The sequence below is a fragment of the Streptomyces sp. a15 genome (assembly GCF_059026085.1).
This window is the reverse complement of sequence record NZ_JBWLKM010000015.1, coordinates 1-57065: the sequence shown is the minus strand read 5'-3', so window position 1 is coordinate 57065 and position 57065 is coordinate 1. Positions and strand designations below refer to the sequence as shown.

Genomic DNA, 57065 nt, shown 5'->3' with positions numbered 1-57065 from the left:
TCATGAACGCGGCGGACACGCCGGTCACGAAGCGGGCGACGACGAGCATCCAGCCCTCGGTGGCGAAGCCGCCGAGCCCCGAGAAGAGCAGGAAGACGGTCAGCCAGATCAGGAACATCCGGCGGCGGCCGAGCAGGTCCGCGGCCCGGCCGCCGAGCAGGGTGAAACCGGCGTACCCGAGGACGTAGGCGCTCATCACCCAGGCCGCCGTGCCGGTCGTCAGGCCGAGGTCGGATCTGATCGACGGGATCGCGATCGCCATCATCGCGACGTCGATGCCCTCCAGGAAGATCGTTCCGCAGAGGACGAGTAACAGCGCCCACGCGCGCGTGCCCATGGCAGTACTCCACATCTAGGGGCGGTTACGGGGATGAGGGTCGGTTCCCTCTTGTAACCGACTTCAGCGTGCGGCAGCATCGACAGACATGGAAGAAGGCACTTCAAAGTCACCGAGTAACTGCGCGGGCACCGTGGACTACGGCGATGCCGACCCCTTCCAGTGGGACACCCGGGAGGACTGCCAGGTACGGCAGATCCTCGACCGGGTGGCCGACAAGTGGTCGCTGCTGGTCATCGCGCTGCTGGAGCACCGGCGGCTCAGGTTCACCGAGCTGCGCCGGGAGATCGACGGGATCAGCCAGCGGATGCTGACCGTGACCCTGCGCTCGCTGGAGCGGGACGGGCTGGTGAAGCGGACGGTCCATCCGGTGGTGCCGCCGCGGGTGGAGTACGAGCTGACGCCGCTGGGCGGGACGCTGCACGCCACGATCCAGTCCCTGGTGAAGTGGACGGAGGTCCACCAGGAGGAGATCGCGGTGGCACGGGCCACGTACGACGTACGGGAGGCGGAGGCCAGCGCTCTTCGGTGACCTGCCGCGAGCGGAAGGCCCGCGCCTTCGCCAGGTTCCCGCAGTGCTCCTTCGCGCACCAGCGGCGGCGGCCGGGCCTGGAGGTGTCCACGCAGAGCAGACGGCAGTTGTCGGAGCCGCACTCGCGGACGCGGTCGGCGTACGGGCCGGTGAAGAGGCCGATCGCGTCCCGGGCGACCGTGGACAGGAGGAAGGTGCCCGTGGCGCCCGGGGTCCGGGTGGCGGTGCCGTCCGGGGCGATGCGCGGAATCAGCGGGGGTTCGGCCGCGGCCGCCTTGACGTTGTCGAGGTGCGCCGACTGGAGCGGGCGGCCGTGGGCACGGTCGGCGGCGAGCAGGAGCAGGGAGTCGCGAAGCTGCCGCGCCTGGGCCACCTCGCTGTCGCTCACGGCGAGTTCGAGTCCGTCCCCAGTCTGTTCCGGCCTGACCAGGCCACGAGGTCCGCGAGCAACCACTATAACTGGTTGTATGACACAGGTCACACCAACGCCGGTCCACTGGAAGCTCGTCATCGACGCCGCCGACCCGCACGCACAGGCCGACTTCTGGGCCGCCGCGCTGAACTACCAAGTCGAGGACCACAGCGCGCTGATCGAGAAGCTGCTGGGCCTCGGGGCCGTACCGGCCGACCTCACCCTCGAGTCGCACGGCCGCCGGGCCTGGCGGGATCTGGCGGGGGTACGGCATCCCGATGACCCCTACGAGCAGGAGAGCGGGGCCGGGCGGGGGCGACGGCTGTTGTTCCAGCGGGTGCCGGAGGCGAAGACGGTCAAGAACCGGGTCCATCTCGATCTGCACCCGGGCGAGGGCCGGCGCGCGGCCGAGGTCGAGCGGCTGACGGGGCTCGGGGCGAGTGCACTGCGGGAGGTGAAGGAAGCGGGGGGTGAATGGGTGGTGATGGCGGATCCGGAGGGGAACGAGTTCTGCGTGCAATGAGCGCGGATCATCTGCGGCGGTGTGGGAGCTGTCGGCGTAGGACCGTCCCCTCAACGGGCGCTCTGAGCGCGTTCGGTCAGGCGGCCCATGCGGGCGCGGGCCTTGTCCAACTGCTCGATGTCGTCGGCGGCGGGGCCGTCCTCGGCCGTGAGCTCGGTCCACAGGCCGATCAACGCGTGGCCCAGTTCCAGGCCCAGCTGGGGGTCGCGTACGGCACGCCAGGCGGTGAACGCGCTCTGGATGTTGCCGTACGCGGCCTCCGCGTCCCGCGTGTGGCGGCGGGCGTGGGCGAGGTCGAGGGAGAGCTGGAAGGAGCGGACCGGGTCGTCCGCCAAGTAGGCGATGTACGCGGCCAGTTCGCGCAGGTGCAGCACCTCGGGGTGCTCCGGCCCCAGCGCCCCGGACGCCTGTGCCAGGGTCCGGTCCGCCAACTCCGCCGCCGCGTCCGTCCGCCCCGCCTTCACGGCCTCGTTGATGTGAGCGAGTGGCTCCGCGAGCAGCGGGGGTGCGGTGCCGTCGCCGGCCGCGACGGTCAGCGGGCCGTCCCCGAGCACGGCTTCGGCGACGGCGTCGAAGCCGCGAGGTGGGGTGGGCTTGGGGTCGGGGTCCGGTGCGGGATCCGGGACGAGGTCGGGGAGGAGGAAGGAGGCGGGCCTGGTAGGGCGTGCGGGTGTGGCGGGGGGTGGGGGTGTGGCGGGGGGCGCGGGCGGAGTGGCCTGCGCGGGTGGAGTGGCATGCGCGGGCGGAGTGGCATGCGCAGGTGGAGTGGCATGCGCGGGCGGGGTGGCCTGCACAGGTGGAGTGGCCTGCGTGGGCGGGGTGGACTGTACGGGCGGGAAGGACTGCGCGGGCGGGGTGGCCTGCTCGCGGGGGGCGGGGTGCCCGGGCGGGGCAGGGGGCGCGGACTCTGTGGGCTCCGGCCTCGCGTCCATCACCGGCGGCGGGCCGAACACGCCGGTCGGCGGGGCGACGGTGCCGGGGGCGTGACCAGGGGGCGGGTCCGGGAGCGAGTGGAGGGGGAAGGTCGGAGGGGAGTACCCGGTCGACGGCGGTTCACCGGCATGGGGGGACTCACCCGCCGGGGACGGCTCGCCGGCCGAGGACGACTCTCCGGCCGAGGACGACTCTCCGGCCGGGGGCGGAAACGCGGGGGCCGCGTCCCCCTGCGGCTCGGGCTCGGCAGCCGCTCCCTGAGGAAGGCCGGGGCCCGCCTCGTCGGCCGGCTCCGCCTCCGGCACCGCCCGCATCCGGAACGTGGGGACCGCGTCCCGCACGGGCTCGTCGACCGGCCGTAGAAGGTGCGTGGGCAGATCGCGCCGGGGCTGCTGCGGCTCGGCGGCGGCCGGGGGGCCGTCGGAGGAAGCCGGCATGCCGGGCGGCACGGGCACCCCGGACCGGTCCGGCTCTCCCGGCACGGGCACACCAGACACCCCAGGTCCACCAGGCTGCTCGGAATCGGCCCCCGCAGAAGACCCCCGCTCCACCGGCGGAGCCATCGGTACCGGGTCTGACGTGAAGTGGCTCGCGCCGTCCGGGTCGACCTGGAGGGGGACGACGTAGCCGATGCGCTCGTCGTGGATCGTGGCGTGGACGGCGTGGCCGGTGCTGAAGGCGATGTGGTGCAGGTGGGTGAGGACGGCCTGCTGGACCTCCTCGCCGGGGGCCGCGACGATCCGTACGTCACCGACCCACGCCGCGCCCGCGCCCGTACCGGACGCCGGGACGTGGACGTCGATCGGCGTCGGCGCGGGGGTGGCCGGGTGCGCGGCGCGCTGCTGGTCCCGCTTCTTGTCGCGGCTGAGTCGAGCCATCGGTTCCCTCACTCGGATGTGTCGGGGAGTCGCCGGACAACGCGTTCGGGTTCCATGGTGCTCCCTCCCGCGTCGGGCTTCCGCACCCTCAGCGCATGATCCGGTCGTACACGTACTGTCGAGTCTCTCCGCTCCCCCACGGTTCTCACGTCACTGCGACGTCACAGACTCGTTCCAGGAACTCATGCCACGTCAGAACACGTGCCCGATGCCGTGCGCGTCACCGGGCAGCAGCGGGTAGCAGGCGGGTGTCGGGGACGGCGAGGAGGAGCGGGACATGGGGACGGACGTACGGAGAGACATACGGAGGGACATACGGCGAGGGCCTGAGATCTGGCTGCGCGGGCCGGTGGCCACACCGGAGGGCTGGCCGCCGGAGCCTGTCCTCGGCGCCGCCGGCCCTCCGCGCCACTCCTTCGTCGGTGCGCACGGCGGGGCCGGCACCTCCACCCTCGCCAGGGTCTACGGCGGCCACGACTGCGGACGCGACTGGCCCGGCCCCGCCGCCCCGCGGTCGGTCCTGCTCGTCGCCCGTACCCACGCGTCCGGACTGAGCGCCGCCCTGCACACCTTGGAGCTCTTCCGGCGCGGCGAGGCTCCGCCCGGCCTCGGCCTCGACGCGGTCGTCCTGGTCGCGGACGCCCCCGGCCGGCTGCCGCGCCCGCTCGCCCAGCGGATCAAGGTGATCGACTCGGCGATCGACGTGCACCGCGTCCCCTGGGTGCCGGCCTGGCGCCTGGGCGACCTGACCGGTACGCCGCCTCGGGAGACGGAGGCGCTGGCCCGCCTGACGGGGGCGGCGGGGCGGTCGCGTTGAGCGGTGGTCCAACTCCAACTCCCTGCTGCCTCACCGGCATTGCCGAGAGTCGGGCATTGCCGAGAATCGCCGTATGACAGCCGCCGTACCAGCCATCCACTCCTTCCTCTCCGAAAACCACTCCTCCCCCTCCGACTTCGCCGCCCTCTCGGCGGAGGAGACCGCCGCCGCCGTACGGTCGCGTGCGCTGTGTGCGGTCGACGTGGTCGCGGGCGCGCTGGAGCGGATCGGGCGGGTGGACCCGGAGTTGTGCGCGTTCGTCGAGGTGTGGGGTGAGGAGGCGCTGCGGCGGGCGGGTGAGGTGGACGCGCGGGTGGCGGCGGGCGAGTGGCTGCCGCTGGCCGGGGTGCCGGTCGGGGTGAAGGGCCGGCACGGGCTGCGTACGGCGGCTCCGCTACTCGCGGCCGGGTGTGTCGCGGTGGGTGCGACGGCCGTGCCCGGTCCCGGAACTCCCTGGCAGACCTGGGGACTTGGCGCCCATGGCCGTACCGTCAACCCGTGGCGGGCCGACCGTACGCCGGGCGGCTCCTCGGCCGGGTCGGCCGCCGCGGTGGCCGCCGGGCTGGTGCCGCTCGCGACCGGGAGCGACGGGGCGGGGTCGGTGCGGATTCCGGCGGCCTGGTGCGGTGTGGTGGGCCTGAAGGTCACGAACGGACGGCTGCCGGCGGCCGACCGCACGGGGCTCACGGCGCCCGGCGTGCTGACCCGGTGCGCGTCGGATGCGGCGGTCTGGTGGCGGGTGGTTTCGGGGGACGCGCCGGCGGAGGGAGCCGCACATGGGGCCGGGGCCGGGGCTACGCCTGCGGCGGGTGGCTCGCCCTCCCCCACCGCCGTCTGGTCGCCCGACCTCGGTTTCGCCGGCCCCGATCTCGACCCGGCCGTCGCGGCGGTCGCCCACGCTGCCGCCGTACGCCTCGCGGAAACCGGTGCCCTGCGGCTCGTACGGCCGTCCGCGCCCCTCCGCCTCGAAGACCCCGCCCCGGCCTGGCTCGCCCTCCGGTCACCCGGCGCGGACCTCGCCTCCGCCCACCGCACCCGCGCGGAGAACGACCGCCGCCTGGCCGCCCTCTTCGCCGACGCGGACCTGCTGCTGACCCCGACGACCCCCACCCTCCCGCACGGCCACGAAGGCCCCGGCGACCGCTACTCCACCGCTCTGACCTGGGCGTTCAACCTGAGCGGGCACCCGGCGGTCAGCATGGCGGCGGGGTTCGGCGGCGACGGGTGTCCGGTCGGGCTCCAGATCGTGGCACCGCACGGGCGGGAGGACCTGTTGCTCCGTACGATTGCGCATTGAATGCGTACGCATATACTGCAAGCGCAAGTAGTCGCCGCACGCCGACCACCTGGGGGACCCCATGGCCCGCCGCTTCCTCTTCGTCCTGGGCAGCAGCCGCACCGAGAGCAACTCCGAGATGCTGGCCCGCGAGGCCGCCGAGCAGCTTCCCGCGGACGTCGAACAGGAGTGGATCAGCCTCGCCGAGCATCCGCTGCCCGACTTCGTTGACCTGCGGCACGACAGCGACCACGTCCGCCCGACGGAGGGCGATGTGGCGCTGCTGCTCGACGCCACGCTCGCGGCGACGGACATCGTGATCGTGTCGCCGCTGTACTGGTACTCGGTCTCCGCACCCGTCAAGCGCTACCTGGACTACTGGTCGGGCTGGCTGCGCACGCCCGGCGTGGACTTCAAGGCCACGCTCGCCGGGCGCACGCTGTGGGGCATCACCGTCCTCGCGCACGAGGAAGAGGAGGTCGCCGATCCGCTGGTCGGCACGCTCAACCACTCGGCCGCGTACATGGGGATGCACTTCGGCGGAGTGCTGCTCGGCAACGGCAGCAGGCCCGGTGACGTACTGAAGGACACCGAGGCCCTGGGCCGCGCCAAGACGTTCTTCGCGCGGGAGACGCCGCTCGCGCGCTTCCCGTACGAGACCGAGTGACCGTACGAGACCGATGACCGTACGAGACCGAGTGACCGCTAGGACGCGATGTCCTTCGTCGTGAACCGCGCCCAGGCCGCCGAGCCGAACACCACCGCGTACAGGGCCTGGAGGCCGAGGTTCTTCACCAGGTCGTCCCAGTAGACGGGCTCGCGCATGAGGTCGGCGAAGGACAGCCAGTAGTGGGAGAAGAAGTACGGCTGGATCGCGTGCAGTTGGGGGATCTGGTCGAGGATCTGGATGGTGATGAGCAGGCCGACCGTGGTCGCCATCGCCGCGATGCCGCTGCTGGTGAGGGTCGACACGAACAGGCCCAGGGCCGCCATGCCCACCAGTGACGCGGCGACGGCCAGGGCGATCAGCAGCGCTCTGCCCAGGCCCTCGGCGAAGCTGATCTGCGTGCCGGAGATGGTCGTCAGGTCGCCCAGGGGGAAGAGCAGCGCCCCGACCGTGAGAGCCGAGACGGCGACCACGAGGGTGGCCAGCAGACAGAAGGCCAGCACGGTCGCGTACTTGGTGAGCAGCAGGCGGGTGCGGCCGGCGGGGGCGACCAGGAGGTAGCGGAGGGTGCCCGCGTTGGCCTCGCCGGCGATCGAGTCGCCCGCGATGACGCCGATGGCCATCGGCAGGAAGAAGGGGAGGGTCGCGGCGAGCGCGGTGAAGACCAGGAACAGGCCGTTGTTGGTGATCTGCGAGATGAACGCCGGACCTGCTCCGCCGCCTCCGCCGCCGGGGCCCGATCCGTCGCCGGTCTCTATCTTCACGGCGATCCCGACCAGGATCGGCACGGCGGCCAGCACGCCGAGGAGGGCGAGGGTGCGCCAGCGGCGGAAGGTGGTCCACATTTCGTTGCGGAGCAACCCGAAGGTCCACAGCACGCTCGGCGTACGGCCAGCCTGAGCCTGCGCCGTCGACGTACGTACGGCCTCAGCCTGCGACATCGAAACCCTCCCCCGTCAGCGCCACGAACGCGTCCTCCAGCGAGGCCCGTTCGACGCCGAAGCCGCGGACACGGACGCCCGCCGTCACCAACGCGGCGTTCACCTCGGCGAGGTCGCGGTCCTGGGGCGGCTCGGCGCTCACCCGGTCCTCGGCGATGACCACGTCGGCCGCGCCCTGCTCCTTCAGTATCCGGGCCGTGTCCGCCGGGTCCGGGGTCGTCACGACGAGCCGGCCGCGGGTGCCCGCCGCCAGGTCGGCCACCGGGCCCTGGGTGATCAGGCGGCCCTGGGCCATCACCGCCGCGTGCGTGCAGACCTGCTCGATCTCGTCGAGGAGGTGGGAGGAGAGGAAGACCGTGGTGCCGTCCGAGGCCAGCTCCCGGATCAGGGAACGGATCTCGCGCATGCCCTGCGGGTCGAGGCCGTTGGTCGGTTCGTCGAGGACGAGCAGCCTGCGCGGCTGGAGGAGCGCCGCGGCGAGGCCGAGCCGCTGCTTCATGCCGAGCGAGTACGCCTTCGCCTTCTTGCCCGCCGCCGCCGCGAGGCCGACCCGGTCCAGGGCCGCCGCGACGCGGGTGCGCCGGGTGCGCGGGTCGGCGGTCGGGTCGGCAGCGTCGTAGCGCAGCAGGTTGTCGCGGCCGGAGAGGAAGCCGTACAGCGCCGGGCCCTCGATGAGCGCGCCCACGTGCGGGAGCACCGCGCGCGCCGAGCGCGGCATGGGCCGGCCCAGCACGCGGGCCGACCCCGAGGTGGGCTCGATGAGGCCCATCAGCATGCGGATGGTGGTGGTCTTGCCCGAGCCGTTCGGACCGAGGAAGCCGAAGACGCTGCCCGCCGGGACGGCCAGGTCGAGACCGTCGACGGCGAGCTGCCCGCCGCGGTAGCGCTTGGTGAGCGCGCGGGTGACGATGACGCCGTCACCCGCGCTCTGCTGCTCCGGTTCCGGCTCCGTGGCCGGCGTTTCGCTCATGGGTGCCTTACTACCCGGCGTTCGCGGCCTTGACCAGGGCGTCCTTGCTGACGGCACCGACGTAGACCTTGCCGTCGTCGGTCATCAGCGCGTTGACCAGGCGGGTCGAGAAGACCGTGCCCGAGCCGAACTTGCCGGTCACCTTGTCGCCGAGGGAGTCGAGGAAGCCGCCCATGTCGCCGCCGACCTGGGAGCCGGAGGGCATGCCCTCGCCGCCGGTGTCGAAGGTGGCGACGGAGTTCCAGCCCTCGCCGATGACCTTGAGGCCGTCGAGGCCCTTGCCGAGGTCCTCCTCGGGCTTCGCGCCCGCGCCGTCGTGCGCACCGTGCTCGCCGTGCGCGCCCTTCTCGATGGTCTCGCCCTCGGTGACCTTCGCGCCCTTGGGCGGCGTGAAGTCGAACGCGGACGCGGCCGGCTTGGCGAAGCTGACCTGGGTGAAACCGGCGTCGATGACGGCGGCGCCGCCGCTCGCCGGGGTCAGCGTGAACTTCAGCGGCAGCCCGGTCTTCGAGTCGACGGCCATGGTGATCTGGCCGACCGTGGACCCGGAGTCCTTGGGCTTGATGACGAGCCGGTAGGCGTCGCGGCCCGCGACCTGCGCGGTGCCGTCGACGGTCACGGAGGTGGTGTCGTCGACCGCCTTCAGGGCCTCCTCGGCCATGTCCTTCGGCGTGGCCGGGACGTCCTGCCCCTTCTCGGCCTTGCCGCTGTCGGAGGTGGTCGAGTGGTAGACCTCATTGGACTTGCTGTCGTAGCCCCAGACGTCCTTGCCGTCGTGGATCACGCTGTACTCGGAGCCGCTCTCCAGGAGCGACAGCTTCTGCCTGTCCGGGCCGTCGGCCGCGACCCGCAGGGTGTGCGTGCCGGTCGCGAGTTCGGTGAGCTTGGCGGACGGGTCGGCGGAGGAGCCGCCCTCGCCCGAGTCCATGGCGCCGGAGGTCAGGCTGCTCTCCAGACCGCCGAGGTCGGGCAGTCCGAGATCCGTGCTGATCTTCACTGTGCCGGACAGCTGCTCCACGTCCGACGCGGCGATCTTCTCGATGAGTTCCTGTGCGCTGACCTTCGGCAGGTCGGGGTCGCCGGAGTCGGCGAGCGCCGGGACGAGCCCGATGGTCGCCGCCGCCACCCCTATCACCGCGACCGGGACGACGTACCGAGCGGCCTTGCGCCGCCGCGCCGCGCGCAGCTCGTCGAGCTCCGCGGCGGTCGTGCTGTCGTCGGTTTCGATCGGTGCCATGTGTGCCTTACCTCCGTCGTCGGCGGCGGCTGGTCCAACTCCCGTACGTCAACCCCGTAGCCGCCATTCTCACCCGAATCGGTGAGGAGTGGTGTTTTTCTCTGATGTCCATCTGACCAAATCCGCCGCGATGATTCGTCAACCCGCGGGCTCAACTCCGCGTACACCTGGGGTATGACACGCGGAGGCGGCGCCTCCCCCGACCCGTAGGGGTTGGGGTGCAGACGCCGCCGTCGGGTGGTCGGTTGCTCAGCCGCGCAGGAACACGTAGTCCGCCTGGTACGGCACGCCGACGGTCGTGCCCGGTGTGCAGGAACCGGCCGGGGCGACACCGCCGACGGTGTTCAGCCGCAGGATCTCCGTGGTGCCGGCGAACAGGCCGTGCTGCTTGCCGGACTGGGTGGCCTTGATGTCCAGCTCGGGGATGTTGCCGGTGCCGTTCGGGGTCCTGGAAATGACGGCCCCGGTGACCGCGCTGCGGTCGGGCGCGATCCACTGCGGCGTACCGGAGTTGGGCGCCACGAAGGAGTGCGCGATGCCGGCGCCGAGCACGGCGCTGACGTCCCGCTGGGCGAAGGCGTACCCGCCGCCCTCGACCGGCTTGCACTCGTAGATCTGCTTGCCCTTGAGGACGGACGCCTGGAAGTTGTCGAGGGCGTCGCGGAAGTCGAAGGCGGCGACGGTGACCTTGTGGAACTGGCCGCGGACGGCTCCGCCGGGGAACTCGGCGGTGTGCAGGTTGGCGTAGAAGGAGCTGGGGTCGGTCTTGAGGGCGTCGAGCAGGGCCGGGTCCTTGACCTTGACGGTTCCGGTGACGGTACGGGCCTTGCTCTTGCTCTTGCTCTTGCTCTTGAGCAGCTCGGTGAAGTCCACCTTGATGCCGCCGTTGGTGCCCTTGGCGCCCTGGTGGATGTGGAGGGCGGTCGGCTTGTCGGTGCCGCGCCACTTGACGGCGACGGAGACCTTGTCGCCGTCGACCTTGACGAACTGGAGCGCGGCGCCGTCCTTGTCGCCTTCGGCCGGTACCTCGCTGGCACCTCGGAGGCTGGCGGCGAGGACGGTGCTGTCGCCTCCGGCGGCGTCGGCAGAGGCGGAGGCGGAGGCAGGGGTCGCTGTGGCGGCGAGGCCGCCGACGGCCACAGTGACGGCGGTGATGATCGCGTTCATGCGCATGAGCAGGTATACGGGGCTGATGACCGTGTGGACTCGGGCCGGGAATGTGACCTGCGTCACGCTTTGCTGCGGGTGTGTGGGGGTGCGCGTTCCTGGGGGCTCCGCCCCCAGACCCCCGGACCTATGCCCACCCGCCACCCGACTCGGTCGGTCGAGAGGTGAAAGTCGAGGGCTACCTGTCGCCCGACCGAGTCGGAAGGTAGAGGGTCCCCACTCATCCGACCGAGACGGGCGGCGGGTGGGCGAAGGCCCGGGGGTCCAGGGGGCGGAGCCCTCTGGCGGGGTCGAAGGGGCAGCGCCCCTTGGGATGGGACGGGTAGGGGCGGCGGGGGCGAGGTCAGCCCGCCCGGTGTACCACCGCGTCGCACAGTTCCATCAGCGCCGCCTTCGCGTCGCACTCGCGCAGGGGGGCAAGGGCCGCCCGCGCGTCCTTCGCGTACCGCACCGTGTCACGCCGCGCGTGCTCCAGCGCGGGATGCGCCCGCAGGCCCTCCAGCGCCTTCGCGTGCAGGGCGTCGTCGGTCAGGTCGGAGTCCAGGAGTTCGCACAGGGCGATGTCCTCGGCCAGCCCGAGCCGGGCCGCGCGCTCGCGCAGCCGCAGGACCGGCAGGGTCGGGATGCCCTCGCGCAGATCCGTCCCGGGCGTCTTCCCGGACTCGTGGGAGTCGGAGGCGATGTCCAGCACGTCGTCCGCGAGTTGGAAGGCGACGCCGAGCCGCTCGCCGTACTGGGTCAGCACGTCGACGACCGTCTCGTCGGCGCCGGACATCATCGCCCCGAAGCGGCACGCCACCGCCACCAGCGATCCCGTCTTGCCGCCGAGGACGTCGAGGTAGTGCTCGACCGGGTCGCGGCCGTCGGTCGGACCGGCGGTCTCCAGGATCTGCCCGGTCACCAGCCGTTCGAACGCCTCCGACTGGACCCGGACCGCCTCGGGCCCGAGGTCGGCCAGGATGTGCGAGGCCCGCGCGAACAGGAAGTCGCCGGTGAGGACCGCGACCGAGTTGCCCCAGCGGGCGTTCGCGCTGGCGACTCCGCGCCGCACCTCGGCCTCGTCCATCACGTCGTCGTGGTACAGCGTCGCCAGGTGGGTCAGTTCCACCACCACCGCCGACGGCACGATCCCCGGCGCGTAACGGTCGCCGAACTGGGCGGACAGCATCACCAGCAGCGGCCGGAACCGCTTTCCGCCCGCCCGCACCAGATGCTGGGCGGCCTCCGTGATGAAGGGGACCTCGCTCTTGGTGGCTTCGAGCAGTCCCTCCTCGACAGCCGCCAATCCGGCCTGGACATCGGCTTCCAGAGCCTGGTCCCGCACGCTCAGCCCGAACGGCCCGACGACGGTCACGAGGGATCTCCTGTCTGCTGTGTCTACTGGCGATTACACGGTTTGTCGATAGGTCGCTGCCATCACTCAAGTCAGCGTATCCGGTCACGTTTCGATCACCGATAGCGCCCGCCCGTGCAGCCCGGGCGATATCGGATCACGACGGGTATGTTTTTGATCACTCTAAAAGAATGGATATCTGCCGATTTACCTGGAAGTAGTGGAGTGTGTCGCGAACCACCGTCGATACCGAGCCCGGAAGCCGGCCGCCTCCGGAGATCGGCCCGGTCCTGCGCGTGACGGGCGGCCGTCACCTGACCGGACGCACACACACGGCCGAATTCGCCCTCACCCCGGACACCACGCACCCGGTCCACTGAACTCACGGGGTCACGCTCATGCACATCCGTACGTCCTTCCCCTACGAGACGACCCACGAGGACCTCCGCATCCCGCTCCCGGACGGGACGCTCCTCTACGCGCGCGTGTGGCGCCCCCTCACGGACGAACCAGTACCCGCGATCCTCGAATACCTGCCGTACCGCCTGACCGACTGGACCGCGCCCCGCGACTGGCAACGCCATCCCTGGTACGCGGGCCACGGGTACGCCTCCGTACGAGTGGACGTACGCGGACACGGCAACAGTCAGGGCATGCCGGACGACGCGTACTCGGCCACCGAGCTGGCGGACGGCGTCGCGGTCGTCCGATGGCTCGCGGCCCAGCCCTGGTGCGACGGCAAGGTCGGCATGTTCGGCATCTCCTGGGGCGGCTTCGACTCCCTCCGGATCGCGGCCCTCGCACCCGAGCCGCTCAAGGCGGTCGTCACCGTCTGCTCCACCGACGACCGCTATGACAACGACGTGCACTACCTGGGAGGTTCCGTCCTCGCGGTGGACATGCACGCCTGGGCGGCCGCCCTGCTGGCCCTCGCCTCCCGCCCGCCGGATCCGCGGTACGTCGGCGAGGCCTGGCGGGACATGTGGCTCAAGCGCCTGGAGGAGGTCGCCCCCCTCATCCACACCTGGCTCGACCACCAGACCCGCGACCGCTACTGGCAGCACGGCAGCGTCCGCGAGGACTACGGCGCGATCGACGCCGCCGTCCTCGCGGTCGGCGGCTGGCACGACCCGTACCGCGACACCGTCCTCCGCCTCGTCGAGCACCTGCCCGCCGACCGCGTCCGCGGCCTGATCGGCCCCTGGTCCCACCAGTACCCCGACCGCGGTCTGCCGCCCGGCCCGGCGATCGGCTTCCTCCAGGAGACCCTGCGCTGGTGGGACCACTGGCTGAAAGGGGTCGAATCGGGCGCGATGCGCGAGCCGCTGCTCCGCGCCTACGTCAGCGACTCCCACCCCCCGGCCACGGTCTACGACACCCTGCCCGGCCGCTGGGTCGGCGAGCCCGCCTGGCCCTCCCCCAACGTCTCGATGGTCTCGCACGCCCTCGAGGGCGCCCCTCTCCTGGTCCGCTCCCCGCAGCACACGGGTGTCGACGCCGGCCGCTTCCTCCCCCTGGGGAACGACGCCGACCTGCCGCCCGACCAGCGGGAGGAGGACGCGAGGTCGGTGTGCTTCGAGTTCGAAGCCGACGAGGAGACCTGGGTGTTGGGGCGGCCGAGGGTGCGGCTCAGGCTGACCTCCGAGGTGCCGCGCGGCCAGGTGATCGCCCGGGTGTGCGACGTCGCCCCGGACGGCGCCTCGACGCTGGTCACCCGGGGTGTACTGAACCTGTCGGCGCGGCAGGGGCGGGACCGGGCGGTGCCGTGGGAGCCGGGCGTCACTCAGGACGTGGAGTTCGAGCTGAACGGCATCGGGCACGCCTTCCCGGCCGGTCACCTCGTCCGGCTGGCCGTCTCCTCCGCGTACTGGCCGTGGATCTGGCCGCAGCCCGACTCGGCGGCCGGCTTCACCCTGGACCCGGTGGGCAGCTTCCTCGAACTCCCGGTGCGCACAAGGGAGTCCGCCTCCGGCATCGCCTTCGAGGAACCGGAGCAGTCCGAGCCGCTCGGCGTCAACGTCCCCGTCACGCTCGACGAACCGCGCCCCGAGCGGCTGGTCGTCCGCGATGTGGCCAAGGGCGAGTGGCGGCTGGAGGTCGATCCGCTCCCCCACTCTCGACTTCGCTCGAGCGGGGGGACCCCCATCGGCGGCACCCGCGTGTATCCCGACGGTCTGGAGTTCACCGAGGACGCGCTGGAGACGTACACGATCAACGAGTCGGACCCCCTGTCGGCCCGGGCCCGCTCGGACTGGACGGTCGCGCTGCACCGGCCGGAGCTCGCCTGGCGGGCAACGGTCCGCACACGGTCGGAGATCAGCTGTGACGGAACGGACTTTTCCACCTCAAACGAGGTGATCTGCACGGACGGCGACGAGGTCGTCTTCCACCGGACGTGGGAGAAGCGGATTCCACGGACGGCCGGTTGACTACGAGTTGGGCCCATTGCCCGTTTTGGCCACCCTTGTACTTGCCCGTGAGTTGGGTCACTTGCGGCCACTTGGGGCCGCGCCTCCGCACGTCCGCGTTTCGCCTTGCCTTTCGCGCCAGTTGAGCCTTGGCAACCGCAAAGGATCAAGCACCCCAAATGCCTCAGATCAAGGTCACAGGGTCGAAGTGTGAATCAGCCACTTGTTTCGGCCATGTGCTCTCGCATACGTTCCGGGCCTGTCGGGCGGACGCCTAATCCTGCCGCCGCCCTACAGAACACTCATCGACCAACACCGCACGGCAGGAGCGGGGGACCCAGGTAAGCGCCGGACCGGACATCACGCCGGTACGGCTAGGGGTTAAGTCGCGCCGCCTCACGGCGGTACGGCCGGGCAGCTCCCGCCCGAACCCGACAGCTCACCTCGTAGGCGCCGGAGAGGAACAGCGCCATGCCCGCACGAGGCAAGCACCGTCGTACCCGCACCAACCCGCTCACCCGAGGCGTCGTCACCGCCGGAACAGGCGTCGCCGCCCTCGCCCTCCCGCTCCTGGGCGCGACCACCGCGAGCGCCGCACAGCCGGCCAAGGCCCCCGCCGCCGCGCCGGCCGCAGCACAGGTCAAGTCCGTCACGTACACCACGGCCAAGGGCGACTCGCTCTACGGCATCGCGGACAAGTACGACACTCCCGGCGGCTGGCGCCAGCTCTACAAGGACAACCGCAAGGTCATCGGCGACAACCCCCGGCTGATCCACCCGGATGTGAAGCTGACGGTCAAGACGGCGAAGAAGGCCGGCACGACGGCCGACAAGGCCTCGACGTCCGCCAAGAAGTCCGCCCAGTCCGTCGCCAAGGCCACCCAGGCCTCCGCCAAGACGTACGCGGACAACCTCGACGGCTGGATCCGCGAGGCGATGGACATCATGGCGCAGAAGGGCATCCCCGGCTCGTACGACGGCATCTACCGCAACATCATCCGCGAGTCCTCCGGCAACCCCCGGGCCATCAACAACTGGGACTCCAACGCCGCCGCGGGCACCCCCTCCAAGGGCCTGCTCCAGACCATCGACCCGACCTTCCAGGCGTACCACGTGGACGGCACGTCGTGGGACCCGTACGACCCGGTCGCGAACATCACCGCCGCCTGCAACTACGCGGCCGCGCGGTACGGCTCGATCGACAACGTCTTCGGGGCGTACTGAGCCTGACTACCGCTGCGGAAACAGTCTTTCGAGGACGACGGCGATGCCGTCGTCCTCGTTGGACAAGGTGATCTCGTCGGCCACGCACTTGAGTTCGGGGTGGGCGTTGGCCATGGCGACGCCGTGGCCGGCCCAGTCGAACATGGGGATGTCGTTGGGCATGTCCCCGAAGGCGATGGTCTCTTCGGGGCCGAGCCCGAGATGGTCGGCGGCCAGGGCGAGGCCCGTCGCCTTGGTGATGCCGCATGGCTGGAGTTCGACGGTCCCGGGTCCCGACATGGTGACCGTGGCGAGGGAACCCACCACGGAACGCGCCGTCGCCGCCAACTCGTCGTCGGACAGGTCGGGATGGCGCAGCAGCACCTTGCTGACGGGCTCGCTCCACAGGTCGTCGCGCCGCCCGACCCGGACGGCGGGCAGAGTCGGGTGCGGCATCAGATAGCCGGGCTCGATGAGGGTCAGCCCGTCGACGCCGTCCTGGTCGACGGCCGCGTACACCTGGCCGATCTCGGCCTCGATCTTGCCGAGCGCGGTCTCGGCCAGCTCCCGGTCCAGGGTGACCGACCACAGCAGACGGTCCGCGCCGGCGTCGTACACCTGCGCGCCCTGCCCGCACACCGCGAGCCCCTTGCTGCCCAGGTCGTCGAGGAGCGGCCGCACTCTGGGCGCCGGGCGGCCGGTCACCACCAGATGCCGGGCCCCGGCCGCCGCCACCCGCGCGAGCGCGGCGAGCGACCGGTCGGACAGCGTGTCGTCGCCTCGGAGCAGCGTTCCGTCCAGGTCGGTGGCGATGAGTGAATATGCGGTGGGTGCGGCCATGATCAGAGAATACGGATGGAACGCCGCATCGACTCGACGCGAACCGGACGGCTACAGCCTTCACATGCGTTGACGCATGCTCCGGTTAGGGCAGTTGGCGCGGTCACGCGGAGTCCCGTACCACCAGTTCCGTGGGGAGGATCACTCCCGCCGTGTCCTCCCCCGCGATCTGCGCGAGCAGCATGCGGACCATCTCGGCGCTGATGCGGTCGTAGGGCTGGCGCATGGTGGTGAGGGCCGGGGTGACGGCGGTGGCCGCGGCCGAGTCGTCGAAGCCGCCGACAGCGATGTCATCGGGGACCGAACGGCCGGACTGGTCCAGGGCGTTGACGACTCCGGCGGCCATGAGGTCGGAGGCGACGAACACCGCGTCGATGTCGGGGGCCTGCGCCAGCAGCCGACGGGCCGCCTGTTCGCCGCCGGTGCGGCGGTAGTCGCCCTCCACCACCAGCGCCGGGTCGTAGGGCAGTCCCGCCTCGGCGAGCACGTCGCGGTAGCCGGCCAGGCGGTCGGTGCCGCCCGGGGTGTCCAGCGGGCCGGTGATCATGCCGATGCGGCGGCGGCCGCCGGCGAGGAGGTGGCGGACCATCTCCTGGGCGCCGTCGCGGTCGGCGGCCGCCACGTAGCTGACCTTGGAGCCCAGCCCGAGCGGCTTGCCGCAGGCCACCAACGGGATGCCGGCGTCGCGCAGTTCGGCGGCGACCGGGTCTCCGCTGTGGCTGGAGACCAGCAGCACGCCGTCGACGTGGCCCGAGGTGATGTACCGGGTCAGCCGGCGCCGGTCGTCGTCGCTCGCCGCCAGCATGAGCAGCAGCGGGATGTCGTGCTGGGCGAGGCGCTCGGTGCAACCCCGCAGCAGCACGTTGAAGTTGGGGTCCTCGAAGAACTTCTCCTGCGGCTCGGTCAGCAGGAAGGCCACCGAGTCCGAGCGTCCGGTGCTCAGGCTGCGAGCATGCCGGTTGACCACGTACCCGGTCTTCCTGATGGCGGCCTCCACGGCCCGGCGGGCGGCCGGGGAGACGTAGTGGCCGCCGTTCAGGAAGCGGGAGACGGTGCCCCGTGACACGCCGGCCTCCCGCGCCACGTCGTGGATGGTGGGCGGTCGGCGGCGTCCGTTGGCGCTGGTGGTCATGTTCCTCGTTCGTGACGGTGGGGTCGGCGGGGGCGGCCGGGTCGGCGGATGCCTCAGGCCTTGACCGAGCCGCTCAGCAGGTCCAGGGACCAGAACCGCTGGATCACCAGGAAGAGCGCGATCAGCGGAATGATCGCCAGCAGACATCCGGTGATGACCAGGGTGTAGAGAGCGGGCTGCGAGGCGCCCTGCGCGAGCAGCGTGTAGAGCCCGAGGGTGAGCGGGAACTTGGTGTCGTCGGCCAGCATCACGTACGGCAGCAGGAAGTTGTTCCAGATGGCGACGAACTGGAAGAGGAACACCGTGATCAGGCCCGGCATCATCATCGGTACGGCGATCCGCGAGAAGATCCGCCACTCGCTCGCGCCGTCCATGCGGGCGGCCTCGAGGAGTTCGGCGGGCACCGCGGCGGCCGCGTAGATGCGGACCAGGTAGACGCCGTACGGGGAGAGGATGGACGGGAGCAGCATCGACCAGTACGAGTCGGCCATGCCCATCTTCGACAGCAGCAGGTACTGCGGGACGGTCAGCACGATGCTGGGCACCAGGACGCCGGCCAGGATCAGCTTGAAGATGAACTCCCGCCCCCGGAAGGCGAACCGGCCCAGCGCGTAGCCGCCGCCTGCGGAGACCGCGGCGGACAGCAGGGCTCCGAAGCCCGCGTAGAGGGCGGAGTTGCCCATCCACGTCCAGTAGATGCCGTCCCGGTAGGCGGTCAGCTCGCTCAGGTTGTCGAAGAAGCCGGTGCCGGGCGCGAAGGTGAAGGTGGAGAACAGCTCCGACCGGTCCTTGGTCGCCGCCATCACCACCCAGGCGATGGGGACCAGGCAGTACAGCGCGCCCAGGATCAGCACGAGGGTGGGGACCCAGGCCGTGCGCCGCGCGCGGCTTTTGACAGGGGGTTTGCCGGTGGTGTCGGCGGTGAGGGTGAGGGTGGTCATGCCCGGTCCTCCCGGGTGTAGCGGTCGGAGACGCGCAGCAGGGTGAAGGAGATGAGGTAGGTGGCCAGGGCCAGGACCACCGCGGTGGCGGACGCGCCGTAGATGTCGGACTTCAGGAACGCGCTGTCGTAGATGGCCATCAGCGGACTCCAGGTGGTGGAGAGGCCGTTGGTCAGCGGCTTGAGCGTCATCGGCTCGGTGAAGACCTGGAGGGTGGCGATCACCGAGAAGAAGAAGGTCAGCACCAGGGAGGGCATGACGATCGGGATCTTGATCCTGAGCGCGATCTTGAGGTCGGACGCGCCGTCGATGCGCGCGGCCTCGTAGATGTCCGGCGGGATCGCCCTGAGCGCGGTGTAGATGACGATCATGTTGAAGCCGGTGCCGCCCCACACCGCGATGTTCGCGAAGGACAGGTAGAGATTGCCGCCGTCGAACAGGTCCGGCTGCGGGAGGCCGAACTTGTCCAGCAGGTAGTAGAAGGGACTGACGGCCGGCAGGTAGAGGAAGCCCCACATGAGGGCGGCGATGATGCCGGGCACCGCGTACGGCAGGAAGATCATCAGCCGTGCGAAGGACGCGCTGCGCACCTTCGGGGTGTCCAGCATCAGCGCGAACAGCAGCGCGAGGCCGAGCATGGTCGGGATGACGATCAGGCCGTAGCCGAAGGCGCGCAGCACGCTGTGGCCGAACTCGGAGTCCTGGAGCACGTCGGCGTAGTTGCCGAAGCCGTTCCAGACCTGCTCGCGGGCGCCCTTGCCGAGTCCGATGCCCTTGACCCGGACCTTGTGGAGGCTGAGCCAGATCGCGTACCCGATGGGGACGACGGTGAAGGCGGCGAACAGGACCAGGGTCGGCGTCAGGAACCAGTACGGTGCGCTGCGGCCACGGCGGCGGGGGCGGCTGGGGCGGACGGACGTGGCGGTGCCGGTGCCGTCCGCCAAGGGCCCGACCGTGATGCGGTCGGAGCCCTTGAGCGGAGCGCTGGTCATGCCTCGGTCACCTCGAAGCCCTGCTTCTTCATGTCGTCGAAGGTCTTCGACTGCATGGTGCTGAGCGCAGAGGTGAACTGGGCCTCCTTCTTCGCCTTGGTGGCCTTGCCGAAGCCGTCGTTGAAGGCGGTGTAGGCGGTCTGCACGTTCGGGCCCCAGGCGGCGGTGGCCGTGGTGGCGGCGATCTCCGCGGCCGTGGTGTAGAAGTCCTTCTGGTTCGGGAAGAACGCGGGCGTGGTGAGGACGTCACCGGACTGGCCACTCGTGGCGGCCGGGTAGATGCCGACCTCCTTGACCAGGGCGGCCAGCGCCTCCGGGTCCGTGTTGATCCAGTGCGCGAACTTCGCCGCGGCCTCGGCGTTCTTGGAGTCGGTGGAGACACCGGTGGAGGAACCGCCCCAGCTGCCGGTGACGTTGTCGCCGGCCTTCCACTGCGGCAGCGGGGCCATCCGCCACTTGCCCTCGGTCTCGGGAGCCGAGGACACCAGCACACCGGGCGCCCACACGGCGGAGACCCAGGCGATGTGGGTGCCCTTGTTCAGGGCGTTGTTCCAGGCCGGGGTGTACATCGGCTGGTTGTCGATGACGCCCTCCTGGACCAGGCCGCCCCAGAACTCGGCGACCTTCTGGCTGGCCGCGTCGTCGATGCCGACCGTCCACTTGCCGCCGCCGTCGACCGTCCACCACTTGGCGCCGGCCTGCTGGGTGAGGCCCGCGAACAGACCCGGGTCGTTGGAGGAGAAGGTGGTCAGGTAGGCGTCCGGGAGGGCCTTCTTGGCGGCGCGCGCGGTCTCGGCGAACTCGGTCCAGGTCTTCGGCACGGACAGGCCGTGCTCCTTGAAGAGGTCCTCGCGGTAGTAGAACATCAGCGGCCCGGAGTCCTGCGGGACGCCGTAGACCGCGTCGGTGCCGAGGGTGACCATGTCCCACAGGCCCGAGGCGAAGTCGCCCTTGGCGTCACCGACGTACTTCGAGATGTCGGCGAGGACGTCGTTGGAGACCAGGGTCGGCAGCGACTGGTACTCGGCCTGGATCAGGTCGGGCGCGTTGCCGGCCTTCTTCGCCGTGATCACCTTGGTGAGGATCTCGGCGCCGCTGCCCTGCTTCGACACGGTGACCGTGATGTCCGGGTTCTTCTTGTTCCAGATCGCGGCGACCTTCTCCATGTTCGGCGCCCACGACCAGTAGGTCAGCTTGACCGGCCCGCTGCTCTCGCCGGAGTCTTCGTCGTCGGAACCGCCGCAGGCGGCGAGGGTGCTGGTGAGGCCGAGGGCGGCGGCCCCGGCGAGAATGCTGCGCCTGCTGATCTGGCGGCGGTTGATCGACATCTTCATCTCCCCTGACTTGGACGAGCCCACCTCGTCAACGTCCCGCGTACGCGGCAACCGCCGTGGGGGGAGGTTCTGCGGACGTGAGCGAGGGGCTGTGCGCGAGGGCCGCGCGGCTCTGTGATCGTGCACAGTAGAGAATTGTTTCCGCCCCTTGTCAATGGCGAGTGCCTGGGGTTACCTACTTGTTGCTCGCAGATGCCAGCCGTCATCGGTACTGTGCACGATCACAGAAACCTGGCGTCACCTCTGCCGGTCCCGTCCTCGATCCCGTCCTCGATCCCGTCCTCGATCCCGTCCTCGAACCTGTCCTCGAACCTGGGAGCCACCGCATGCCCTCCGCCGCCCCGCACGACCGCCTGCCACTCGCCTTCGGGGGCGACTACAACCCCGAGCAGTGGCCGCAGGAGGTGTGGGAGGAGGACGTACGGCTGATGCGCGAGGCCGGTGTCACCATGGTCTCGCTCGGCATCTTCGCGTGGTCGAGGATCGAGCCCCGGCCCGGCGAGTACGACTTCGAGTGGCTCGACCACATCATCGGCATGCTCGACGAGGCCGGGATATGTGTGGACCTGGCGACGCCGACCGTCGTACCGCCCGCCTGGTTCTATCGCGCCCATCCGGAGGCGCTGCCCGTGACCCGGGAGGGCGTGCGGCTGGCGTTCGGATCACGCGGGGCGATCTGCCACTCCAACCCGGACTACCGGGCGGCTGCCGCTTCGATCACCTCACGGATCGGCGAGCGCTACGGCCGTCATCCGGCCGTAGCGATGTGGCACGTCCACAACGAGTACGGCGCACCCGTGCTCAGCTGCTTCTGCGACACCTGCGCCGACGCCTTCCGGGCCTGGCTCCAGGACCGGTACGGCACGCTCGGCGCCCTCAACCAGGCCTGGGGCACCGCCTTCTGGGGCCAGCTCTACGGCGACTGGGAGGAGATCGGGGTGCCCCGGGCCACGCCGACGGTGGGCAACCCGGCCCAGCAACTGGACTTCCAGCGGTTCGCGGACGGCCAGGCCCGTGCCAACTTCGTCGCCGAGCGGGACATCCTGCACCGACTGTCCCCCGGCGTGCCCGTGACCACCAACTTCATGGTCGCGCCCAGCCAGTGCGCCTCCATCGACTACTGGGCCTGGGCTGGCGAGGTCGACCTCGTCACCAACGACCACTACCTGATCACCGACGGCCGACGCACCCACGTCAATCTCGCCCTCGCCGCCGACCTCACCCGCTCGGTCGCGGGCGGCGGCCCCTGGCTGCTGCTCGAACACTCCCCCTCGGGCGTCAACTGGCAAGCGCACAACCCCGCCAAGGAGCCGGGCCAGATGGCCCGCAACTCCCTCGGGCACGTCGCCCGGGGCTCCGAGGGCGCGCTGTTCTTCCAGTGGCGGCAGTCCCGCAGCGGCGCGGAGAAGTTCCACTCGTCGATGCTGCCGCACGGCGGGACGGGGACGCGTGTGTGGCGGGAGGTCACTGATCTGGGCCGCCGGATCGCGGACCTGGCGGATCTCCGTGGTACCCGCACCCGCGCCGACGTGGCCATGGTCTGGTCCTGGGACTCCTGGTGGGCACAGGGACTGGAGTGGCGGCCGAGCGAGGCCCTGGACGCCAGGGAGCGGCTGGACGCGTTCTACGAGGCCCTGTACGACCGGCATCTGACCGTGGACTTCTTCGCGCCGGCCGGGTTGGGCGAGGTCGATCCCTCGCGGTACCCGCTGCTCGTCGTCCCCCAGCTGTACTCGGCACCCGCCTCGGTCGCCGCCGACCTGGAGCGGTACGTCGCGCGCGGCGGCACCCTCCTGGTCTCCTACTTCTCCGGCATCGTCGACGAACACGACGCCGTGCACCCCGGGGCGTATCCGGGGGCGCTGCGGGACGTACTCGGGCTGACCGTCGAGGAGTTCGACCCGTTGCTGCCGGGCGAGCGGATCGCCGTACGGACAACGGCCGGGGAGGTGTTCGAGGCCGATGTGTGGTCCGAGTACGTCGTCCCCGGCGACGGCTGCGAGACCGTGGCCGTCTTCGCCGACGGGCGTACGGCGGGACGGCCGGCGCTCACCCGGCGCGCGCTCGGCGACGGGGCCGCCTGGTATCTGGCCACCCGGCTGACCGGGGACGATCTGGCGGCGGTGGTGGACCTCGCCCTCGCGGACGCGGGCATCACGCCCGTCGATCTGCCCCGGGACGTCGAACTCGTCGTACGGGAGGGCGAGTCGGGCTCGTTCCGGTTCGCCATCAACCACAGCGGTGCCGACGTGAAGGTGGTGCTGGCGGACGGGAGCCGGGCGGCGGTGCCGGCCGGAGCCGTCGAGGTGTTTCGCGAGCCTCGCTGAGTTTGCTCGTTCTTCAGTGGCTCTTCTTTTTGTGGCTTTTCTCTTTGTGGCTTTTCTCTTTGTGGCTTTTCTTCTTCCGCTGTGACTTTCACTGTGAAGGGACCCTGACATGCGCAGACGCAGTGTTCTGACCGCCGCCGGAGCCGCCGCACTGGCGATTCCCGTGCTGGGCGCGGCGCCCGCCGTCGCCTCGACGGCCGGGGATCGTCGCCGCCTGGAGATCCGCGGCGTCGACATCTCCTCGCTGCCGAAGAACGAGGACCACGGCGCCGTGTTCCGCACGGCCGACGGCCGCCGCCAGGACCCCGTGCGGATCCTCGCCGACTCGGGCGTCACCCACGCCCGCCTCAAGGTGTGGGTCAACCCGGCCGACGGCTACAACAACAAGGCCCGCGTCCTCCCGCTGGCCCGGCGCCTGAAGCGGGCCGGCATCGGCATCTGGGTCGACTTCCACTACTCCGACACCTGGGCGGACCCGGCGCACCAGACCAAGCCGGCCGCGTGGGCCGACCTGGACGTGGCGGGCCTGAGCAGGGCCGTCTACGACCACACCGCCGACGTCCTTGGCGCACTGCGTCGGCAGGGCACGCCGGCCGAGCTGGTGCAGATCGGCAACGAGCTGAACGGCGGCATGCTCTGGCCCGACGGCAACTGGGAGCACTGGGACAACCTCGCCGCCTTCCTCAAGGCCGGCCTCAGCGCCGCCCGCGACACCCAGCCGCGCATCCGCACGATCCTCCACCTGGCCAACGGCGGCGACAACGGGCTGTACCGGTGGTGGTTCGACAACGCGGTCTCCTACGGCGTCGACTTCGACATCATCGGGCTCTCCTACTACCCCTTCTGGCACGGGTCGGTGGAGCAGGCCGCCGCCAACATGGCCGACATCACGGCCCGTTACGGCAAGCCGTGCGTGATCGCCGAGACGGCGTACCCGTTCACGCTGGAGAGCGAGGACGACGTCAACGACATCATGAACGACCCCTCGCAGCTCACACCCGGCTACCCCGCCACGCCCGAGGGCCAGGCGGCCTGGCTGCGCGCGGTGGCCGACCTCGCGGCCGCAGTACCCGGCGGACAGGGCCTCGGCTACTGCTACTGGGAAGGCGTGTGGACCTACCGCGCCGGCAGCGGCTGGAACCCCGAGGACCCGACCTCCGGCAACGCGTGGGAGAACCTCGCGCTGTTCGACTTCGAGGACCGGGCACTGCCGGGGCTGAGGACCCTGGGGCGCTACCGGTCGTAGGGCGGGCGGGCCGCAGGGCCTGTCAGGTGTGGCGGGGAACGGCGGAGACCGGCGGGGACCGGTGTAGCGGACTACACCACGGATACGGGTGGCCGTTCCCTCGTGGCGGCGGGCGGGCGACGGGATCGTAAGGGGCAGAGATCCTCTACGAAAGGACCAGCCCCATGTCCGCGAACCGTCCGCGCCGCCGCCGTATCACCACCCTCGCCACCGCCGTGGCCGGAGTCGTCCTGACCGTCGGGCTCGCCACCGCCTGCGACCCCGACGACTTCGACAACTCGCTGGGCTGCCTGTCCAACGCCGACACGATCTCCGACAGCCTCAAGGAGATCCACGAGGCCGGCTGGGACGCGGCGAAGGATCCCTCGCGCACGGACGAGTCGATCGACACGATCGAGAAGAACCTCGACAAGATCAACGACGACACGGACGACAACAAGGTCGACAAGGCCGCCGACGACCTGAACCAGGCGATCGAGGACTACAACAAGGCCATCCTCGACGGCGACACGAACCCGGACACGAGCAAGATCGACGCGGCGGCCGACGAACTGAAGGACGTCTGCACCTCGTGACGTCGGTCCGGGCCGCAGCCCGGACCGGCGCTCGCCGGTCATCCCCAGGTCGTGCCGGCCGGCTCCTTGATGGTGGTGTTGATGCGGTTGAACAGGTTGGTGAGGGCGATGGTGAGGATGATCGCCGACAGTTCCTTCTCGTCGAAGTGGTCGGCGACCTCGTCCCACAGCGCGTCCGGCACCGACTCGTGGGAGCGGTCGGCGAGGCGGGTGACCGACTCGGTCAGCTGGAGCGCCGCCCGCTCGGCGTCGGAGAAGTAGGGCGCCTCGCGCCAGGCGGCGACGGACGCGATGCGCTCCTCGCTCGTGCCGGCCTTGCGCAGGTTGTGCACGTGGCCGTGGACGCAGGCGCCGCAGCCGTTGATCTGGCTGGCGCGCAGCCCGACGATCTCCGCCACCTCCTGCGACAGTCCGGACTCGCCGATCGCCTGGAACATGGTGCCGATGCCCTTCATGGCGCCGGGAAGGACGTACGCCGGGTTCGTCATCCGAGCCTGCATGGTGTGCCTCCTGTGTCAGTGTTCTCGTTCTCGTTCTCGTTCTCACTGCACTGACGGGTCGGAGGCAGCGGTTGTGACAGGCAGGCCGGAGGAATCGCCGAGCGTTTTCCAGACGCATCTGCGGGAGGCCGCCGTCGGCATCCTGGACCGCTTCCCCGAGGCCCTGCGGCCCGAGACCTACGCCCTCTCCTTCGGCATCTGGCGCATCGACTACGACGACCGCCGCCCGTACGTGGCCATCGGCTACAACACCGAGAGCCAGTACGAGCTGGAGAAACGCCCGGAGGACCCGGGCGAGGCCCGCTGGAACTACGCCTGCTGGCTCCTCGACGGCTTCGAGATGCTGGGCAACATCCCTCAGGACCCGACGGGTGCCGAGCTGTACGTCGACGAGATCAAGCGGCTCGGGCTCTGGTACGAGGGTGAGGAGGAGGATCTACCGCTCATAGGAGACGACGACGAGATCGACGCCCAACGCGACCTGCTCAACCTCCACTTCGCCGACGCCTGCATCGACCTCGTCCGGCATCTCCACGCGGACGGTCGTATCGAGAAGCTCTTCGGCCGCCGCCTGCCCGTCGTGGTCTTCGACATGGACTGCCCCGGCTGGGAGATCGAGGCCACCGAGGCGGCGAACCCGCCGGAGTTGACCGCGGACTTCCTGACCTGGCAACGGGCGGCTGAGGAGACGTGACCTGCGCAAGGGGTCGGGAACTGCTGCCGGTTTACTGAGCGTGAGTGCCTTCTGATGAGCGTGAGTGAGTGCCCGTGTTGCATGCGGTTGTTCCGCTGTGTGTCAGGGGGCTCCCCCGGCCTGGGGTGTGCTGTGGATCTTCGATCTTGGGAGGCGAACGGGAGTTCTTGGGTCGAATGAGTGACCTTTGAGGCGACTGCTCGTTGACTGCCGTGACGGGATCTTCGGCCGAGCGGGGGTGAACGGGTGAGCGCACTACGGAAGTTGGCGGCATCGTTCGTGGTGCCCGGCCCGGCCGGGGTAGCGATCCGGGACCGGCTGCGGGTGTCGGATGCGGACGCGGCGGTGCTCGCCGAGGTGGGGATGTTCCTGGGGTCGCTGGCCGCTGGGGATCTCGCGGAGCGCTCCCGGCAGGGGTCGGCGCATGATGCGGCCTCGTGGGCGGTGCGCAAGCGGGAACTGACGGGGAGGTCGTCGGCGCGGTGGGCGGGCAGTATCACCAAGGCCACGCACGATCAGTGGGCGCTGGCGAGGCGTGGCCAGGCCGCCCACCTGGCGTGGTTGCGCGGGCAGATCGCGTTGATCGAGGCGCGGCTGGCTCGGCCGCTGGGCGCGAAGGCCGACAAGCGGGAGGGGCTGGCGCGGGGGTATGGCTCGCGAGGCGAGTGGTATGCCAAGTCCCGCCGCCTGCGTGCCTTGAAGGACCGGCTGGCGGTCGTGGAGGCGGACTGGGCGGCGGGCCGGGTGCGGGTGGTGCGCGGCGGCAAACGCCTCGCGAACACCCGCCACCACCTTGAGGCGGCCGGACTGAGCGAGCAGGCCTGGCGGGAGCGGTGGCGGGCGGAGCGGATGTTCCTGGCCGCCGACGGGGAATCCGGCAAACGGTTCGGCAACGAGACCATCCGCGTCACCAACACCGGCCGGCTCTCGGTCAAGCTCCCGGCGCCGCTAACCCGCCTGGCCAACGCATCGCACGGCCGGTACGTCCTCGACGCGACGGTGGCGTTCCAGCACCGCGGGCAGGAGTGGCGTGACCGGATCACCGCGAACCGGGCGGTGGCCTACCGCATCCACCACGACACCGCGCGGCAGCTGGTACATCACCGCCTCCTGGCAGCGCGCCGCTACTCCCGTGCTGCCGCTGCAGGCGGCCTTGGCCCGGGGGGTGGTGGGGGTGGACATGAACGACGACCACCTCGCCGCCTGGCAGTTGGATGTGCACGGCAACCCGGTCGGCGAGCCTCAGCGCTACTTCTACGACCTGAGCGGCACGACGGAGCACCGGGACGCGCAGCTCCGGCACGCGCTGACCCGGCTGCTGCACTTCGCCCGCCGCTGCGGGGCCGCCGCGATCGCCATCGAGAACCTCGACTTCGCGGCGGAGGAGGGCCGAGAGCAGCACGGCCGCAACAAGCGGTTCAGGCGCCTGCTGTCCCGTTTCCCCACCGAGAAGCTCAGGGCCCGGCTGGTGTCGATGGCTGCCGAACAGGACATCGCCGTCGTCGCGGTGGACCCGGCCTACACCAGCCGGTGGGGTGCCCAGCACTGGCAGAAACCACTGACCACCCCACGACGCAAGATTTCCCGGCACGATGCGGCAAGCATCGCGGTCGGGCGACGCGCCCTCGGACACCCGATCCGGCGACGGACGGCACCGCCCCACCCCGACCAGAGCGATCGTGGTGGGCATCGGACCGTCCAGGCCCGACCGGAGATCCGACGGCGTGAGGAAACCCGCCGCCACATTCCCGGACCGCGCACCGGATGCGCGCCGCCCGGTGGTGGAGCGAAAGCGGGCGACCAGGGTGCCCAACACCGTTCGGCGCACCCGGCTGAGCAAGAGTGCTGGCAGCAGGACTCACTCCCGCTCAGTCTGTAGGAACGGTGCGGCCTGCCCAGAACAGGCAACTCAGCCGTAACGTGTGGCCCGACAGCGTGTGGCGCGACCACATCGAACGCACGGTACGCACGAGAGTGAGGCAGCACCCATGCCCCCCTTCGATGTCCCCGAGGGCGACCCCTTCGGCCCACACAACCTCCCGTACGGCGTGTTCTCGCTCCCCGGATCCGACGATCGCCGGGTGGGTGTCCGCCTCGGCGACCACGTCCTGGACGCGGGCGCGGCGGCCGCGGCCCTCGGCTCCCCGTACGTCTCCCTTCTCGCGCGCCCCTCCCTGAACCCGCTGCTCGCCGCGGGCCGCACCGCCTGGTCGGACGTACGACGCGCGCTGACGGGATGGGTGACGGTGCCGTCGCACCGCGAGATCATCGAGCCGCTGTTCCACCCCCTGTCCGCCGTGACCCTGCACCTCCCCTTCGAGGTGGCGGACTACGTCGACTTCTACGCCTCCGAGAACCACGCCCGGAACGTCGGCCGGATGTTCCGCCCGGACGCCGCCGACTCCCTGACCCCCAACTGGAAGCACCTGCCGATCGGTTACCACGGCCGCTCCGGCACGGTGGTGGTGTCCGGCACGGACGTCGTACGCCCGTCGGGGCAGCGAAAGGCCGCTTCCGACCCGGCGCCCGTCTTCGGGCCCTCGGTCCGCCTGGACATCGAGGCCGAGGTCGGCTTCGTGGTCGGGGCGCCCTCCCGGATGGGCGAGCAGGTCGCACTCGCCGACTTCCGCGAGCACGTCTTCGGGCTGTGCCTGTTGAACGACTGGTCCGCCCGCGACATCCAGGCCTGGGAGTACGTCCCGCTCGGCCCGTTCCTCGGCAAGTCCTTCGCCACCTCCGTGTCGGCGTGGATCACCCCGCTGGACGCCCTGGAGTCGGCGCTGGTGACGCCCCCGGAGCGGACGCACCCGCTGCTGCCGTACCTGGACGACACCGACGACGAACCCGGCGGCTACGACCTGCGCATCTCGGTCGCCGTCAACGGCCACGTCGTCTCCGAGCCCCCTTTCTCCACCATGTACTGGACGGCCGCCCAGCAGCTGGCCCACATGACCGTCAACGGCGCCTCCCTGCGCACCGGCGACCTGTACGGCTCCGGGACGGTGAGCGGCCCTTCCGAGCGCGAACGGGGATCGCTGCTGGAACTGACCTGGAACGGCCGCGACGCCCTCGAACTCCCCGACGGCAAACGGACGTTCCTCGAGGACGGCGACGTGGTGACTCTGTCGGCCTGGGCCCCCGGTCCGGACGGCGTCAGGGTGGGCCTGGGGGAGGTCACCGGCCGGGTGGTGCCGTCCGCATCCCGTCCCGGATCCCACCCCGCACCCCACTGAACCACTCCCGACACCTGCCGTACGCCGCCCGCCGCCGTCATACTGGCGACGGGCGGCATGGCGTGTGAGGACGACACCCTCGCCGCCCGAACATCCCGTGCGGTGCTTGCCCTTCGCGCACTGTGCGCCCAAAGCAGCCGTTTCTTCCGACCAGGATCCGGAGCCCGTGGCAATGACTGTCTGCCTGCTCCTGCTGAGCGCCGTCGCCCTGGCGGCCGCCGTGCCGGTTCCCCGTGCGCTGACCCGGGCCGCGTGGCCCGAACGGGACCCCGTGGTCGCGCTGTGGGTGTGGCAGTGCCTGGTCGCCACTGTCCTGCTGTGCTGTCTGGCGGCCCTCGTGCTGAGCACGGCGGCGGTCTTCCACACCGTCCGCCACCATGTCTTCGCTCCCGCGCCGCCGGCCGTGACCGCGGCGTACGACCTCTCCGCCGCGCCGCCCTGGGCCGCCACCCTCACCCTGCTGCTGGCCTGCGGGGCCGCCTGGACGACCGCGATGCTCGCCCGCGAGCTCGTCGAGGCCCGCCGCCGCCGTGGCCAGGCCCGCGCCCACCTGCGCGAACGCGCCCCCGACCTGCCGGCCGGCCTGCCCGCAGCGCGCGGCCCCCTCCTCGTCCTGGAGGACGAGTATCCGGACGCCTGGTGGATGCCCGGCAACCCGCCCCAGCTGATCGTCACGACCGGCGCCCTGCACCGCCTCACCGACCACCAGCTGGACGCGGTCCTCACCCACGAACGCGGCCACGCCCGCGCCCGCCACGACTGGCTGCTCCACCTCTCGACCGCCCTTGCCACCGGCTTCCCCCGTATCCCGCTCTTCGCCCACTTCTGCGACCAGACCCACCGCCTGGTCGAACTCTCCGCCGACGACACGGCCTCCCGCCGCTGCGGCCACCTGACCACGGCCCTGGCCCTCATCGAGCTGAACCAACACCGAGGCGTCCTCTCCTGCGCCTCCACCCACCGCCTCCTCGGCGAACGAGTCGACCGCCTCCTGGAACCCCAGCCTCGCCTCGGCCCCCGCCACCGAGCCCTCACGACGACGGTGGCAGCCCTGACCCCCCTGCTCCCCCTACTCATCGCCTTCGCCCCGGGCCTGACGGCACTGTCGTAACGACGAACGCGCACTCTGCCCGTCCTGCAGGCAGCCAGCATGGCCAAGCTGCGGGCAGTCGCGCCGCTGGGGCGATGGGGGTCCCTCGCTCGAGTGAAGCCGAGAGTGGGGGAGCGTGGGCGCAGGCGGCACCCCGTCAGCGCCGGGCTGCGCGACCCACCCCCGCCCAGCCATAGCACCGGGCACCGGGCACCAGGCACCAGGCACCAGGCACCGAACCAGCCGACGCCCCCTACTGCATCCAGTCCTCGTCCGGCCCCGGCTCCGCATCCATCTCCGGCCAGTCGTCCGCACCCGGCCCCGCGTCCGCACTCGGCCCCGCGTCTCCCTCGAGACCCGGCGCCGCACCCCCGGGAGCCCCGCCCAACCCGGCGAGCACCCCGATCACGCCCTCCCCATAGGTGATCAGCTTCTTCTCGCCGACCCCGCCGACCCCGCCCAGCTGTGCGACAGACGTGGGCCACACCGTGACGATCTCCCGAAGCGTCGCGTCATGGAAGATGACGTACGCCGGAACGCCCTGCTCACGAGCCTGCTCGGCCCGCCACGCCCGCAACGCCTCGAACGCCGGCACCAACGCCTCGGGCAGCTCGGCCACCGCCGCCTTGGCCTTGCGCTCGCCTCGCCCGGAGCCCGAAGACCCCGAACCCGCCGCCGACCGCGAGGTCACCGCCTTCTTCGGCTCCTTGCGCAGCGGCACCTCCCGCTCCCGCCGCAGCACCGCCCCGCTCGCCTCGGTCAGCACCAACGTGCCGTAGTCCCCCTCGACCGCGAGCAGCCCCTGCGCCAGCAACTGCCGTACGACGCCCCGCCATTCCCCCTCGGAGAGCTCCTCGCCGATGCCGAACACGGACAGCTGGTCGTGGTCGAACTGGATGACCTTGGCCGTGCGCTTCCCCATCAGGATGTCGACGATCTGCACCGCGCCGAACTTCTGTCCGCGTTCCCGCTGCAGCCGCACCACCGTCGACAGCACCTTCTGGGCCGCGACCGTGCCGTCCCAGGTCTCCGGCGGCGTGAGACACGTGTCGCAGTTGCCGCAGCCCACCGGGTCGGGGTCCTGGCCGAAGTAGGCGAGGAGCTGCCCACGCCGGCACTGGGCCGTCTCGCACAGCGCCAGCATCGAGTCCAGGTGGGCGGCGGCCCGGCGCCGGAACGCCTCGTCGCCCTCGCTCGACTGGATCATCTTGCGCTGCTGTATGACGTCGTTGAGCCCGTACGCCATCCATGCCGTGGACGGCAGTCCGTCGCGGCCGGCGCGGCCCGTCTCCTGGTAGTAGCCCTCGACCGACTTGGGCAGGTCGAGGTGGGCGACGAAGCGGACGTCCGGCTTGTCGATGCCCATGCCGAAGGCGATGGTCGCGACCACGATCAGGCCGTCCTCCCGCAGGAAGCGGGACTGGTGGGCGGCGCGCGTGCCCGAGTCCAGGCCCGCGTGGTACGGCACCGCCTCGATGCCGTTGCGGGACAGGAACTCGGCCGTCGCCTCCACGGACTTGCGCGAGAGGCAGTACACGATGCCCGCGTCGCCCGCGTGCTCCTCGCGCAGGAAGCCCAGCAGCTGCTTCTTGGGGTCGGCCTTGGGCACGATCCGATACTGGATGTTGGGCCGGTCGAAGCTCGCCACGAAGTGGCGGGCCGTCGGCATGTTCAGCCGCTGGGTGATCTCCTTGTGCGTGGCGTCCGTGGCCGTCGCCGTGAGGGCGATCCGCGGGACGTCGGGCCAGCGCTCGCCGAGCAGCGACAGGGACAGATAGTCGGGGCGGAAGTCGTGGCCCCACTGGGACACGCAGTGCGCCTCGTCGATGGCGAAGACCGCGATCTTGCCCCGCGAGAGCAGGTCCAGCGTCGAGTCGAGGCGCAGCCGCTCCGGTGCCAGATACAGCAGGTCCAGCTCGCCGGCCAGGTACTCGGCCTCCACTACCCGCCGCTGGTCGAAGTCCTGCGTGGAGTTCATGAACCCGGCGTTCACCCCGAGCGCCCGCAGCGCGTCCACCTGGTCCTGCATCAGCGCGATGAGCGGCGAGACCACAATGCCCGTACCGGGTCTGACCAGGGACGGGATCTGGTAGCACAGCGACTTGCCGCCGCCGGTCGGCATGAGGACCACGGCGTCGCCGCCGACCACCACATGCTCGATGACCGCTTCCTGCTCGCCGCGGAAGGCCCCGTACCCGAAGACGCGGTGCAGCGTGGCCAGCGCCTCGCTCTCGATCGTGCCTGGCATCTCGCTGATCCCGCCCGTCCCACCCATTGCCGTGTCCCCCGTACGTCGTCCCTCGACCGCTGCCTCCACGATAGGGGTCAGGACTGACACCATCGGAGTTATCCACAGGCGGCCCCGGCTCCCACGAGGGAACCGGGGCCGCAGCAGGCACGAGCACCGCAGATCAGCGCACGAAGACTCCCGCCTGGTTGGCCAGGTCCAGGAAGTACTGCGGCGCCACACCGAGCACCAGCGTGACCGCCACGCCGACGCCGATCGCGGTCGTCGTCAGCAGCGACGGCACAGCCACGGTCGGTCCCTCCGGCCGCGGCTCGCTGAAGAACATCAGCACGATGACGCGGATGTAGAAGAACGCCGCGATCGCGGACGAGATCACACCGACCACGACCAGCGGGGCAGCGCCGCCCTCCGCCGCCGCCTTGAACACAGCGAACTTCCCGGCGAACCCGGAGGTCAGCGGGATGCCCGCGAAGGCCAGCAGGAACACCGCGAACACGGCCGCCACCAGTGGTGACCGCCGACCGAGCCCGGCCCACTTGGACAGGTGCGTCGCCTCCCCGCCCGCGTCCCGCACCAGGGTGACCACCGCGAACGCGCCGATCGTCACGAACGAGTACGCGGCCAGGTAGAAGAGGACGGACGAGATACCGTCGGGCGTGGTCGCGATGACACCCGCGAGGATGAAGCCCGCGTGCGCAATTGACGAGTACGCCAGCAGCCGCTTGATGTCGGTCTGCGTGATCGCGACGATCGCACCGCCGAGCATGGTGACGACCGCGACGCCCCACATGACCGGCCGCCAGTCCCAGCGCAGGCCGGGCAGGATGACGTACAGCACCCGGAGCAGCGCGCCGAAGGCGGCCACCTTGGTCGCCGCGGCCATGAACCCGGTCACCGGCGTGGGCGCGCCCTGGTAGACGTCCGGCGTCCACATGTGGAACGGCACGGCGCCGACCTTGAACAGCAGGCCCATCACCAGCATCGCGGCGCCGATGAGCAGCAGTGCGTCGTTGCCCATGGTGTCCGCGAGCGCCGGGTTGACGGTCTGGACCTGGCCGTCGACGACCTGGGCGATCGTCGCGTACGACATCGAGCCCGCGTAGCCGTACAGCAGGGCGATGCCGAACAGCGTGAACGCGGAGGCGAACGCGCCGAGCAGGAAGTACTTGACCGCGGCTTCCTGCGACATGAGCCGCTTGCGGCGGGCCAGCGCGCACAGCAGGTACAGCGGGAGGGAGAAGACTTCCAGGGCCACGAAGAGCGTCAGCAGATCGTTGGCCGACGGGAAGATCAGCATGCCGGCGACGGCGAACAGCAGCAGCGGGAACACCTCGGTGGTGGTGAACCCGGCCTTCACCGCGGCCTTTTCGCTGTCGCTGCCCGGCACGGAGGCGGCCTGCGCGGCGAAGGAGTCGACGCGGTTGCCATGCGCCTCCGGGTCGAGCCGCCGCTCGGCGAAGGTGAACAGGGCGACCAGGGCCACCAGCAGGATCGTGCCCTGCAGGAAGAGGGCCGGCCCGTCGACCGCGATGGCGCCCATCGCCGCGATGCGCGCCTTGGTCGTGCCGTATCCGTCGGCGGCGAGCGCGACGACCGCGGCGAAGGCGGCGACCAGCGCGACGACGGACACGAACATCTGGGCGTAGTAGCGGGACTTGCGCGGGACGAACGCCTCGACCAGCACCCCGACGATCGCCGCGCCGACGACGATCAGGGTGGGCGACAGTTGTCCGTATTCGAACGTCGGCGTATCGATCTTCGCGATCGGTTCCGCCGCGGTTGTCCACAGGCTGTGGACGGCTACTGCGCTCACTTGGCCGCCTCCACCTCGGGCTGGGGGTCCTTCTTGTCCACGTCGGACATGGTCTGCTTGACCGCCGGATTCACGATGTCGGTGACGGGCTTCGGATAGACGCCCAGGAAGATCAGCAGTACGACCAGCGGGGCGACCACCACGAGCTCCCGCACCCTGAGGTCGGGCATCGCCATGACCTCGGGTTTCACCGGGCCCGTCATCGTCCTCTGATAGAGGACGAGGGTGTAGAGCGCGGCCAGGACGATGCCGAAGGTGGCGATGATCCCGATCACCGGGTAGCGCTCGAACGTGCCGACCAGGACGAGGAATTCACTCACGAAGGGCGCGAGGCCGGGCAGCGACAGGGTCGCCAGACTACCGATCAGGAAGGTGCCGGCGAGGACCGGAGCGACTTTCTGCACTCCGCCGTAGTCGGCGATGAGCCGCGAGCCGCGCCGCGAGATCAGGAAGCCGGCCACCAGCATCAACGCGGCCGTCGAGATCCCGTGGTTGACCATGTAGAGCGTCGCGCCCGACTGCCCCTGGCTGGTCATCGCGAAGATGCCCATGATGATGAAGCCGAAGTGCGAGATCGACGCGTACGCCACCAGCCGCTTGATGTCCCGCTGGCCGACGGCGAGCAGCGCCCCGTAGATGATGCTGATCAACGCCAGGACGAGGATGACGGGCGTCGCCCACTTCGACGCCTCCGGGAACAGCTGGAGGCAGAAGCGGAGCATCGCGAAGGTGCCCACCTTGTCGACGACCGCGGTGATGAGGACGGCGACCGGGGCGGTGGCCTCCCCCATCGCGTTGGGCAGCCAGGTGTGCAGCGGCCACAGGGGCGCCTTCACCGCGAAGGCGAAGAAGAACCCGAGGAACAGCCAGCGTTCGGTGTTGGTCGCCATGTCCAGCGAGCCGTTGGCGCGGGCCTCGGCGATCTCCTGGAGCGAGAAGTTCCCGGCGACCACATAGAGGCCGATCACCGCGGCCAGCATGATCAGTCCGCCGACCAGGTTGTAGAGGAGGAACTTCACCGCGGCGTACGACCGTTGCGTCGACGCCGCCTCCTCGCCGTGCTGGTGGGCACGGTCCCCGAAGCCGCCGATGAGGAAGTACATCGGGATCAGCATGGCTTCGAAGAAGATGTAGAAGAGGAAGACGTCGGTGGCCTCGAAGGAGATGATCACCATCGCCTCGACGGCCAGGATCAGCGCGAAGAAGCCCTGGGTGGGCCGCCAGCGGGTGTTGCCCGTCTCCAGCGGGTCGGCGTCGTGCCAGCCCGCGAGGATGATGAACGGGATCAGCAGCGCGGTCAGCGCGACGAGCGCCACCCCGATGCCGTCCACACCCAGCTCGTACCTGACCCCGAAGTCCGCGATCCAGGCATGGGATTCGGTGAGCTGGTAGCGGTCGCCGCCCGGGTCGAAGCGGACCAGGACGACGATCGCGAGGACGAGCGTGGCGAGCGAGACGAGCAGCGCCAGCCACTTGGCGGCGGTGCGCCGTGCCGCCGGCACAGCGGCCGTGGCGATCGCCCCGAGGGCCGGGAGCGCCGCCGTCACTGTCAGCAGAGGAAAGGACATCGGTAATCAGACCGCCCTCATCAGCAGGGTCGCGGCGACGAGGACCGCCGCACCGCCGAACATCGAGACCGCGTACGACCGTGCGAAGCCGTTCTGCAGCTTGCGCATCCGCCCGGAGAGGCCACCCATCGAGGCCGCCGTGCCGTTGACGACGCCGTCGACCAGGGTGTGGTCGACGTACACCAGGGAGCGCGTGAGGTGCTCGCCGCCGCGGACCAGGACCACGTGGTTGAAGTCGTCCTGGAGCAGGTCGCGCCGGGCGGCCCGGGTGAGCAGCGACCCGCGCGGGGCGAGCACCGGGACCGGGCGGCGGCCGTACTGGGCCCAGGCGATCGCCACGCCGACGACCAGCACCACCATCGTGGCGAGGGTGACCGTCAGCGCACTGACCGGCGGGTGTCCGTGGTCGTGGCCGGTGACGGGTTCCAGCCAGTGCAGGAAGCGGTCGCCGATGCTGAAGAAGCCACCCGCGAACACCGATCCGAAGGCCAGCGCGATCATCGGGATCGTCATGGACCTGGGCGACTCGTGCGGGTGCGGTTCCGCGTGCTCGCCGCGGTGCTCGGCGGCGGGCTCCACACTCGGCTCGGCCGGAGAGGCCGTCTTGGTGTGACGCCAGCGTTCTTCTCCGAAGAACGTCAGCAGCATCACGCGCGTCATGTAGTACGCCGTGATGGCCGCGCCCAGCAGGGCGCAACCGCCGAGGATCCAGCCCTCGGTGCCGCCCTTGGCGAAGGCCGCCTCGATGATCTTGTCCTTGGAGAAGAAGCCGGACAGGCCGGGGAAGCCGATGATGGCGAGGTAGCCGAGTCCGAAGGTGACGAAGGTGACCGGCATGTACTTCCTGAGGCCGCCGTACTTGCGCATGTCAACCTCGTCGTTCATGCCGTGCATGACCGAACCGGCGCCGAGGAACAGCCCGGCCTTGAAGAAGCCGTGCGTCACCAGGTGCATGATCGCGAAGACGTAGCCGATGGGGCCGAGGCCCGCGGCCAGGACCATGTAGCCGATCTGCGACATGGTCGAGCCGGCCAGCGCCTTCTTGATGTCGTCCTTCGCGCAACCGACGATCGCACCGAACAGGAGCGTGACGGCGCCGACGATGGTGACGACGAGCTGCGCGTCGGGCGCCGCGTTGAAGATGGCCCCGGAGCGGACGATCAGGTACACGCCCGCGGTCACCATCGTCGCGGCGTGGATGAGGGCCGAGACAGGCGTCGGGCCCTCCATCGCGTCCCCGAGCCAGGACTGCAGCGGCACCTGGGCGGACTTGCCGCAGGCGGCGAGCAGCAGCATCAGGGCGATGCCGGTGAGCGTGGCCTCGGAGGTGTCTGCGACGAGTCCCGGCTCCTCGTGGGTGCCGAGCACCGGGCCGAAGGCGAAGGTCCCGAAGGTCGTGAACATCAGCATGATCGCGATCGACAGGCCCACGTCGCCGACGCGGTTGACCAGGAAGGCCTTCTTCGCGGCGGTGGCGGCGCTGGGCTTGTGCTGCCAGAAGCCGATCAGCAGGTAGGAGGCGAGACCGACACCCTCCCAGCCGACGTACAGCAGCAGGTAGTTGTCGGCGAGGACCAGCAGCAGCATCGCCGCGAGGAACAGGTTCAGATAGCCGAAGAAGCGGCGGCGCCGCTCGTCGTGCTCCATGTACCCGACGGAGTACAGGTGGATCAGCGAGCCGACGCCGGTGATCAGCAGGACGAACGTCATCGACAGCTGGTCGAGCTGGAAGGCGACGTCCGCCTGGAAGCCCTCGACCGGCACCCAGCTGAACAGGTGCTGGGTCAGTGTCCGGTGTTCGGCGTCCTTGCCGAGCAGGTCGACGAAGAGGATCGCACCGAACACGAAGGACGCGGCGGCCAGGGCCGTGCCGATCCAGTGGCCGACGGCGTCCAGTCTCCGGCCGCCGCACAGCAGGACCGCCGCTCCGAGCAGGGGCGCCGCGACGAGCAGCGCAATCAGGTTCTCAGCATTAGTCACGGTTCAGCGACCCCTTACAGCTTCATCAGGCTGGCGTCGTCGACCGAGGCCGAGTGGCGGGAACGGAACAGCGACACGATGATCGCGAGCCCGACCACGACCTCCGCGGCGGCGACGACCATCGTGAAGAAGGCGATGATCTGGCCGTCGAGGTTGCCGTGCATCCGGGAGAAGGCGACGAACGCGAGGTTGCAGGCGTTGAGCATCAGCTCGACGCACATGAACACGACGATCGCGTTGCGCCTGATCAGCACCCCGGTGGCGCCGATCGTGAACAACAGGGCGGCGAGATAGAGGTAGTTGACGGGGTTCACTTCGACGCCTCCTCCGACCGCTTGAGGTTGGCCTGCTCGATCCCGGTGCGCTCCAGGCGCTCCTCGGCGCGCTGCTCCAGGGCCCGCAGGTCGTTGAGCGCCTCCTGCGACACGTCACGGATCTGGCCGCGCTCCCGCAGCGTCTTGCTGACGGTGAGGTCGGACGGGGTGCCGTCGGGCAGCAGGCCCGCGATGTCCACGGCGTTGTGCCGGGCGTACACACCGGGCGCCGGCAGCGGCGGCAGGTGCTTGCCCTCGCGCACGCGCTCCTCGGACAGCTCGCGCTGGGTCTTGGCCCGCTCGGTGCGCTCACGGTGGGTGAGCACCATGGCGCCGACGGCGGCCGTGATCAGCAGGGCGCCGGTGAGCTCGAAGGCGAAGACGTACTTCGTGAAGATGAGGGCCGCCAGGCCCTCCACGTTGCCACTCGCGTTCGCCTGGGCGAGGCCGTTGAACTCCGTCAGGGAGGCGTTGCCGATGCCCGCGAACAGCAGGATGCCGAAGCCGAGCCCGCAGGTCAGGGCCAGCCAGCGCTGGCCCTTGATGGTCTCCTTCAGGGAGTCCGCCGCGGTGACGCCGACGAGCATCACCACGAACAGGAACAGCATCATGATCGCGCCGGTGTAGACGACGATCTGGACGACGCCGAGGAAGTAGGCGCCGTTGGCGAGGTAGAACACCGCCAGGATGATCATGGTTCCGGCGAGACAGAGCGCGCTGTGCACGGCCCGCCTCATGAAGACGGTGCACAGGGCTCCGATCACGGCGACGGTGCCGAGGACCCAGAACTGGAAGGCCTCTCCGGTGGAGGTGGAGTAGGCGGCGAGTTGCGCGCTCATCGGCCGATCACCTTCTCCGACGTCGGCTCGTCCTCGCCGAAGGTCGACGCGGCCTCCTGCGGAACCTCGCCCTTGGAGAGCGCGACCTGCTGCACCGTGCCGGGCGCGGCCTCGGTCACCAGGCCCCGGTAGTAGTCCTGCTCGTCCGTCCCCGGGAAGATGGAGTGCGGGCTGTCGACCATGCCCTCTTCCAGGCCGGCGAGCAGCTGCTCCTTGGTGTAGATGAGGTTGGCGCGGCTGGAGTCGGCCAGCTCGAACTCGTTGGTCATCGTGAGCGCGCGCGTGGGGCACGCCTCGATGCACAGGCCGCACAGGATGCAGCGGGCGTAGTTGATCTGGTAGACGCGGCCGTACCGCTCGCCCGGCGAGTAGCGCTCCTCGTCGGTGTTGTCGGCGCCCTCCACATAGATGGCGTCGGCGGGGCAGGCCCAGGCGCACAGTTCGCAGCCGACGCACTTCTCCAGGCCGTCGGGATGGCGGTTGAGCTGGTGCCGTCCGTGGAACCGGGGGGCAGTGGTCTTCTGCTGCTCCGGGTACTGCTCGGTCAACCGCTTCTTGAACATGGCCTTGAAGGTCACGCCGAAGCCGGCCACAGGGTTCTGGAAGCCAGGCTTCGTCTGCCCGGCCTCCTTGGGCTCCTCAGCCATCGGACGCCTCCTTTCCATCCGAAGATCCGTCACTCGCAGTATCCGGCCCACCACTGACAATCAACTCGCGCTCCCGGCGCGGACTGCGCCGCGGCACCGGCGGAAGCTCCTGCCCCGGCAGCGGAGGCACGGGGAACCCGCCCGCCATCGGGTCGAAGCCGACCGGTTCCTCGAGGGGCCGCTCGGCCGCCCTCGCCTTCTCGCGGAACATGTCGACGACGAAGGAGAGCAACAGCAGGGCGAGGACGCCGCCGCCGATGTAGAGGGCGATGTCGGCGAAGTCGTAGTTCTCGTTCCTGAGGGTCCGCACGGTGGCCACGAGCATCAGCCACACCAGGGAGACCGGAATGAGGACCTTCCAGCCGAGCTTCATCAGCTGGTCGTAGCGGACACGCGGGAGGGTGCCGCGCAGCCAGATGAAGAAGAACAGCAGCAGTTGCACCTTGACGACGAACCAGAGCATCGGCCACCAGCCGTGGTTCGCGCCCTCCCAGAAGGTGCTGACCGGCCATGGAGCCCGCCAGCCACCCAGGAAGAGCGTCACGGACACGGCCGAGACCGTCACCATGTTCACGTACTCGGCGAGCATGAACATCGCGAACTTGATCGACGAGTACTCGGTGTTGAAGCCGCCCACCAGGTCGCCCTCGGACTCCGGCATGTCGAAGGGGGCGCGGTTGGTCTCGCCCACCATCGTCACGATGTAGATCACGAAGGAGACCGGCAGCAGGACGATGTACCAGCGGTCGTGCTGCTGCTCGACGATCGTCGAGGTCGACATCGACCCCGAGTAGAGGAACACCGAGGCGAACGCGGCGCCCATGGCGATCTCGTACGAGATCATCTGCGCGCAGGAGCGCAGACCGCCGAGGAGCGGATAGGTGGATCCGGAGCTCCAGCCCGCGAGGACGATGCCGTAGATGCCGACCGAGGCGACCGCGAGGATGTAGAGCATCGCGATCGGCAGGTCGGTGAGCTGCATCGCGGTGCGGTGCCCGAAGATCGAGATCTCGTTGCCGGCCGGCCCGAAGGGGATCACCGCGATCGCCATGAAGGCCGGGATGGCCGCGACGATCGGCGCGAGGATGTACACCACCTTGTCCGCGCGCTTGACGACGAGGTCTTCCTTGAGCATCAGCTTGATGCCGTCGGCCAGCGACTGGAGCATGCCCCAGGGTCCGTGCCGGTTGGGGCCGATGCGCAGCTGCATCCAGGCGACGACCTTGCGCTCCCAGACGATGGAGAACAGCACGGTCACCATCAGGAAGGCGAAGCAGAACACCGCCTTGACGACGACCAGCCACCAGGGGTCGGTGCCGAACATCGAGAGGTCTTCAGCGGCGAGGTACGGGCTCATGCCTCCACCTCCTTGGGGGCTTCGGCGGCGAGCGTCGCCGGACCGATGCGGACGAGTGCGCCGGGCAGCGCCCCGGTGTCGGAGGCGACGCCACCACCCAGGGAGTTCAGCGGGAGCCAGACCACGCGATCGGGCATCTCGGTGATCCTGAGGGGCAGTTCGACCGTTCCGGTGTTCGCGGTCACAGCGAGCAGGTCGCCGTCCTTCACACCGGCTTCGGCGGCAGTTGCGGGCGACACGCGCGCGTGTGCCGCATGCCGTGTCCCGGCGAGCGCCTCGTCGCCCTCCTGGAGAACGCCCTGGTCGAGCAGCAGCCGGTGCCCGGCCAGTACGGCCTCACCGGCGGCCGGCCGCGGCAACGCGGCGGCGATCTCCAGGGGTTCGGTGGCGCGCGGCCCGTCCCAGGCCCCGAGCCGGTCCAGCTCCGCACGCGCGGTCCGCAGATCCGGCAGACCCAGGTGTACGTCCATGGCGTCGGCCAGCATCTGCAGCACGCGCGCGTCGGTGGGTGCGAGGCGCCGGGTCATGTGGTCGGGCTTGAGCGCGGCCTCGAAGAAGCGCACCCTGCCCTCCCAGTTGAGGAAGGTGCCGGCCTTCTCGGCGACCGCGGCCACCGGCAGGACGACGTCCGCGAGTTCGGTGACCTCGCTGGGCCGCAGTTCCAGCGACACCAGGAAGCCGACCTCTCGCAGCGCCTCACGCGCGCGTGCCGGGTCGGGCAGGTCGGCGACCTCGACGCCCGCGACCAGCAGCGCCTGGACCTCACCGCCGGCGGCGGCCTCGACGATCTGGCCGGTGTCGCGCCCGTAGCGGTGCGGGAGTTCGGAAAGGCCCCAGGCCGCGGCGACCTCGTCCCGCGCGCGCGGGTCGGTGGCCGGACGCCCGCCCGGCAGCAGCGTGGGCAGCGCGCCCGCCTCGACGGCACCGCGCTCCCCCGCCCGGCGCGGGATCCACACCAACTGGGCGCCGGTCGCGGAAGCGGCCCGTACCGCGGCGGTCAGCCCGCCCGCCACGGCGGCCAGCCGCTCGCCCACGAGGATCACCGCGCCCTCGGTACGCAGCGCCTCGGAGGCCTTCGCGCCGCCATCCTCCAGACCAACCCCGCTCGCGAGCGCGTCCAGCCACTCGGTCTCGGTGCCGGGAGCTGCGGGCAGCAGCGTGCCGCCGGCCTTCTCCAGGCCACGCGTGGCGTGCGTGGCGAGGGAGAACACCTTCTGCCCGTGCTTGCGCCAGGCCTTGCGCAGCCGCAGGAAGACGCCGGGCGCCTCCTCCTCGGCCTCGAACCCGACCAGCAGAACGGCGGGTGCCTTCTCCAGAGCGGTGTACGTGACGCCCGTGCCGTCGAGGTCCCGGCCGCGTCCGGCGACCCGGGCGGCCAGGAAGTCGGCCTCCTCGGGGCTGTGCACGCGCGCGCGGAAGTCGATGTCGTTGGTGTCGAGCGCCACGCGCGCGAACTTGCTGTAGGCGTAGGCGTCCTCGATGGTGAGCCGACCGCCGGTCAGGACACCGGTCCGGCCCCGGGAAGCGAGCAGACCCTGAGCGGCGATCTGCAACGCCTCCGGCCAGGACGCCGGCACGAGGTCGCCCTCGGCGTTGCGCACGAGCGGGTGCTGGAGCCGGTCCCGCTGCTGGGCGTACCGGAACGCGAAGCGCCCCTTGTCGCAGATCCACTCCTCGTTGACCTCGGGGTCCTCGGCCGCGAGCCGCCGCATGACCTTGCCGCGCCGGTGGTCGGTGCGCGTGGCGCAACCGCCGGAGCAGTGCTCGCACACGGACGGCGAGGAGACCAGGTCGAAGGGGCGGGAGCGGAATCGGTACGCCGCCGAGGTCAGCGCGCCGACCGGGCAGATCTGGATGGTGTTGCCGGAGAAGTAGGACTCGAAGGGGTCGCCCTCACCGGTGCCGACCTGCTGGAGCGCGCCCCGCTCGATCAGCTCGATCATCGGGTCGCCCGCGACCTGGTTGGAGAACCGGGTGCAGCGGGCGCACAGCACGCACCGCTCACGGTCGAGCAGCACCTGCGTGGAGATCGGCACGGGCTTCTCGTAGGTCCGCTTCTTTCCCTCGAAGCGGGACTCGGCCTGACCGTGCGACATGGCCTGGTTCTGCAGCGGGCACTCGCCGCCCTTGTCGCAGACCGGGCAGTCCAGCGGGTGGTTGATGAGGAGCAGCTCCATCACACCGTGCTGTGCCTTCTCGGCGACCGGCGAGGTGAGGTGGGTCTTCACCACCATCCCGTCCGTGCAGGTGATGGTGCAGGACGCCATGGGCTTGCGCTGGCCCTCGACCTCGACGATGCACTGGCGGCAGGCGCCGGCCGGGTCGAGGAGAGGGTGGTCGCAGAACCGGGGGATCTCGATGCCGAGTTGCTCGGCGGCCCGGATGACCAGGGTGCCCTTGGGCACGCTGATCTCCACGCCGTCGATCGTCAGCGACACGAGATCTTCCGGCGGGACCGCCGCCTCTCCCCCGCCCGAGGGAGCGTTGGTGGTCACGGTCATGCGTTCACCTCCGTGCGGTGGTCGGCCCAGGCCGTCGACTTGGCCGGGTCGAAGGGGCAGCCACGGCCCGTGATGTGCTGCTCGTACTCCTCGCGGAAGTACTTGAGCGAGGAGAAGATCGGCGAGGCGGCGCCGTCGCCGAGGGCGCAGAAGGACTTGCCGTTGATGTTGTCGGCGATGTCGTTCAGCTTGTCGAGGTCGGACATGACGCCCTTGCCGGCCTCGATGTCGCGCAGCAACTGCACGAGCCAGTACGTCCCTTCACGGCACGGTGTGCACTTGCCGCAGGACTCGTGGGCGTAGAACTCGGTCCAGCGGGTCACGGCACGCACGACGCAGGTCGTCTCGTCGAAGCACTGCAGAGCTTTCGTGCCGAGCATGGAACCCGCGGCGCCCACTCCTTCGTAGTCAAGAGGGACGTCGAGATGCTCTTCGGTGAACATCGGCGTCGAGGAGCCGCCGGGCGTCCAGAACTTCAGCCGGTGGCCGGGCCTCATCCCGCCGCTCATCTCGAGGAGTTGGCGAAGGGTGATGCCGAGCGGGGCCTCGTACTGGCCGGGGCTGGCGACGTGGCCGCTGAGCGAGTAGAGCGTGAAGCCCGGGGACTTCTCGCTGCCCATCGACCTGAACCATTCCTTTCCTTTTTGCAGGATGGCGGGAACCGACGCGATCGACTCGACGTTATTCACAACAGTCGGGCACGCATAGAGGCCCGCGACAGCAGGGAAAGGGGGACGGAGCCGCGGTTGACCCCGGCGGCCTTCGAGCGAGTCGAGCAGTGCGGTCTCCTCACCGCAGATGTACGCGCCCGCGCCCGCGTGCACGGTGAGCTGGAGGTCGAGTCCGCTGCCCAGGATGTTCTCGCCGAGGTAGCCCGCCGCGTAGGCCTCACGCACGGCCTCGTGCAACCGCCGCAGCACAGGGACGACTTCACCGCGCAGATAGATGAAGGCATGCGAAGACCTGATGGCATAACACGCGATGACAATGCCCTCGATGAGGCTATGCGGGTTCGCGAAGAGGAGCGGAATGTCCTTGCACGTTCCGGGCTCCGACTCGTCGGCGTTGACAACTAGATAGTGCGGCTTTCCATCCCCCTGGGGAATGAACTGCCATTTCATTCCAGTGGGGAATCCCGCACCGCCACGACCACGCAGACCGGAGTCCTTGACGTACGCGATCAGGTCGTCCGGCGACATGGCGAGCGCCTTGCGGAGTCCCTCGTACCCTTCGTGCCTTCGGTAGACGTCCAGCGTCCAGGACCTGTCCTCGTCCCAGAAGGCCGACAGCACGGGTGCGAGCAGCTTCTCGGGGCTGGTGTCTTTGATCTCGGGTGCCAAGGTCATCACTCCCCCTCCTCGGCGGTAGGCCCTGCCGGGTGGGCCGGGTCGGAGGCCGACGTGTCCTGCGGCGCGTCGTGCGAGCTCAAGTGCTCCGTCGGTGACGGGTGGTGCACCGCTGTGTCGTGCGGCTCGTCGTGCGGTCCGCCGTCTCGCGGATGGACCACGCGCGCGGGTGCGGCCTCTCCCCTTGCCAGGCGAAGGCCCACCAGCGAAGCGGGTCCCGCTCCGCCGCTCGCCTCGACGGCCCCGGGCCGCTCGTCGGGGAAGCCGGCCAGGATCCGGGCGGTCTCCTTGAAGGTGCACAGCGGCGCCCCGCGCGTGGGCTCGACCGGTCGTCCCGCGCGCAGGTCGTCGACGAGGCGGGTGGCGCTCGCCGGGGTCTGGTTGTCGAAGAACTCCCAGTTGACCATCACGACCGGCGCGAAGTCGCAGGCCGCGTTGCACTCGATGTGCTCCAGGGTGACCTTGCCGTCCTCGGTGGTCCCGCCGTTGCCGACGCCCAGGTGCTCCTGGAGGGACTCGAAGATCGCGTCGCCGCCCATCACCGCGCACAGCGTGTTGGTGCAGACGCCGACCTGGTAGTCACCGCTCGGCCGGCGCCGGTACATGGTGTAGAAGGTGGCGACCGCGGTGACCTCGGCCGTGGTCAGGTGGAGCACGTCCGCGCAGAACTGCATCCCGGTGCGCGTGACGTGGCCCTCCTCCGACTGCACGAGATGCAGCAACGGCAGCAGGGCCGAGCGGGAGTCCGGGTAGCGGGCGATGATCTCCCGCGCGTCCGTCTCCAGCCGGGTGCGGACGTCATCCGGGTATGCGGGGGCGGGCAGCTCGGGCATGCCCAGGCTGACGCCCCGCTCCGAAGAAGAGGTGGTCACCGGTCGACGCCTCCCATCACGGGGTCGATGGACGCGACAGCGACGATGACGTCGGCGACCTGGCCGCCCTCGCACATCGCCGCCATCGCCTGCAGGTTGGTGAAGGACGGGTCCCGGAAGTGGACCCGGTAGGGGCGGGTGCCTCCGTCGGAAACGGCGTGCACCCCGAGCTCGCCCTTGGGCGACTCGACGGCCGCGTACGCCTGTCCCGGCGGTACGCGGAAGCCCTCGGTGACCAGCTTGAAGTGGTGGATCAGGGCCTCCATGGAGGTGCCCATGATCTTCTTGATGTGGTCGAGGGAGTTGCCCAGACCGTCCGGGCCCAGGGCGAGCTGGGCGGGCCAGGCGATCTTCTTGTCGGCGACCATGACCGGGCCGGGCTGCAGCCGGTCCAGGCACTGCTCGACGATCCTGAGGGACTGGCGCATCTCCTCCAGCCGGATCAGGAAGCGGCCGTAGGAGTCGCAGGAGTCGGCGGTGGGGATGTCGAAGTCGAACGTCTCGTAGCCGCAGTACGGCTGCGCCTTGCGCAGGTCGTGCGGCAGGCCGGCGGAGCGAAGGATCGGGCCGGTGGCGCCGAGGGCCATGCAGCCGGTCAGGTCGAGATAGCCGACGTCCTGCATGCGGGCCTTGAAGATGGGGTTCCCGGTGGCGAGCTTGTCGTACTCCGGGAGGTTCTTCTTCATCTTCTTCACGAACTCGCGGATGTGGTCCACCGCGCCGGGCGGCAGGTCCTGCGCGAGTCCGCCGGGGCGGATGTACGCGTGGTTCATCCTCAGGCCCGTGATGAGCTCGTAGATGTCGAGAATCATTTCACGATCACGGAATCCGTAGATCATGATCGTGGTGGCGCCGAGTTCCATGCCGCCGGTGGCGATGCACACCAGATGCGAGGACAGCCGGTTCAGCTCCATCAGGAGCACCCGGATGAGGGTGGCGCGGTCGGGGATCTGGTCCTCGATGCCGAGGAGCTTCTCGACGGCGAGGCAGTAGGCGGTCTCGTTGAAGAAGGACGTCAGGTAGTCCATCCGCGTCACGAACGTGGTGCCCTGCGTCCACGTGCGGAACTCGGTGTTCTTCTCGATGCCGGTGTGGAGGTAGCCGATGCCGCAGCGGGCCTCGGTGACCGTCTCGCCGTCGATCTCCAGGATGAGGCGCAGCACGCCGTGGGTGGAGGGGTGCTGGGGGCCCATGTTGACGACGATGCGCTCGTCGTCTGCGCGGGCCGCGGACTGGACGACCTCGTCCCAGTCGCCGCCGGTGACCGTGTATACGGTGCCTTCGGTGGTCTCCCTGGGGGAGGCGTGGGAAGTGCTCACGAGTACGACCTCCGCTGGTCCGGAGCCGGGATCTGGGCGCCCTTGTACTCGACGGGGATGCCGCCGAGGGGGTAGTCCTTGCGCTGCGGGTGGCCCTGCCAGTCGTCCGGCATCATGATCCGCGTCAGGGCCGGGTGACCGTCGAAGACGATGCCGAAGAAGTCGTAGGTCTCGCGCTCGTGCCAGTCGTTGGTCGGATACACGGAGACCAGCGACGGGATGTGCCGGTCGCTGTCCGGAGCGCTGACTTCCAGGCGGATCAGCCGGTTGTGGGTGATCGAGCGCAGGTGGTAGACGGCGTGCAGCTCGCGGCCCTTGTCGTGCGGGTAGTGGACTCCGCTCACGCCCGTGCACAGCTCGAAGCGCAGGGCGGGGTCGTCGCGCAGGGTGCGGGCGACGCGCAGCAGGTGCTCGCGTTCGATGTGGAAGGTGAGCTCGTCGCGGTCGACGACCGTCTTCTCGATCGCGTTCTCGGGGAGGAGGCCCTGCTCCTCCAGCGCGCCTTCCAGCTCGTCGGCGACCTCGTCGAACCATCCCCCGTAGGGGCGGCTCGTCGGGCCCGGGAGCCGGACCGAGCGGACCAGGCCGCCGTAGCCGGAGGTGTCGCCGCCGTTGTTGGCGCCGAACATGCCGCGCTGGACGCGGATCTCCTCGCCGCCCTCGCCGCGCTGGCCGGGGAGGTTGGAGGCGCCGAGGTCCTTTTCGGGATTCACCCCGTTCGACGCCCCGTTGGTGCCGTTCGCGTCGCTCACCGCAGCAGCCCCTTCATCTCGATCGTCGGCAGGGCCTTGAGCGCCGCTTCCTCCGCCTCACGGGCCGCCTCCTCGGCGTTCACGCCGAGCTTGGAGGACTGGATCTTCTGGTGGAGCTTGAGGATGGCGTCCATCAGCATCTCGGGCCGTGGCGGGCAGCCGGGCAGGTAGATGTCGACCGGCACGATGTGGTCGACGCCCTGGACGATGGCGTAGTTGTTGAACATGCCGCCCGAGGAGGCGCAGACCCCCATGGAGATCACCCACTTCGGGTTCGGCATCTGGTCGTAGACCTGCCGGAGCACCGGCGCCATCTTCTGGCTGACCCGGCCGGCGACGATCATCAGGTCCGCCTGCCGCGGCGAACCGCGGAAGACCTCCATGCCGAAGCGCGCCAGGTCGTAGCGGCCGGCGCCGGTGGTCATCATCTCGATGGCACAGCAGGCGAGGCCGAAGGTGGCGGGGAAGACGGACGACTTGCGCACCCAGCCCGCGGCCTGCTCGACGGTGGTCAGCAGGAAACCGCTCGGCAGCTTTTCTTCGAGTCCCATGGCTAAAGGCCCCTCAGTCCCATTCCAGGCCGCCGCGCCGCCATACGTACGCGTACGCGACGAAGACGGTGAGCACGAAGAGCAGCATCTCCACGAGCCCGAAAACACCCAGGGCGTCGAAGGTGACGGCCCAGGGGTAGAGGAAGACGATCTCGATGTCGAAGACGATGAAGAGCATCGCCGTCAGGTAGTACTTGATGGGGAAGCGCCCGCCGCCGGCCGGCGTGGGGGTCGGCTCGATTCCGCACTCGTAGGCCTCGAGCTTGGCCCGGTTGTACCGCTTCGGACCGATCAGCGTGGCCATGACCACGGAGAAGATCGCAAAGCCTGCCCCGAGGGCTCCCAGTACGAGGATGGGCGCATACGCGTTCACCGCTCCTCGCTCCTCTCAGTCGGCACTGACTGCTGGCGATGGCACATCGGACTCACATCCGCCTCACATGTCCCGAGAGCCCCGCTAGTCCCGGCGAAGATCGCGAACATGTGAAGCAGGTCACAAGCCCAACTGCCTCGCATCTTATGCCTGCCGCTCTGTGATCTGCGACACGGGGTATTGCACAAGCTTTGTGATCTCCACCACCTGACGAAGGATCATGAAGTCGGACGAGTGTCGATCTTCGTACGAGAAGCGTCCGAGTGATCACCAGACGTGACAGTTTGACTCGTCGGCGCAGGTCGAAAGGTGAGTCTCCATATCAAGAGACTTCCCTTGCATGCAAATTGGTGCTGGACGCGGCGCCTTGATAGAGGACCGCGTTCACACATCAGAGGGAGCCACGGTGCACGGTGTGGACGCGTGCACACATTCACGAGCTCGGCTCGACGCGTTCCGCACACCGGACGCACCCGCACTCGTAACCGTTGCGTGACCTCCACCACATCCCCGAGAAGCACATGAGAAGCGGGGTTGGCCACCTGTCCCAACCAGTGCTAGGTGGCGGGCAATTCGGGCGTAACAATGAAAACCCATGACCACAGGCATGATCACTCGCGTCCGCAATGTCCGTTACGGCGTCAATAAAGAACGACACGCCCGGCGTTCGGGACACCGATTGAACAACTGTGGCGCACCACACGTTTCTTGAAGGTATGGAGGAGCCCCTGATACCGGTTGTTCTCATGTCCCACACCGCTCACATACGCAGCCACCGGAAACCCCGCCGCAGCGCGTCGACCATCGCGATGCGGGCCGGAGTTGCCGGTGGCGTCCTCAGCACCCTGGCAGTGGCCGGGGCGTCGGGTTCGGCGAACGCGGCCGAGCCCGTGACGCAGACCCTTGAACTGCCCACCCTGACGGCCGACCTGGCCACGCAGGTCGCCGAGTCCGCCGACGCCACGCAGCAGGCGGCGGCGAACTACCAGCTGCAGGCCGAGCGTGACGCGGCCGCCGCAAAGGCCGCGAAGCAGGCCAAGGCGGACCTCGCGGAGGCGAAGCAGAAGGCCGAGGAGAAGAAGAAGGCGGCCCAGGAGGCCGCTCGCAAGGCCGCTGCCGAGCGTGCGTCCCGCACCACCGAGCGGGCCACCCTGTCCGCCTCGGCGAGCGCCAGCACGTCCACGAGCACGTCCACGGCCACCGGTTCGGCCGCCGCGGTCATCGCCTTCGTCAAGGCGCAGGTCGGTGACGCCTACGTCTCCGGCGGCACCGGCCCGAACTCCTGGGACTGCTCCGGCCTCGTGCAGGCCGCCTTCAACCAGATCGGCGTCAGCCTTCCGCGCGTCTCGCAGGACCAGTCGACCGCCGGCACCCAGGTCTCGCTCGACAACCTGCTGCCGGGCGACATCCTGTACTGGGGCAGCGCGGGAAGCGCGTACCACGTGGCGGTCTACGTCGGCGACGGCATGTTCGTCGGCGCGCAGAACCCGTCCACGGGCGTCGCCGAGAAGTCGCTGTCCTACGACCCGCCGACCGGAGCGGTGCGGGTGCTCTGACGCAAGCAACAGCAGTATGGATGGGGCCGCAGCCGCTCGGGGGCTGCGGCCCCATCCGGCTCATCCGAGGCCGGAGCCGGTCGTTGAAGTGGCCGTGCACGACGGGGGTGGGCGTGCGCAGGTAGAACGTCACGCCGGTCATCCAGTCCGTCCCCAGTGCGTCGCACCGGGCGAGTTGCGGATCCGCCGCGCGCAGTGCGGGGCCCGTCACGCGCGCGTGCTCGACCGGCAGCGCGGCGGACGACCCCTGACGAAAGGCCGCTCCCCGGCGCCCGCCAGGAAGCGTCTGCGGGTGTGGCCGGTCCGGCCGGTCTGGTTCTGGGGCTGCTGTGTGTGTTCTGTTGTCATGAGCAACGGAGGGTGGGGAGGGGCTCCGGAAGGCGGAACCCGGGTTCCCCACCGCACACGACAGGAGAAACAGTCATGCCAAGCGTGTTCGTACAGGGCAGGCCCGTCGACTCGTATCCCCCGCTCGCACCCGACGCCCGGCGCGGGTCGGTACGGCGTATCACCGAGGTGGGCGAGGGAGTCCTGCACAAGCCGTGCCGGGACGTGACTGAGTTCGGTCCCGATCTCGCGGCGCTGATCGACGACATGTTCCTGACGATGTACGTCGCCGACGGCGCGGGACTCGCCGCGAACCAGGTCGGCGTCGATCTGCGGCTGTTCGTCTACGACTGCCCGGACGACGACGGTGTCCGACATGTCGGACACATCGTCAACCCGGTGCTGGATCCGCTCCCCCCGGCCGGGCGACGGCTGCTCGACGACAACGAGGGGTGCCTGTCGGTGCCCGGGGCCGTGATGGACGTACCGCGTCCGGACCGGGCCGTCGTGCGCGGGCTCGACAAGGACGGCGAGCCGCTCGTCATCGAGGGCACGGGGTACTTCGCCCGCTGCCTCGCCCACGAGACCGACCATGTGAACGGGCAGGTGTATCTCGACCGGCTCTCCAAGCGGGAGCGGAAAGACGCGCTGCGGCAGGTGGCGGACCGGCGCGAAGAGGTCTTCGCCCGCCGGGCCGCCAACACAGTCGCCCTCACCGGCTGATCACGCCTTCGGCGCCACCTTGCTCAGGCCGTTGATGATGCGGTCCATCGCGTCGCCGCCCGTCGGGTCGGTGAGGTTGGCGAGCATCTTCAGCGTGAACTTCATCAGCAAGGGGTGCGACAGGCCGCGCTGGGTCGCGATCTTCATGACCTTCGGGTTGCCGATGAGCTTCACGAAGGCGCGGCCCAGCGTGTAGTAGCCGCCGTAGGTGTCCTTGAGGACGCGCGGGTAGCGCTGGAGGGCCAGTTCGCGCCCCGAAGGGGTCGAGCGGGCGTGGGCCTGGACAATGACGTCGGCGGCGATCTGGCCGGACTCCATGGCGTAGGCGATGCCCTCGCCGTTGAAGGGGTTCACCAGGCCGCCGGCGTCGCCGACCAGCAGCAGGCCCTTGGTGTAGTGGGGCTGGCGGTTGAAGGCCATGGGGAGGGCGGCGCCGCGAATGGGACCGGTCATGTTGTCGGGGGTGTAGCCCCAGTCCTCCGGCATCGACGCGCACCAGGCCTTCAGGACCTCGCGCCAGTCGAGTTCCTTGAAGGAGTCCGAGGTGTTCAGGACGCCGAGGCCGACGTTCGAGGTGCCGTCACCCATGCCGAAGATCCAGCCGTAGCCGGGCAGGAGACGGTCCTCGGCGCCCCGCCGGTCCCACAGTTCCAGCCAGGACTCCAGGTAGTCGTCCTCGTGGCGCGGCGAGGTGAAGTACGTACGGACGGCCACACCCATCGGGCGGTCCTCGCGGCGGTGCAGGCCCATCGCCAGCGAGAGCCGGGTCGAGTTGCCGTCGGCGGCGACGACCAGCGGCGCGTGGAAGGTGACCTCGCGCTTCTCCCCGGTGTCACCGAGCTTGGCGTGGACGCCGGTGATGCGGCCGGTGCGGTCGTCGAGGATCGGCGCGCCCACGTTGCAGCGCTCGTACAGCCGCGCGCCCGCCTTCTGTGCCTGCCGGGCCAGTTGCTCGTCGAAGTCGTCGCGCTTGCGGACGAGGCCGTAGTCCGGGAAGGAGGCGAGATCCGGCCAGTCCAGCTGCAACCGCACACCCCCGCCGATGATCCTCAGGCCCTTGTTGCGCAGCCAGCCGGCCTCCTCGGAGATGTCGATGCCCATGGCCACGAGCTGCTTGGTGGCGCGCGGGGTGAGTCCGTCACCGCAGACCTTCTCGCGCGGGAACTCGGTCTTCTCCAGCAGGAGTACGTCGAGTCCGGCCTTGGCGAGGTGGTAGGCGGTGGTGGAGCCGGCTGGCCCCGCGCCGACGACGATCACATCGGCGGTGTTTTCGGAGAGGGGCTCGGTCACGGCGGGATCTCCCCAAGTTCGGAATCTGCGTGCCGACCGGCACTGGACATGGGCAGTCTATTCAGCAGAATTGATCACCCGGCTGAAGGGCTGCCCTGTGAACCGACCTCTCCCCGTAGTACGGCTGCGTGTCCCCACGGACGAGGACGCCGTCGCCTGGCACCGGACGTTCGCCCACCCGGAGGTCATGGAGTTCCACGGTGGCAAGGCCGCGGAGCTGTCCGTCTACGAGGAGCTCACCGCCCGCCGGCGCCGGCACGACGCCGAGCGCGGGTACTGCCTGTGGACCATGCTCGACGAGGCCGGGCAGGTCATCGGCTTCACCGGCGCCCAGCCGTGGGAGCGGGACTGGGGGCCGGCGGGCGAGATCGAGATCGGCTGGCGGCTCGGGCGCGAGCAGTGGGGCCGGGGATACGCCACCGCCGCCGCGCGGATGACGCTGGAACGGCTGCGTGCGGCGGGCGTGCCGGACGTGGTCGCCATGGTCGACGCAGGCAACACCCGGTCCGTCGCGGTCACCCGCCGACTGGGCATGCGCCTCGCCGAGGTGTTCCGGACGCCGGCGCCGGAGCGGGAGGGTCACTGCTACCGGCTCGATCTGTAAAAGTCGATGGTTACACACAGTAACTGACTGTCACAGAAAGACACTTGGCGCTTCCGGACGGCATGCACCCGGGGTTACTCTGCCAGTACCGCTGGGGGTGACATCTGTGCGAATAACACCCAAATCGCCCGAGGTGCGGGTGCCGAAGCTGGTCGGTCTGATGGCTGTGGACGCGCGCGAGGCGGCCGAGGCAGGCGGCGTGGCCCTCGCCGCTCCCGACCGGCCCGACTTCCGTCGCACGGTCGTGGAGTACGTCGTACGGCAGTACCCGCCACCCGGTGCCGAGATTCCGCGCGGGGCCGTGGTGACCGTGTGGTTCGAGTTCGGCGAGGGTGAGGGCGGCGGCGGCGCGGGCGTGCACGAGCCGCGCCTGCCGCGTCCGGGTGGCGGCGGCATGCAGCGCGAGCTCGACGAACCGGGCGCCCCGTACTACGCCGTGGCCGGGTTCAACTCGCCTTGAAGCCCCGGTGCAGCGCCACGATCCCACCGCTCAGGTTCCGCCAGGCCACCCTCGACCAGCCGGCCTTCTGGAGTCGCTCGGCCAGCGCGGGCTGGTCGGGCCAGGCGCGGATGGACTCGGCGAGGTAGACGTACGCGTCGGGGTTGGACGACACCGCGCGCGCGACCGGCGGCAGGGCGCGCATCAGGTACTCGGTGTAGACGGTCCGGAAGGGCGCCCAGGTCGGGTGCGAGAACTCGCAGATCACGACCCGGCCGCCAGGCTTGGTCACCCGGTACATCTCGCGCAGGGCCGTGTCGGTGTCCTGCACGTTGCGCAGCCCGAAGGAGATGGTGACGGCGTCGAAGGTGTCGTCCTTGAAGGGCAGCTTCGTCGCGTCGCCCGCAGTGAACGGCAGCCAGGTGTGCTTGCGCTTGCCGACCTGGAGCATGCCGAGGGAGAAGTCGCAGGGGACGACGTACGCGCCGGTGCGGGCGAACGGCAGCGAGGACGTGGCGGTACCGGCGGCCAGGTCCAGGACCTTCTGCGCGGGGCGGGCGTCGACCGCCTTGGCGACCTCCTTGCGCCACACCCGGTCCTGGCCGAGCGAGAGCACGTCGTTCGTCAGGTCGTACCGTTCCGCCACGTCGTCGAACATCGAGGCGACTTCGTGCGGCTGCTTGTTCAGGGAAGCGCGGGTCACGGGGCCATTGTTGCAGTACGTCCCCTCGCGCCGGCTCAGGGGAGCAGCCGCGGCTTCCTCTTCGCCGCCACGTCCTCCACCCATCCACATCCCAGGACGAACCCGGCGATCAGGATCCAGCCGACGCCGAACATGAACCACTGGCTCTCCAGCGGCAGATACGTCTCGAAGGCGGGCACCTGCCAGAACCGGTCGATCAGCGGGACCGCCAGGATCAGCGCGATCTCGTGCCAGAGGTAGATCGTGACCGCGCGCGCGTTGAAGACCGTCACGAGCCTGTCCAGCCGCCGGAAGCGGGTGAGCCCGGCGAAGTCGATCCGGAAGCGGGCCTTGGCCCACATCAGGAGCAGCACGAAACCGGCCGACCAGAAGGCCTGCGCGAGGGGGATCTCGTCGAGGTCGTAGGTGCCGAACTCGGCCTGGTGGCCGACGGCGTACCAGCCGCCGTATCCCATCGCGGCGAGCGACAGCACGACGACCACCGCGGGCCGCATCCGCTGGAGCACGCCGTCGCGGTGGGCGAAGCCGAGGATCCAACAGAAGAGGTACGTCGACAGGTCCCACAGTGCGCTGTGCTGTCGAAGCGGTTGTCCGGGCCCGACCAGAGGAAGGTCAGGACCAGGATCGGGCACAGGGACAGCAGGAGCACCGGGACGGGGGCGAGCCGGAAGACCTTCAGCAGGAGCGGGGAGAGCAGGACGAACCACAGATACGTCCGCAGGTACCAGAGGATCTCCCAGGCCTGTACGCCCCACTCGTTGCCCGGCGGGTCGCCGAGCGGGACGATCCAGTAGACGATCTGCCAGCCCGGCATCCAGCCGTGGACCAGCATCGCGACGACCACGAAGAAGCCCCAGAACCAGAACGGGGGCAGGAGTCGGCGCAGCCGGCTCTTCACCACCGTGAGCGGCGGGCGCTCCAGGGACTTGGCCATCAGCGTGCCGGCCAGGCCGAACATGATCCCCATGGAGGGGAAGACCAGGCCGGCCCAGGCCCACCCGAAGGTGTGGTACGTGACGACGCGGACGAGGGCGACGGCACGGAGGGTGTCGAAGTAGCGGTCGCGTCCGGCGGCCCTCGGCGAGGTCGTGGCGTCCACCTGCGGCAACGGGGCGGTGTCCGCGACGGGAACGGGCCGAACACCCACCCTGCCCAGGCCCCCCTTTCCCACACCGCCCTTGCTGTGTGCCCCCATCAGCCCGCCCCCGCCGGGGTGCCCACCTCGCCGGTCCGCTTCAGCTTCTGCCAGCGCAGGCGGCCGCCGGTGAGGGCGGTGATGCAGGAGTGGATGAGGACGAGGTACATCATCTGGCGGTAGGCCAGCTGTTGCAGGGGCATCATCAGCAGGTAGCGGTACTTCTCGCGGTCGAGCCGGAAGGCGTACGCCGCGCAGAACAGCTGCACGCCGAGGACCGCGAGCCAGGCCAGCAGCGCCGCCCGGAAGTCGACGAAGATCATCGAGTAGACGGTGAACACGTCGATGAGCGGGGCGAAGACCGGCGTGACGATCTGGAAGATGACCACGAGCGGCATGCCGACCCGGCCGAAGCGGCCCGAGGGACCCTTGTCCGTAAGGGACTTGCGGTGCTTCCAGAGCGCCTGCATCGTGCCGTACGACCACCGGTACCGCTGCGACCACAGCTGCTTCAGGGAACCCGGCGCCTCGGTCCAGGCGCGCGCGTGCTCCTGGTAGACGACCCGCCAGCCCTCTCGGTGCATGGCGATGGTGATGTCGGTGTCCTCCGCGAGGGTGTCCTCGCTCATGCCGCCGACCTGGAGGACCGCCTCGCGGCGGAACGCGCCGATCGCGCCGGGGATGGTCGGCATGCAGCGCAGCAGGTCGTACATGCGGCGGTCGAGGTTGAAGCCCATCACGTACTCGATGTGCTGCCAGGCGCCGATGATCGTGTCGCGGTTGCCGACCTTGGCGTTGCCGGCGACCGCGCCGACCTCGGGGTCGGCGAAGGGCTGCACGAGCTGTCGTACGGTGTCCGCCTCGAAGACCGTGTCGCCGTCCATCATCACGACGATGTCCTAACTCGCGCTGCGTACACCGTTGTTGAGGGCGGCCGACTTGCCCGCGTTCTCCTGGCGGATGACCCGGACGTTGAACATGCCGAGCGAGTCGGCCGCGCTGCGCGCGATCTCGGAGGTACCGTCCGTCGACCCGTCGTCCACGACGATGACCAGTCCCGGCGGCCCCCGCCGCTTGCGTCGCGCCCCCTTTCTGCTGCTCCATGACACCGCTGATGGTGGTGAAGGTGTACCGTTCCTGGGCAGTGAGCGGGAGTGAGTCCGCGCACTGGCACGCCCCGAACAGTCTTGGGTGCACTGGTCGTCCGCTTTCGCAACCGGGTGGCGACACGGATCCTGTCCGTGGTCCGGTCCCGGAAGGGCGGAGTCCC

At 70.0% G+C, this 57065-nt stretch carries 46 protein-coding genes, 5 pseudogenes and 1 riboswitch (1 of these 52 running past the window's edge); of the genes and pseudogenes, 18 read left to right on the top strand and 33 right to left on the bottom strand.

The window, feature by feature from the left end; genetic code table 11:
• Positions 1-262: pseudogene (locus AC5P09_RS17955) on the bottom strand (MFS transporter); its annotated part reaches 818 nt to the left of the window's first position; the annotation flags it as partial.
• A 163-nt stretch (positions 263-425) separates the two neighbouring features.
• Between AC5P09_RS17955 and AC5P09_RS17950 the strand changes: the two are divergent.
• On the top strand, positions 426-869 hold the full coding sequence (locus tag AC5P09_RS17950; RefSeq protein ID WP_493874877.1) for a winged helix-turn-helix transcriptional regulator: 444 nt from the start codon (positions 426-428) through the stop codon (positions 867-869).
• On the opposite strand, the pseudogene AC5P09_RS17945 reads toward AC5P09_RS17950, so the two are convergent.
• Positions 862-1313, bottom strand: a pseudogene (locus AC5P09_RS17945) (CGNR zinc finger domain-containing protein); the annotation flags it as partial. The gene AC5P09_RS17950 and the pseudogene AC5P09_RS17945 sit on opposite strands and share 8 nt — an antisense overlap.
• A gap of 23 nt (positions 1314-1336) precedes the next feature.
• Between AC5P09_RS17945 and AC5P09_RS17940 the strand changes: the two are divergent.
• On the top strand, positions 1337-1804 hold the full coding sequence (locus AC5P09_RS17940; RefSeq protein ID WP_493874876.1) for a VOC family protein: 468 nt from the start codon (positions 1337-1339) through the stop codon (positions 1802-1804).
• A 50-nt stretch (positions 1805-1854) separates the two neighbouring features.
• On the opposite strand, the gene AC5P09_RS17935 is transcribed toward AC5P09_RS17940, so the two are convergent.
• Complete coding sequence (locus tag AC5P09_RS17935) at positions 1855-3615, bottom strand: tetratricopeptide repeat protein (protein WP_493874875.1); 1761 nt, start codon at positions 3613-3615, stop codon at positions 1855-1857.
• A gap of 277 nt (positions 3616-3892) precedes the next feature.
• Between AC5P09_RS17935 and AC5P09_RS17930 the strand changes: the two genes are divergently transcribed.
• The 3 genes from AC5P09_RS17930 (at position 3893) to AC5P09_RS17920 (ending at position 6375) form a co-directional block, all read left to right on the top strand.
• Positions 3893-4432, top strand: a complete 540-nt coding sequence (locus tag AC5P09_RS17930) for a DUF6668 family protein (RefSeq protein WP_493874874.1) — start codon at positions 3893-3895, stop codon at positions 4430-4432.
• 73 nt (positions 4433-4505) lie between these two features.
• Positions 4506-5729, top strand: coding sequence for an amidase family protein (locus tag AC5P09_RS17925; RefSeq protein ID WP_493874873.1), 1224 nt, complete (start codon positions 4506-4508; stop codon positions 5727-5729).
• Positions 5730-5790: 61 nt separating this feature from the next.
• Positions 5791-6375: a flavodoxin family protein gene (locus AC5P09_RS17920; RefSeq protein ID WP_493874872.1), complete on the top strand. Its 585-nt coding sequence runs from the start codon at positions 5791-5793 to the stop codon at positions 6373-6375.
• A 38-nt stretch (positions 6376-6413) separates the two neighbouring features.
• Here the strand turns inward: AC5P09_RS17920 and AC5P09_RS17915 are convergent, their stop codons facing one another.
• From AC5P09_RS17915 to AC5P09_RS17895, 5 genes are all read right to left on the bottom strand, one after another.
• Positions 6414-7316: an ABC transporter permease gene (locus tag AC5P09_RS17915; protein WP_493874871.1), complete on the bottom strand. Its 903-nt coding sequence runs from the start codon at positions 7314-7316 to the stop codon at positions 6414-6416.
• The gene (locus tag AC5P09_RS17910; RefSeq protein ID WP_406494635.1) at positions 7303-8286 is read right to left on the bottom strand and encodes an ABC transporter ATP-binding protein; all 984 of its coding nucleotides are present in this window, start codon (positions 8284-8286) and stop codon (positions 7303-7305) included. Before AC5P09_RS17910 ends, AC5P09_RS17915 begins: the two co-directional genes overlap by 14 nt.
• 10 nt (positions 8287-8296) lie before the next feature.
• The gene (locus AC5P09_RS17905) at positions 8297-9523 is read right to left on the bottom strand and encodes a LolA family protein (RefSeq protein ID WP_493874870.1); all 1227 of its coding nucleotides are present in this window, start codon (positions 9521-9523) and stop codon (positions 8297-8299) included.
• A gap of 249 nt (positions 9524-9772) precedes the next feature.
• Positions 9773-10756: a CHRD domain-containing protein gene (locus AC5P09_RS17900; protein WP_493874869.1), complete on the bottom strand. Its 984-nt coding sequence runs from the start codon at positions 10754-10756 to the stop codon at positions 9773-9775.
• Positions 10757-11033: 277 nt separating this feature from the next.
• Complete coding sequence (locus AC5P09_RS17895) at positions 11034-12044, bottom strand: polyprenyl synthetase family protein (RefSeq protein ID WP_307676651.1); 1011 nt, start codon at positions 12042-12044, stop codon at positions 11034-11036.
• 377 nt (positions 12045-12421) lie between these two features.
• On the opposite strand from AC5P09_RS17895, the gene AC5P09_RS17890 reads away from it, so the two are divergent.
• On the top strand, positions 12422-14452 hold the full coding sequence (locus AC5P09_RS17890; RefSeq protein WP_493874868.1) for a CocE/NonD family hydrolase: 2031 nt from the start codon (positions 12422-12424) through the stop codon (positions 14450-14452).
• A 276-nt stretch (positions 14453-14728) separates the two neighbouring features.
• Positions 14729-14897, top strand: a riboswitch (cyclic di-AMP (ydaO/yuaA leader).
• 5 nt (positions 14898-14902) lie between these two features.
• Complete coding sequence (locus tag AC5P09_RS17885) at positions 14903-15655, top strand: transglycosylase SLT domain-containing protein (RefSeq protein WP_493874867.1); 753 nt, start codon at positions 14903-14905, stop codon at positions 15653-15655.
• A 6-nt stretch (positions 15656-15661) separates the two neighbouring features.
• Here the strand turns inward: AC5P09_RS17885 and AC5P09_RS17880 are convergent, their stop codons facing one another.
• From AC5P09_RS17880 to AC5P09_RS17860, 5 genes are all read right to left on the bottom strand, one after another.
• A complete protein-coding gene (locus AC5P09_RS17880) occupies positions 15662-16474 on the bottom strand; it encodes an HAD family hydrolase (RefSeq protein WP_493874866.1) in 813 nt (270 codons plus the stop codon).
• 103 nt (positions 16475-16577) lie between these two features.
• Positions 16578-17606 (bottom strand): LacI family DNA-binding transcriptional regulator, encoded by a 1029-nt coding sequence (locus tag AC5P09_RS17875; RefSeq protein ID WP_493874865.1) that lies wholly within the window; start codon positions 17604-17606, stop codon positions 16578-16580.
• Between the two features lie 53 nt (positions 17607-17659).
• Positions 17660-18547, bottom strand: a complete 888-nt coding sequence (locus AC5P09_RS17870; RefSeq protein ID WP_493874864.1) for a carbohydrate ABC transporter permease — start codon at positions 18545-18547, stop codon at positions 17660-17662.
• Entirely contained in the window at positions 18544-19539 is a 996-nt protein-coding gene (locus AC5P09_RS17865) for a carbohydrate ABC transporter permease (RefSeq protein WP_493874863.1), read from the bottom strand. Before AC5P09_RS17865 ends, AC5P09_RS17870 begins: the two co-directional genes overlap by 4 nt.
• Complete coding sequence (locus AC5P09_RS17860) at positions 19536-20873, bottom strand: ABC transporter substrate-binding protein (protein ID WP_493874862.1); 1338 nt, start codon at positions 20871-20873, stop codon at positions 19536-19538. Before AC5P09_RS17860 ends, AC5P09_RS17865 begins: the two co-directional genes overlap by 4 nt.
• A 326-nt stretch (positions 20874-21199) precedes the next feature.
• On the opposite strand from AC5P09_RS17860, the gene AC5P09_RS17855 reads away from it, so the two are divergent.
• The 3 genes from AC5P09_RS17855 to AC5P09_RS17845 all read left to right on the top strand — a co-directional run bounded on the left by AC5P09_RS17855 (position 21200) and on the right by AC5P09_RS17845 (position 25021).
• Complete coding sequence (locus tag AC5P09_RS17855; protein WP_493874861.1) at positions 21200-23200, top strand: beta-galactosidase; 2001 nt, start codon at positions 21200-21202, stop codon at positions 23198-23200.
• A 109-nt stretch (positions 23201-23309) separates the two neighbouring features.
• Complete coding sequence (locus tag AC5P09_RS17850; protein WP_493874860.1) at positions 23310-24446, top strand: glycoside hydrolase family 53 protein; 1137 nt, start codon at positions 23310-23312, stop codon at positions 24444-24446.
• A gap of 164 nt (positions 24447-24610) precedes the next feature.
• Entirely contained in the window at positions 24611-25021 is a 411-nt protein-coding gene (locus tag AC5P09_RS17845; RefSeq protein ID WP_493874859.1) for a hypothetical protein, read from the top strand.
• A 38-nt stretch (positions 25022-25059) separates the two neighbouring features.
• Here the strand turns inward: AC5P09_RS17845 and AC5P09_RS17840 are convergent, their stop codons facing one another.
• A complete protein-coding gene (locus AC5P09_RS17840; protein ID WP_493874858.1) occupies positions 25060-25521 on the bottom strand; it encodes a carboxymuconolactone decarboxylase family protein in 462 nt (153 codons plus the stop codon).
• 73 nt (positions 25522-25594) lie between these two features.
• Between AC5P09_RS17840 and AC5P09_RS17835 the strand changes: the two genes are divergently transcribed.
• From AC5P09_RS17835 to AC5P09_RS17820, 4 genes and pseudogenes are all read left to right on the top strand, one after another.
• The gene (locus AC5P09_RS17835; RefSeq protein ID WP_493874857.1) at positions 25595-26215 is read left to right on the top strand and encodes a hypothetical protein; all 621 of its coding nucleotides are present in this window, start codon (positions 25595-25597) and stop codon (positions 26213-26215) included.
• A gap of 363 nt (positions 26216-26578) precedes the next feature.
• A pseudogene (locus AC5P09_RS17830) lies at positions 26579-28094 on the top strand (transposase family protein).
• A 109-nt stretch (positions 28095-28203) separates the two neighbouring features.
• Positions 28204-29448: a fumarylacetoacetase gene (gene fahA / locus AC5P09_RS17825; protein WP_493874856.1), complete on the top strand. Its 1245-nt coding sequence runs from the start codon at positions 28204-28206 to the stop codon at positions 29446-29448.
• A gap of 172 nt (positions 29449-29620) precedes the next feature.
• On the top strand, positions 29621-30559 hold the full coding sequence (locus tag AC5P09_RS17820) for a M56 family metallopeptidase (RefSeq protein WP_493874955.1): 939 nt from the start codon (positions 29621-29623) through the stop codon (positions 30557-30559).
• Between the two features lie 232 nt (positions 30560-30791).
• On the opposite strand, the gene recQ is transcribed toward AC5P09_RS17820, so the two are convergent.
• From recQ to AC5P09_RS17745, 15 genes are all read right to left on the bottom strand, one after another.
• The gene (gene recQ / locus AC5P09_RS17815; protein WP_493874855.1) at positions 30792-32813 is read right to left on the bottom strand and encodes a DNA helicase RecQ; all 2022 of its coding nucleotides are present in this window, start codon (positions 32811-32813) and stop codon (positions 30792-30794) included.
• 136 nt (positions 32814-32949) lie between these two features.
• Positions 32950-34599 carry an NADH-quinone oxidoreductase subunit NuoN gene (gene nuoN, locus AC5P09_RS17810; RefSeq protein WP_493874854.1) on the bottom strand — a complete coding sequence of 550 codons (1650 nt, stop codon included), beginning with the start codon at positions 34597-34599 and terminating at the stop codon, positions 32950-32952.
• Positions 34596-36167, bottom strand: coding sequence for an NADH-quinone oxidoreductase subunit M (locus AC5P09_RS17805; protein WP_493874853.1), 1572 nt, complete (start codon positions 36165-36167; stop codon positions 34596-34598). Before AC5P09_RS17805 ends, nuoN begins: the two co-directional genes overlap by 4 nt.
• A gap of 6 nt (positions 36168-36173) precedes the next feature.
• Positions 36174-38147 carry an NADH-quinone oxidoreductase subunit L gene (nuoL, locus tag AC5P09_RS17800; RefSeq protein WP_493874852.1) on the bottom strand — a complete coding sequence of 658 codons (1974 nt, stop codon included), beginning with the start codon at positions 38145-38147 and terminating at the stop codon, positions 36174-36176.
• A 14-nt stretch (positions 38148-38161) separates the two neighbouring features.
• The gene (gene nuoK, locus AC5P09_RS17795) at positions 38162-38461 is read right to left on the bottom strand and encodes an NADH-quinone oxidoreductase subunit NuoK (RefSeq protein WP_004927567.1); all 300 of its coding nucleotides are present in this window, start codon (positions 38459-38461) and stop codon (positions 38162-38164) included.
• Complete coding sequence (locus AC5P09_RS17790) at positions 38458-39300, bottom strand: NADH-quinone oxidoreductase subunit J (RefSeq protein ID WP_493874851.1); 843 nt, start codon at positions 39298-39300, stop codon at positions 38458-38460. Before AC5P09_RS17790 ends, nuoK begins: the two co-directional genes overlap by 4 nt.
• Positions 39297-39947 (bottom strand): NADH-quinone oxidoreductase subunit NuoI, encoded by a 651-nt coding sequence (gene nuoI / locus AC5P09_RS17785; RefSeq protein WP_266435345.1) that lies wholly within the window; start codon positions 39945-39947, stop codon positions 39297-39299. Before nuoI ends, AC5P09_RS17790 begins: the two co-directional genes overlap by 4 nt.
• Entirely contained in the window at positions 39940-41304 is a 1365-nt protein-coding gene (gene nuoH, locus AC5P09_RS17780; protein WP_493874850.1) for an NADH-quinone oxidoreductase subunit NuoH, read from the bottom strand. Before nuoH ends, nuoI begins: the two co-directional genes overlap by 8 nt.
• The gene (locus AC5P09_RS17775; RefSeq protein ID WP_493874849.1) at positions 41301-43805 is read right to left on the bottom strand and encodes an NADH-quinone oxidoreductase subunit G; all 2505 of its coding nucleotides are present in this window, start codon (positions 43803-43805) and stop codon (positions 41301-41303) included. Before AC5P09_RS17775 ends, nuoH begins: the two co-directional genes overlap by 4 nt.
• Positions 43802-45154, bottom strand: coding sequence for an NADH-quinone oxidoreductase subunit NuoF (nuoF, locus tag AC5P09_RS17770; protein ID WP_307676629.1), 1353 nt, complete (start codon positions 45152-45154; stop codon positions 43802-43804). The genes AC5P09_RS17775 and nuoF overlap by 4 nt, the downstream gene beginning before the upstream one ends.
• Positions 45151-46023: an NADH-quinone oxidoreductase subunit NuoE gene (gene nuoE, locus AC5P09_RS17765; RefSeq protein WP_493874848.1), complete on the bottom strand. Its 873-nt coding sequence runs from the start codon at positions 46021-46023 to the stop codon at positions 45151-45153. The genes nuoF and nuoE overlap by 4 nt, the downstream gene beginning before the upstream one ends.
• Positions 46020-47342, bottom strand: a complete 1323-nt coding sequence (locus AC5P09_RS17760) for an NADH-quinone oxidoreductase subunit D (protein ID WP_493874847.1) — start codon at positions 47340-47342, stop codon at positions 46020-46022. The genes nuoE and AC5P09_RS17760 overlap by 4 nt, the downstream gene beginning before the upstream one ends.
• Positions 47339-48094: an NADH-quinone oxidoreductase subunit C gene (locus AC5P09_RS17755; protein ID WP_307676626.1), complete on the bottom strand. Its 756-nt coding sequence runs from the start codon at positions 48092-48094 to the stop codon at positions 47339-47341. Before AC5P09_RS17755 ends, AC5P09_RS17760 begins: the two co-directional genes overlap by 4 nt.
• Complete coding sequence (locus AC5P09_RS17750) at positions 48091-48645, bottom strand: NuoB/complex I 20 kDa subunit family protein (protein WP_018528252.1); 555 nt, start codon at positions 48643-48645, stop codon at positions 48091-48093. Before AC5P09_RS17750 ends, AC5P09_RS17755 begins: the two co-directional genes overlap by 4 nt.
• Before the next feature lie 13 nt (positions 48646-48658).
• Complete coding sequence (locus AC5P09_RS17745; protein WP_007383963.1) at positions 48659-49018, bottom strand: NADH-quinone oxidoreductase subunit A; 360 nt, start codon at positions 49016-49018, stop codon at positions 48659-48661.
• Positions 49019-49764: 746 nt separating this feature from the next.
• Between AC5P09_RS17745 and AC5P09_RS17740 the strand changes: the two genes are divergently transcribed.
• Positions 49765-50574 (top strand): C40 family peptidase, encoded by an 810-nt coding sequence (locus tag AC5P09_RS17740; protein ID WP_493874846.1) that lies wholly within the window; start codon positions 49765-49767, stop codon positions 50572-50574.
• 423 nt (positions 50575-50997) lie between these two features.
• Positions 50998-51624, top strand: a complete 627-nt coding sequence (gene def / locus AC5P09_RS17735) for a peptide deformylase (protein WP_493874845.1) — start codon at positions 50998-51000, stop codon at positions 51622-51624.
• On the opposite strand, the gene AC5P09_RS17730 is transcribed toward def, so the two are convergent.
• A complete protein-coding gene (locus AC5P09_RS17730; RefSeq protein ID WP_266435365.1) occupies positions 51625-52914 on the bottom strand; it encodes a geranylgeranyl reductase family protein in 1290 nt (429 codons plus the stop codon).
• A gap of 97 nt (positions 52915-53011) precedes the next feature.
• Here AC5P09_RS17730 and AC5P09_RS17725 point away from each other — a divergent pair, with 97 nt between their 5' ends.
• Positions 53012-53518 carry a GNAT family N-acetyltransferase gene (locus AC5P09_RS17725; RefSeq protein ID WP_493874844.1) on the top strand — a complete coding sequence of 169 codons (507 nt, stop codon included), beginning with the start codon at positions 53012-53014 and terminating at the stop codon, positions 53516-53518.
• A 106-nt stretch (positions 53519-53624) separates the two neighbouring features.
• Complete coding sequence (locus AC5P09_RS17720) at positions 53625-53978, top strand: PASTA domain-containing protein (RefSeq protein WP_493874843.1); 354 nt, start codon at positions 53625-53627, stop codon at positions 53976-53978.
• Here the strand turns inward: AC5P09_RS17720 and AC5P09_RS17715 are convergent.
• The 3 genes and pseudogenes from AC5P09_RS17715 to AC5P09_RS17705 all read right to left on the bottom strand — a co-directional run.
• Positions 53965-54660 carry a demethylmenaquinone methyltransferase gene (locus tag AC5P09_RS17715; protein ID WP_493874842.1) on the bottom strand — a complete coding sequence of 232 codons (696 nt, stop codon included), beginning with the start codon at positions 54658-54660 and terminating at the stop codon, positions 53965-53967. The two genes, AC5P09_RS17720 and AC5P09_RS17715, sit on opposite strands and share 14 nt — an antisense overlap.
• Positions 54661-54695: 35 nt before the next feature.
• Positions 54696-55855: pseudogene (locus AC5P09_RS17710) on the bottom strand (acyltransferase family protein).
• A pseudogene (locus AC5P09_RS17705) lies at positions 55855-56847 on the bottom strand (glycosyltransferase family 2 protein); the annotation flags it as partial. The pseudogenes AC5P09_RS17705 and AC5P09_RS17710, both read right to left, overlap by 1 nt.
• Positions 56848-57065 lie beyond the last annotated feature (218 nt).

What these genes read in the sequence shown, in the direction of transcription:
- AC5P09_RS17950 (WP_493874877.1), top strand. Translation starts at nt 426, where the DNA reads ATGGAAGAAGGCACTTCAAAGTCACCGAGTAACTGCGCGGGCACCGTG.
- AC5P09_RS17940 (WP_493874876.1), top strand. Translation starts at nt 1,337, where the DNA reads ATGACACAGGTCACACCAACGCCGGTCCACTGGAAGCTCGTCATCGAC.
- AC5P09_RS17935 (WP_493874875.1), bottom strand. Translation starts at nt 3,615, where the DNA reads ATGGCTCGACTCAGCCGCGACAAGAAGCGGGACCAGCAGCGCGCCGCG.
- AC5P09_RS17930 (WP_493874874.1), top strand. Translation starts at nt 3,893, where the DNA reads ATGGGGACGGACGTACGGAGAGACATACGGAGGGACATACGGCGAGGG.
- AC5P09_RS17925 (WP_493874873.1), top strand. Translation starts at nt 4,506, where the DNA reads ATGACAGCCGCCGTACCAGCCATCCACTCCTTCCTCTCCGAAAACCAC.
- AC5P09_RS17920 (WP_493874872.1), top strand. Translation starts at nt 5,791, where the DNA reads ATGGCCCGCCGCTTCCTCTTCGTCCTGGGCAGCAGCCGCACCGAGAGC.
- AC5P09_RS17915 (WP_493874871.1), bottom strand. Translation starts at nt 7,316, where the DNA reads ATGTCGCAGGCTGAGGCCGTACGTACGTCGACGGCGCAGGCTCAGGCT.
- AC5P09_RS17910 (WP_406494635.1), bottom strand. Translation starts at nt 8,286, where the DNA reads ATGAGCGAAACGCCGGCCACGGAGCCGGAACCGGAGCAGCAGAGCGCG.
- AC5P09_RS17905 (WP_493874870.1), bottom strand. Translation starts at nt 9,523, where the DNA reads ATGGCACCGATCGAAACCGACGACAGCACGACCGCCGCGGAGCTCGAC.
- AC5P09_RS17890 (WP_493874868.1), top strand. Translation starts at nt 12,422, where the DNA reads ATGCACATCCGTACGTCCTTCCCCTACGAGACGACCCACGAGGACCTC.
- AC5P09_RS17885 (WP_493874867.1), top strand. Translation starts at nt 14,903, where the DNA reads ATGCCCGCACGAGGCAAGCACCGTCGTACCCGCACCAACCCGCTCACC.
- AC5P09_RS17880 (WP_493874866.1), bottom strand. Translation starts at nt 16,474, where the DNA reads ATGGCCGCACCCACCGCATATTCACTCATCGCCACCGACCTGGACGGA.
- AC5P09_RS17875 (WP_493874865.1), bottom strand. Translation starts at nt 17,606, where the DNA reads ATGACCACCAGCGCCAACGGACGCCGCCGACCGCCCACCATCCACGAC.
- AC5P09_RS17870 (WP_493874864.1), bottom strand. Translation starts at nt 18,547, where the DNA reads ATGACCACCCTCACCCTCACCGCCGACACCACCGGCAAACCCCCTGTC.
- AC5P09_RS17865 (WP_493874863.1), bottom strand. Translation starts at nt 19,539, where the DNA reads ATGACCAGCGCTCCGCTCAAGGGCTCCGACCGCATCACGGTCGGGCCC.
- AC5P09_RS17860 (WP_493874862.1), bottom strand. Translation starts at nt 20,873, where the DNA reads ATGAAGATGTCGATCAACCGCCGCCAGATCAGCAGGCGCAGCATTCTC.
- AC5P09_RS17855 (WP_493874861.1), top strand. Translation starts at nt 21,200, where the DNA reads ATGCCCTCCGCCGCCCCGCACGACCGCCTGCCACTCGCCTTCGGGGGC.
- AC5P09_RS17850 (WP_493874860.1), top strand. Translation starts at nt 23,310, where the DNA reads ATGCGCAGACGCAGTGTTCTGACCGCCGCCGGAGCCGCCGCACTGGCG.
- AC5P09_RS17845 (WP_493874859.1), top strand. Translation starts at nt 24,611, where the DNA reads ATGTCCGCGAACCGTCCGCGCCGCCGCCGTATCACCACCCTCGCCACC.
- AC5P09_RS17840 (WP_493874858.1), bottom strand. Translation starts at nt 25,521, where the DNA reads ATGCAGGCTCGGATGACGAACCCGGCGTACGTCCTTCCCGGCGCCATG.
- fahA (WP_493874856.1), top strand. Translation starts at nt 28,204, where the DNA reads ATGCCCCCCTTCGATGTCCCCGAGGGCGACCCCTTCGGCCCACACAAC.
- AC5P09_RS17820 (WP_493874955.1), top strand. Translation starts at nt 29,621, where the DNA reads ATGACTGTCTGCCTGCTCCTGCTGAGCGCCGTCGCCCTGGCGGCCGCC.
- recQ (WP_493874855.1), bottom strand. Translation starts at nt 32,813, where the DNA reads ATGGGTGGGACGGGCGGGATCAGCGAGATGCCAGGCACGATCGAGAGC.
- AC5P09_RS17805 (WP_493874853.1), bottom strand. Translation starts at nt 36,167, where the DNA reads ATGTCCTTTCCTCTGCTGACAGTGACGGCGGCGCTCCCGGCCCTCGGG.
- AC5P09_RS17790 (WP_493874851.1), bottom strand. Translation starts at nt 39,300, where the DNA reads ATGAGCGCGCAACTCGCCGCCTACTCCACCTCCACCGGAGAGGCCTTC.
- nuoI (WP_266435345.1), bottom strand. Translation starts at nt 39,947, where the DNA reads ATGGCTGAGGAGCCCAAGGAGGCCGGGCAGACGAAGCCTGGCTTCCAG.
- nuoH (WP_493874850.1), bottom strand. Translation starts at nt 41,304, where the DNA reads ATGAGCCCGTACCTCGCCGCTGAAGACCTCTCGATGTTCGGCACCGAC.
- AC5P09_RS17775 (WP_493874849.1), bottom strand. Translation starts at nt 43,805, where the DNA reads ATGACCGTGACCACCAACGCTCCCTCGGGCGGGGGAGAGGCGGCGGTC.
- AC5P09_RS17750 (WP_018528252.1), bottom strand. Translation starts at nt 48,645, where the DNA reads ATGGGACTCGAAGAAAAGCTGCCGAGCGGTTTCCTGCTGACCACCGTC.
- AC5P09_RS17740 (WP_493874846.1), top strand. Translation starts at nt 49,765, where the DNA reads ATGTCCCACACCGCTCACATACGCAGCCACCGGAAACCCCGCCGCAGC.
- def (WP_493874845.1), top strand. Translation starts at nt 50,998, where the DNA reads ATGCCAAGCGTGTTCGTACAGGGCAGGCCCGTCGACTCGTATCCCCCG.